This window comes from Niveispirillum sp. SYP-B3756 (assembly GCF_009495745.1).
GTDB lineage: Bacteria > Pseudomonadota > Alphaproteobacteria > Azospirillales > Azospirillaceae > Niveispirillum.
In genome coordinates this window covers 1-56,635 of record NZ_WIDQ01000015.1, presented here as the reverse complement: position 1 = coordinate 56,635, position 56,635 = coordinate 1, and the positions used below count along the sequence as shown (strand labels likewise).

At 63.2% G+C, this 56,635-nt stretch carries 53 protein-coding genes and 3 tRNA genes (1 of these 56 cut by a window edge); 31 read left to right on the top strand and 25 right to left on the bottom strand.

All coding sequences use genetic code 11. The features are described 5' to 3' along the window. On the bottom strand, nt 1-532 hold the 5' portion of the coding sequence (locus GE253_RS20880; protein WP_247878786.1) for a VacJ family lipoprotein. It extends 344 nt beyond the left edge of the window; only the first 532 of its 876 coding nucleotides appear in the window; the start codon lies at nt 530-532; its stop codon lies off the left edge, out of view. Nucleotides 533-722: 190 nt separating this feature from the next. Between GE253_RS20880 and GE253_RS20875 the strand changes: the two genes are divergently transcribed. Next, nucleotides 723-1,703, top strand: coding sequence for a metalloregulator ArsR/SmtB family transcription factor (locus tag GE253_RS20875; protein WP_153206083.1), 981 nt, complete (start codon nt 723-725; stop codon nt 1,701-1,703). After that, nucleotides 1,700-2,620, top strand: coding sequence for a methylenetetrahydrofolate reductase (metF, locus tag GE253_RS20870; RefSeq protein ID WP_153206082.1), 921 nt, complete (start codon nt 1,700-1,702; stop codon nt 2,618-2,620). The genes GE253_RS20875 and metF overlap by 4 nt, the downstream gene beginning before the upstream one ends. A 26-nt stretch (nt 2,621-2,646) precedes the next feature. On the opposite strand, the gene GE253_RS20865 is transcribed toward metF, so the two are convergent. The 6 genes from GE253_RS20865 to GE253_RS20840 form a co-directional block, all read right to left on the bottom strand. Further along, on the bottom strand, nt 2,647-3,918 hold the full coding sequence (locus tag GE253_RS20865; RefSeq protein ID WP_153206081.1) for a hypothetical protein: 1,272 nt from the start codon (nt 3,916-3,918) through the stop codon (nt 2,647-2,649). A gap of 244 nt (nt 3,919-4,162) precedes the next feature. Further along, nucleotides 4,163-5,131: a ribonucleotide-diphosphate reductase subunit beta gene (locus GE253_RS20860; RefSeq protein ID WP_153206080.1), complete on the bottom strand. Its 969-nt coding sequence runs from the start codon at nt 5,129-5,131 to the stop codon at nt 4,163-4,165. Between the two features lie 146 nt (nt 5,132-5,277). Continuing rightward, nucleotides 5,278-5,877, bottom strand: a complete 600-nt coding sequence (locus tag GE253_RS20855; protein ID WP_173012758.1) for an EF-hand domain-containing protein — start codon at nt 5,875-5,877, stop codon at nt 5,278-5,280. A gap of 142 nt (nt 5,878-6,019) precedes the next feature. Beyond that, a complete protein-coding gene (locus tag GE253_RS20850) occupies nt 6,020-6,694 on the bottom strand; it encodes a hypothetical protein (protein ID WP_153206078.1) in 675 nt (224 codons plus the stop codon). An 83-nt stretch (nt 6,695-6,777) separates the two neighbouring features. Then, entirely contained in the window at nt 6,778-7,194 is a 417-nt protein-coding gene (locus tag GE253_RS20845) for a hypothetical protein (RefSeq protein WP_153206077.1), read from the bottom strand. A 190-nt stretch (nt 7,195-7,384) separates the two neighbouring features. After that, the gene (locus GE253_RS20840; protein WP_247878792.1) at nt 7,385-9,184 is read right to left on the bottom strand and encodes a ribonucleoside-diphosphate reductase subunit alpha; all 1,800 of its coding nucleotides are present in this window, start codon (nt 9,182-9,184) and stop codon (nt 7,385-7,387) included. A 352-nt stretch (nt 9,185-9,536) separates the two neighbouring features. Between GE253_RS20840 and GE253_RS20835 the strand changes: the two genes are divergently transcribed. Then, on the top strand, nt 9,537-10,895 hold the full coding sequence (locus GE253_RS20835) for a CRTAC1 family protein (protein ID WP_153206075.1): 1,359 nt from the start codon (nt 9,537-9,539) through the stop codon (nt 10,893-10,895). Between the two features lie 142 nt (nt 10,896-11,037). Here GE253_RS20835 and GE253_RS20830 read toward each other — a convergent pair whose 3' ends face one another. Further along, nucleotides 11,038-11,874 carry a hypothetical protein gene (locus tag GE253_RS20830; protein WP_153206074.1) on the bottom strand — a complete coding sequence of 279 codons (837 nt, stop codon included), beginning with the start codon at nt 11,872-11,874 and terminating at the stop codon, nt 11,038-11,040. A 189-nt stretch (nt 11,875-12,063) separates the two neighbouring features. Here GE253_RS20830 and dgcA point away from each other — a divergent pair, with 189 nt between their 5' ends. From dgcA to GE253_RS20815, 3 genes are all read left to right on the top strand, one after another. Continuing rightward, a complete protein-coding gene (gene dgcA / locus GE253_RS20825; protein WP_153206073.1) occupies nt 12,064-13,074 on the top strand; it encodes an N-acetyl-D-Glu racemase DgcA in 1,011 nt (336 codons plus the stop codon). Nucleotides 13,075-13,193: 119 nt separating this feature from the next. Then, a complete protein-coding gene (locus GE253_RS20820) occupies nt 13,194-14,327 on the top strand; it encodes a pentapeptide repeat-containing protein (RefSeq protein ID WP_153206072.1) in 1,134 nt (377 codons plus the stop codon). Between the two features lie 155 nt (nt 14,328-14,482). Further along, on the top strand, nt 14,483-15,637 hold the full coding sequence (locus tag GE253_RS20815; RefSeq protein ID WP_153206071.1) for a pentapeptide repeat-containing protein: 1,155 nt from the start codon (nt 14,483-14,485) through the stop codon (nt 15,635-15,637). A 127-nt stretch (nt 15,638-15,764) separates the two neighbouring features. On the opposite strand, the gene GE253_RS20810 is transcribed toward GE253_RS20815, so the two are convergent. After that, nucleotides 15,765-16,709, bottom strand: a complete 945-nt coding sequence (locus tag GE253_RS20810) for a nucleoside hydrolase (RefSeq protein WP_153206070.1) — start codon at nt 16,707-16,709, stop codon at nt 15,765-15,767. 84 nt (nt 16,710-16,793) lie between these two features. Here GE253_RS20810 and GE253_RS20805 point away from each other — a divergent pair, with 84 nt between their 5' ends. The 7 genes from GE253_RS20805 to GE253_RS20775 all read left to right on the top strand — a co-directional run bounded on the left by GE253_RS20805 (nt 16,794) and on the right by GE253_RS20775 (nt 23,293). Further along, a complete protein-coding gene (locus GE253_RS20805) occupies nt 16,794-17,231 on the top strand; it encodes a hypothetical protein (RefSeq protein WP_153206069.1) in 438 nt (145 codons plus the stop codon). Between the two features lie 25 nt (nt 17,232-17,256). Beyond that, nucleotides 17,257-17,898 carry an HAD-IB family hydrolase gene (locus GE253_RS20800; RefSeq protein ID WP_153206068.1) on the top strand — a complete coding sequence of 214 codons (642 nt, stop codon included), beginning with the start codon at nt 17,257-17,259 and terminating at the stop codon, nt 17,896-17,898. A 114-nt stretch (nt 17,899-18,012) separates the two neighbouring features. Then, a complete protein-coding gene (locus GE253_RS20795) occupies nt 18,013-19,002 on the top strand; it encodes a zinc ABC transporter substrate-binding protein (RefSeq protein ID WP_348770919.1) in 990 nt (329 codons plus the stop codon). 5 nt (nt 19,003-19,007) lie between these two features. Beyond that, nucleotides 19,008-19,790: an ABC transporter ATP-binding protein gene (locus GE253_RS20790; RefSeq protein ID WP_153206067.1), complete on the top strand. Its 783-nt coding sequence runs from the start codon at nt 19,008-19,010 to the stop codon at nt 19,788-19,790. Further along, the gene (locus tag GE253_RS20785; RefSeq protein ID WP_153206066.1) at nt 19,787-20,704 is read left to right on the top strand and encodes a metal ABC transporter permease; all 918 of its coding nucleotides are present in this window, start codon (nt 19,787-19,789) and stop codon (nt 20,702-20,704) included. The genes GE253_RS20790 and GE253_RS20785 overlap by 4 nt, the downstream gene beginning before the upstream one ends. Then, complete coding sequence (locus tag GE253_RS20780) at nt 20,701-21,666, top strand: metal ABC transporter permease (RefSeq protein WP_153206065.1); 966 nt, start codon at nt 20,701-20,703, stop codon at nt 21,664-21,666. Before GE253_RS20785 ends, GE253_RS20780 begins: the two co-directional genes overlap by 4 nt. Nucleotides 21,667-21,697: 31 nt before the next feature. Then, nucleotides 21,698-23,293, top strand: a complete 1,596-nt coding sequence (locus GE253_RS20775; RefSeq protein WP_153206064.1) for a hypothetical protein — start codon at nt 21,698-21,700, stop codon at nt 23,291-23,293. A gap of 10 nt (nt 23,294-23,303) precedes the next feature. Here GE253_RS20775 and GE253_RS20770 read toward each other — a convergent pair whose 3' ends face one another. The 3 genes from GE253_RS20770 to GE253_RS20760 all read right to left on the bottom strand — a co-directional run bounded on the left by GE253_RS20770 (nt 23,304) and on the right by GE253_RS20760 (nt 25,534). Beyond that, nucleotides 23,304-23,618 (bottom strand): hypothetical protein, encoded by a 315-nt coding sequence (locus GE253_RS20770; protein ID WP_348770918.1) that lies wholly within the window; start codon nt 23,616-23,618, stop codon nt 23,304-23,306. A gap of 109 nt (nt 23,619-23,727) precedes the next feature. Next, entirely contained in the window at nt 23,728-24,402 is a 675-nt protein-coding gene (locus GE253_RS20765) for a Bax inhibitor-1/YccA family protein (RefSeq protein ID WP_247878785.1), read from the bottom strand. 163 nt (nt 24,403-24,565) lie between these two features. Further along, the gene (locus GE253_RS20760) at nt 24,566-25,534 is read right to left on the bottom strand and encodes a complex I NDUFA9 subunit family protein (RefSeq protein WP_153206062.1); all 969 of its coding nucleotides are present in this window, start codon (nt 25,532-25,534) and stop codon (nt 24,566-24,568) included. 277 nt (nt 25,535-25,811) lie between these two features. Here GE253_RS20760 and GE253_RS20755 point away from each other — a divergent pair. The 11 genes from GE253_RS20755 (at nt 25,812) to GE253_RS20705 (ending at nt 33,466) form a co-directional block, all read left to right on the top strand. Further along, nucleotides 25,812-25,896: transfer RNA gene (locus GE253_RS20755), tRNA-Leu, on the top strand. A gap of 191 nt (nt 25,897-26,087) precedes the next feature. Further along, nucleotides 26,088-26,172, top strand: a tRNA-Leu gene (locus tag GE253_RS20750). 192 nt (nt 26,173-26,364) lie between these two features. Next, nucleotides 26,365-26,449, top strand: a tRNA-Leu gene (locus GE253_RS20745). A gap of 185 nt (nt 26,450-26,634) precedes the next feature. After that, a complete protein-coding gene (locus GE253_RS20740; RefSeq protein WP_153206061.1) occupies nt 26,635-27,246 on the top strand; it encodes a ribonuclease H-like domain-containing protein in 612 nt (203 codons plus the stop codon). A gap of 168 nt (nt 27,247-27,414) precedes the next feature. Then, nucleotides 27,415-28,104, top strand: coding sequence for an LPS export ABC transporter periplasmic protein LptC (gene lptC / locus GE253_RS20735; RefSeq protein ID WP_153206060.1), 690 nt, complete (start codon nt 27,415-27,417; stop codon nt 28,102-28,104). Continuing rightward, nucleotides 28,101-29,051, top strand: a complete 951-nt coding sequence (locus GE253_RS20730) for an LptA/OstA family protein (protein ID WP_153206059.1) — start codon at nt 28,101-28,103, stop codon at nt 29,049-29,051. The genes lptC and GE253_RS20730 overlap by 4 nt, the downstream gene beginning before the upstream one ends. Next, the gene (gene lptB / locus GE253_RS20725) at nt 29,048-29,848 is read left to right on the top strand and encodes an LPS export ABC transporter ATP-binding protein (RefSeq protein ID WP_153206058.1); all 801 of its coding nucleotides are present in this window, start codon (nt 29,048-29,050) and stop codon (nt 29,846-29,848) included. Before GE253_RS20730 ends, lptB begins: the two co-directional genes overlap by 4 nt. 258 nt (nt 29,849-30,106) lie before the next feature. Continuing rightward, nucleotides 30,107-31,414 carry a cation:proton antiporter gene (locus GE253_RS20720; RefSeq protein ID WP_153206057.1) on the top strand — a complete coding sequence of 436 codons (1,308 nt, stop codon included), beginning with the start codon at nt 30,107-30,109 and terminating at the stop codon, nt 31,412-31,414. Between the two features lie 154 nt (nt 31,415-31,568). Then, nucleotides 31,569-32,339: a hydroxyacylglutathione hydrolase gene (gene gloB / locus GE253_RS20715; protein ID WP_211101532.1), complete on the top strand. Its 771-nt coding sequence runs from the start codon at nt 31,569-31,571 to the stop codon at nt 32,337-32,339. Between the two features lie 57 nt (nt 32,340-32,396). Next, a complete protein-coding gene (locus GE253_RS20710; RefSeq protein WP_153206124.1) occupies nt 32,397-33,011 on the top strand; it encodes a glutathione S-transferase N-terminal domain-containing protein in 615 nt (204 codons plus the stop codon). Between the two features lie 2 nt (nt 33,012-33,013). Beyond that, the gene (locus GE253_RS20705) at nt 33,014-33,466 is read left to right on the top strand and encodes a cupin domain-containing protein (protein ID WP_153206055.1); all 453 of its coding nucleotides are present in this window, start codon (nt 33,014-33,016) and stop codon (nt 33,464-33,466) included. Nucleotides 33,467-33,512: 46 nt separating this feature from the next. Here the strand turns inward: GE253_RS20705 and GE253_RS20700 are convergent, their stop codons facing one another. The 3 genes from GE253_RS20700 to GE253_RS20690 are packed head-to-tail and all read right to left on the bottom strand — an operon-like array spanning nt 33,513 to nt 36,481. Continuing rightward, entirely contained in the window at nt 33,513-34,529 is a 1,017-nt protein-coding gene (locus GE253_RS20700) for a cytochrome d ubiquinol oxidase subunit II (protein ID WP_153206054.1), read from the bottom strand. Between the two features lie 20 nt (nt 34,530-34,549). Then, complete coding sequence (locus tag GE253_RS20695) at nt 34,550-35,896, bottom strand: cytochrome ubiquinol oxidase subunit I (protein ID WP_153206053.1); 1,347 nt, start codon at nt 35,894-35,896, stop codon at nt 34,550-34,552. A 3-nt stretch (nt 35,897-35,899) separates the two neighbouring features. After that, entirely contained in the window at nt 35,900-36,481 is a 582-nt protein-coding gene (locus GE253_RS20690; RefSeq protein WP_153206052.1) for a GbsR/MarR family transcriptional regulator, read from the bottom strand. A gap of 190 nt (nt 36,482-36,671) precedes the next feature. Here GE253_RS20690 and rfaE1 point away from each other — a divergent pair, with 190 nt between their 5' ends. Further along, on the top strand, nt 36,672-38,123 hold the full coding sequence (rfaE1, locus tag GE253_RS20685) for a D-glycero-beta-D-manno-heptose-7-phosphate kinase (RefSeq protein WP_153206051.1): 1,452 nt from the start codon (nt 36,672-36,674) through the stop codon (nt 38,121-38,123). A gap of 25 nt (nt 38,124-38,148) precedes the next feature. Here the strand turns inward: rfaE1 and GE253_RS20680 are convergent, their stop codons facing one another. The 6 genes from GE253_RS20680 to proS form a co-directional block, all read right to left on the bottom strand. After that, a complete protein-coding gene (locus tag GE253_RS20680; protein ID WP_153206050.1) occupies nt 38,149-40,362 on the bottom strand; it encodes a TonB-dependent receptor in 2,214 nt (737 codons plus the stop codon). A gap of 107 nt (nt 40,363-40,469) precedes the next feature. Continuing rightward, nucleotides 40,470-41,693 (bottom strand): serine hydrolase, encoded by a 1,224-nt coding sequence (locus tag GE253_RS20675; RefSeq protein WP_153206049.1) that lies wholly within the window; start codon nt 41,691-41,693, stop codon nt 40,470-40,472. Between the two features lie 183 nt (nt 41,694-41,876). Further along, nucleotides 41,877-43,004, bottom strand: a complete 1,128-nt coding sequence (locus GE253_RS20670) for a helix-turn-helix transcriptional regulator (protein WP_153206048.1) — start codon at nt 43,002-43,004, stop codon at nt 41,877-41,879. A gap of 267 nt (nt 43,005-43,271) precedes the next feature. Beyond that, complete coding sequence (hisS, locus tag GE253_RS20665) at nt 43,272-44,621, bottom strand: histidine--tRNA ligase (protein ID WP_153206047.1); 1,350 nt, start codon at nt 44,619-44,621, stop codon at nt 43,272-43,274. Nucleotides 44,622-44,743: 122 nt separating this feature from the next. After that, complete coding sequence (locus GE253_RS20660; RefSeq protein WP_153206046.1) at nt 44,744-45,172, bottom strand: hypothetical protein; 429 nt, start codon at nt 45,170-45,172, stop codon at nt 44,744-44,746. A gap of 87 nt (nt 45,173-45,259) precedes the next feature. Further along, nucleotides 45,260-46,573 carry a proline--tRNA ligase gene (gene proS / locus GE253_RS20655; RefSeq protein WP_153206045.1) on the bottom strand — a complete coding sequence of 438 codons (1,314 nt, stop codon included), beginning with the start codon at nt 46,571-46,573 and terminating at the stop codon, nt 45,260-45,262. Nucleotides 46,574-46,730: 157 nt separating this feature from the next. On the opposite strand from proS, the gene GE253_RS20650 reads away from it, so the two are divergent. Further along, entirely contained in the window at nt 46,731-46,847 is a 117-nt protein-coding gene (locus GE253_RS20650; RefSeq protein ID WP_153206044.1) for an antitoxin MazE-like protein, read from the top strand. 55 nt (nt 46,848-46,902) lie between these two features. Here the strand turns inward: GE253_RS20650 and GE253_RS20645 are convergent, their stop codons facing one another. From GE253_RS20645 to GE253_RS20630, 3 genes are all read right to left on the bottom strand, one after another. Further along, nucleotides 46,903-47,526, bottom strand: coding sequence for a hypothetical protein (locus tag GE253_RS20645; RefSeq protein ID WP_153206043.1), 624 nt, complete (start codon nt 47,524-47,526; stop codon nt 46,903-46,905). Nucleotides 47,527-47,815: 289 nt separating this feature from the next. Next, the gene (ade, locus tag GE253_RS20635; RefSeq protein ID WP_153206041.1) at nt 47,816-49,531 is read right to left on the bottom strand and encodes an adenine deaminase; all 1,716 of its coding nucleotides are present in this window, start codon (nt 49,529-49,531) and stop codon (nt 47,816-47,818) included. A gap of 78 nt (nt 49,532-49,609) precedes the next feature. After that, the gene (locus GE253_RS20630) at nt 49,610-49,987 is read right to left on the bottom strand and encodes a hypothetical protein (protein ID WP_153206040.1); all 378 of its coding nucleotides are present in this window, start codon (nt 49,985-49,987) and stop codon (nt 49,610-49,612) included. 114 nt (nt 49,988-50,101) lie between these two features. On the opposite strand from GE253_RS20630, the gene GE253_RS20625 reads away from it, so the two are divergent. Then, on the top strand, nt 50,102-51,397 hold the full coding sequence (locus GE253_RS20625) for an NCS2 family permease (protein WP_153206039.1): 1,296 nt from the start codon (nt 50,102-50,104) through the stop codon (nt 51,395-51,397). Nucleotides 51,398-51,504: 107 nt separating this feature from the next. Then, nucleotides 51,505-51,744, top strand: coding sequence for a hypothetical protein (locus GE253_RS20620; RefSeq protein WP_153206038.1), 240 nt, complete (start codon nt 51,505-51,507; stop codon nt 51,742-51,744). Nucleotides 51,745-51,769: 25 nt separating this feature from the next. Here GE253_RS20620 and GE253_RS20615 read toward each other — a convergent pair whose 3' ends face one another. Continuing rightward, nucleotides 51,770-52,336 (bottom strand): DNA-3-methyladenine glycosylase I, encoded by a 567-nt coding sequence (locus GE253_RS20615; RefSeq protein ID WP_153206037.1) that lies wholly within the window; start codon nt 52,334-52,336, stop codon nt 51,770-51,772. 837 nt (nt 52,337-53,173) lie between these two features. Between GE253_RS20615 and otsA the strand changes: the two genes are divergently transcribed. From otsA to pth, 3 genes are all read left to right on the top strand, one after another. Further along, complete coding sequence (gene otsA / locus GE253_RS20610) at nt 53,174-54,562, top strand: alpha,alpha-trehalose-phosphate synthase (UDP-forming) (protein WP_348770917.1); 1,389 nt, start codon at nt 53,174-53,176, stop codon at nt 54,560-54,562. A 190-nt stretch (nt 54,563-54,752) separates the two neighbouring features. Continuing rightward, nucleotides 54,753-55,337, top strand: coding sequence for a 50S ribosomal protein L25/general stress protein Ctc (locus tag GE253_RS20605; protein WP_153206036.1), 585 nt, complete (start codon nt 54,753-54,755; stop codon nt 55,335-55,337). Nucleotides 55,338-55,358: 21 nt separating this feature from the next. Continuing rightward, nucleotides 55,359-55,976: an aminoacyl-tRNA hydrolase gene (gene pth / locus GE253_RS20600; protein ID WP_153206035.1), complete on the top strand. Its 618-nt coding sequence runs from the start codon at nt 55,359-55,361 to the stop codon at nt 55,974-55,976. The last annotated feature ends 659 nt before the right edge of the window (nt 55,977-56,635 follow it).

Genomic DNA, 56,635 nt, shown 5'->3' with positions numbered 1-56,635 from the left:
CCAATGTCTGGTCCAGGCTTTCATATTCATAGTTCAGCCCATTCTCCGCCGCGACGTCGATCAAGCCACCCAAACCAACGGTGGTGTTGATCACAAAACGCCCCAGCACGGTGCCGGCACCACCGACATCGCCCTGCAAAAGCTGGTTGGCGAAGTCCAGCGGGCTGCGCAGGTTGCGCATGACATTACGCACGCCGGTGCGGGCCGGTGCCGGCACCACCGCCTTATAGGCCACGGCAAGCGGGCGGATCAGCACCGTATCCACCCCGTCATTGAACCAGAAGACGGCCCGGTTGAAACCTTCCAGTGGATCATTATCCGATGCCGGCCGGGGTGTGGCCCCCTGCCCCGGCGCATTGCCCTGAAGGGCCGTGGTCGCCGGGTCACCGCCCACGGGCATTGTACCGCCGGGGCCGGCATAAAAATTACCAGCCATGCCGGGATGGTTCGCCCGGTCGGTACCGGTGCCACAGGCGGTCATGGCGAGGGCAAGGAAAGGCAGGGCCAGCCAGCCCCGGGCACGACTGATCATCGGCTTCGTTTGCTGCATCGGCTTCGCCATCTCCCATCAGGGCGCCCCGGCAAGAGGGGCGGATCAGCCCTTAACGCTTTTGCACAGCGATCGGATCGTCGCCCCATCTACTGGATGGATGCACGGCAGCCATTTACATCGCATAAAGATATCTTTATATATTGATGCAGAGAATGAAAGGTCAGGTGCCATGGATTTCCTGTTGAATGCGCTGAAGGCAGCGGCGGAGCCGACAAGGCTGCGGATGCTGTCCCTGTGCGCCCATGGCGAATTGTCCGTGACTGAGCTTACCCAGATTCTGGGGCAGAGCCAGCCGCGTGTTTCCCGCCATCTGAAATTGCTCTGCGAGGCGGGGTTGCTGGAACGGTTCCGCGAAGGCATCTGGGCCTATTACCGGCTGGCGGAGCGCGGCAATGTGGCGGAACTGGCCCGGACCCTGGTCGATGCCATCCCTGCGGATGATGCTGGCCTGTCGCTGGATCTGGAGCGGCTGGAGACGATCAAGGAAAGCCGCCGCGCCGCCGCCCAGCTTTATTTCAGTGAGAATGCCGCCCGCTGGCACCAGATTCGCAGCCTGCATGTCCCGGAACGGGAGGTGGAGCAGGCGCTGCTGTCGCTGCTGCCGGCTGAGGGCGTGCATGATCTGCTGGATGTCGGCACCGGCACCGGCCGGATGCTGGAACTGTTCGGGCCCCGCATCAGCCATGGGCTGGGCATCGACAGTTCGCGCGAAATGCTGGCGGTGGCGCGGGTGAACCTGGAAAAGGCCGGGCTGCGCCATTGCCAGGTGCGGCTGGGCGATATGTACCAGCTGGCCCTGCCGGGCCAGAGCCAGGATGCGGTGATCTTCCATCAGGTGCTGCATTTCGCCGAAACCCCGGCCGAGGCCCTGGCAGAGGCGGCACGCCTGCTGCGCCCCGCCGGCACCATGCTGGTGGTGGATTTCGACCGGCATGAACAGGAATCCCTGCGTACCGATCATGCCCACCGCCGTCTGGGCTTCACCGATGCGGAAATGCGCGGCTGGCTGAAACGGGCGGGGCTGGACCCCGCACCCGTCACCCAATTGCCGGGCGATCCGCTGACTGTCTGCATCTGGCGCGCCGTGCGCCGGGCTGAAACCCCTTCTTTGTCCAACCGCCAAGCCGCCCTGTCTGGAGCCGCGTCATGAGCCTGCCCGCCACCGATCTTTCGGCCCCCCTGATCACAGCCCCCGGCGACCTGACGGTCAGTTTCGAATTCTTCCCGCCCAAGACGGAGAAGATGCATGAAAATCTCTGGGCGGCCATCCACCGACTGGCCCCGCTGAAACCGGCCTTCATGTCCGTTACCTATGGCGCGGGCGGTTCCACCCGCGAACGCACCCATGCCACGGTGACGGCCATTCAGGACCAGACCGGCATTCCCGCCGCCGCCCACCTGACCTGTGTGGCGGCGACCAAGGAAGAGATTGACGAGATCGCGCGCGCCTATTGGGATGCCGGCATCCGCCATATCGTGGCCCTGCGCGGCGATCCGCCGCCGCGGGCCGATGGCACCGGCGGCCTGGGCGGGCGCGGCTATGAACCGCATCCGGGCGGCTATGCCTATGCCGCCGATCTGGTGGCCGGGTTGAAGCGCATCGGCGATTTCGACATTTCCGTTGCCTGCTTCCCGGAAGTGCATCCGGAGGCACCCAGCGCCCAGGTGGATCTGGACAATCTGAAGCGCAAGGTGGATGCCGGGGCCAACCGGGCCATCAGCCAGTTCTTCTTCGATGCCGACGCCTTCCTGCGCTTCCGTGACAAGACGGCCGCCGCCGGCATCGACGTGCCGATGGTGCCCGGCATCCTGCCGATCCTGAATTTCAAGAAGGCGGTGGAGATGGGGGAGAAGTGCAATACCGCCATCCCCGGCTGGATGCGCGATCTGTTTGAAGGGCTGGACGAGGCACCGGAAACCCGTCACCTCGTCGCCGCCACCGTGGCCATTGAACAATGCCGTTATCTGGCACGGCATGGTGTGAAGCAGTTCCACTTCTACACCATGAACCGGGCCGATTTGACGGTTGCGATCTGTCACATGCTGGGCGTACGGGCCCGCGGCTGAGCTGACGGCGGGGTATCGGCCAGGGATCAGTCTGGCCGAACCCGGGGAGCATTGGGACCGTCCACCAAGGACCGGCGGGCTTCCTCGGCCTGCCGGCGTGCCTGTTCCTGTGCCTCCTGCTGGGCAGCACGGCGGCGGTCTTCTTCTGCCCGCTGACGGGCTTCATCAGCATCACGGCGGGCACGCTCTTCCCGTTCACGGGCCTCCTGCTGGGCCTGACGACGGCCTTCCTCCTCTGCACGGCGGCGGGCCTCATCGGCCTCCCGGCGGGCGCGGTCCTCACGATCCCGCGCTTCCTGCTGTTGAGCTTGACGGCGCCCCTCCTCCTCCACGCGGCGGCGGGCCTCATCCGCATCACGCCGGGCACGGTCTTCACGCTCCCGCGCTTCCTGCTGTTGAGCTTGACGGCGCCCCTCTTCCACGCGGCGGCGGGCCTCATCCGCATCACGCCGAGCACGGTCCTCGCGCTCTCGCGCTTCCTGCTGTTGGGCCTGACGGCGTCCCTCCTCCTCCACGCGGCGTCGGGCTTCGACCGCATCACGGCGGGCACGCTCCTCACGCTCCCGCACCGCATCCATTACGGACGAGCTAGATGAGCCGCCCAGGCTCCGCGCCGCCCGTTCAGCCGCCGCCCGCTCTTCGGCCCGCCGCTGCGCCTCAAACTGCTCCCGCTGGCGCTGAAACTCACGTTCCCGGTCGGCCCGTTCATCGCGTGGGGGCGGCAGCCAGCGTTTGTCCTTATCCCGACGATAATAGTCACGATCATCGTAGTAGCGGTCACGATAACGGCGATCGCGCTCATATTCCCAATAGCGATCACGGCGCCAGGCCGGCTCGCTCCAATATTCCTCTTCCCAGATCACCCGCCCATAGCTCGGCTTGGTGGTGACCGAACCAGTTGTATAGCTGCCTTCCGGGTTGGGCGGATAAAGAATGGCGAGAACCTCCTGCCATTCAGCCGGGCTCATGGCGCGGCCGGGGAGATTGCGCGCCGGATCGCCAGCACAGACGACCCGCATCGCCTCCACACGGGGGTGGAACAGGGGCACCTGCGGCCAGATATCCGGGGCGAGCGACTTCAGGCGCAGGATGTTGCTCGTCTGCTCCAGCGCCTCATCAGGGGTCAGCGCCCGCCCCGGAACCTGCGGCGTGCCGGCGCAGATGGCCCGCAACTCCGCCAGCCGCACCACCCTTTCACTGATTTCCTGGTTGCGCAGCCTGCCCTCTTCCAGGAATGGATCAGACGCGCAAGCCGACAGCAACAGAACGGCACCAAGCGGGATCACTGCCATTCGCATGATTGGGCATCCTTATTGGGGCGGTTTCGCCCGTGTTCTTCTATGCTGGTATTAATCCCATTGGCTTGTGGCAGAACGGCGGCAAAACCGGGCGGGAAAAATGCCATTATCGGGAGAGTCTGGCGGCGTTCATCGCTACCATGACAAAGCACAAAGGGGCCGGTCAGCTCTCTGCCGACCGGCCCCTTTGCCAACCCTCAACAACATCCAAAGACCGGTGACGAGACCCGCCACCAATGTCTAATCAATCGGCAAACGCCTCTTCCCAGCTGCCCTTGGTGGCAGCACGGGAATATTCGGTGGCGCGATTTTCGAAGAAGTTGGTGTGCTCAATCCCGTTCAGGATGGCATCCATCCAGGGCAGCGGGTTCTTGCCGACATGGTAGACATTGTTCAGCCCCAGCTGTTCCAGCCGGCGGTCGGCGATATAGCGGATATAGCGCTTCACATCCTCTGCCGTCAGCCCGTCAATCGGCCCCATTTCAAAGGCCAGATCGATGAAGGCATCCTCATGCTCCACAATCGTCTGGCAGGCCTTGTACAGATCCTGCTGCAATTGTTCGGTCCAGACCTCCGGATTTTCGGCGATGAAGGTCTTGAACAGGCGGATGATGGATTGGGTGTGCAGCGTCTCATCGCGCACCGACCAGGTGACGATCTGGCCCATCCCCTTCAGCTTGTTATGCCGGGGGAAATTCATCAGGATGGCGAAGCTGGCGAACAGCTGCAGCCCTTCGGTGAAGGCACCGAACACGGCCAGGGTCTTGGCAATGTCGGTCAGGCTGTCGACATTGAATTCCTGCATATAATCATACTTGTCCTTCATCTCCTTGTAGTGGAGGAAGGCCGAGTATTCCGCTTCCGGCATCCCGATCGTGTCGAGCAGGTGGCTGTAGGCGGCGATATGCACCGTCTCCATGGAGGAGAAGGCGGCCAGCATCATGCACACCTCGGTCGGCGTGAAGACGCGGCTGTAATGGCGCATATAGCAGTTATTCACCTCGACATCCGCCTGGGTGAAGAAGCGGAAAATCTGGGTGACGAGGTTCTGTTCCGACGCCGTCAGATTGTTGCGCCAATCCTTCACATCATCGGCCAGTGGCACTTCTTCCGGCAGCCAATGCAGGCGCTGCTGGGTCAGCCAGGCTTCATAGGCCCAGGGATAACGGAAGGGCTTGTAGACCGGATTCGGTGTCAACAAGGGAGAAGCCATGGCGGTGCAACGCTATATTTTGTGGTGACGACGCCAACCTAACACAATAGCCGGATCAGGAAAGCGCCTTCGATGGGGATTGATGTAGAGAAAAGGGGGCATCCCGGCAAGGGGGCCGGCAAAGGGCCAGGAATGCCCGGATTTCCTTACTCTTCACGCCAAGCCCGCATTGGGCCGTCGGCGAAGGCCAGGAACTCTTCGCGGGAGACGACGCCATCGCCATTGCGGTCCATCTGGCCAAGGCGGATGGCCATCTGAGCCAGGAATTCCGCCAATGTCACCCGGAAATCGGCATTGGCATCGGCCGACATCACCGGATCAATGCCCATGCGATATTGCGGCCGCCCCTGCGAATCACGGCTGGCCGTATCCGCCTCATCCGCCGTCAGATTGAGACGGCCGGGGCGGATGCGCCCACCGCCCTGTACCGGCGTGGTGCGATAGGGCGAATTGACGCGATAGGCCGTCATCTCCGCCGAGGTGACGAAGCCATCGCCATTCTGGTCATAGAGTTTAAAGGCGCGTTCGGCATCGGCGCGCATCTCCGCTGCGTCCAGCCGGCCATCATGGTTGGCGTCGGCCCGGTCGAACCAGCCCAGCATGGCGGCGCGATAGGCATCGGCATCCATGGTGGGGGCGGCCAGCAACTCACCCGCCGGGCTGACCGCCGCGTAGCGGATGTTGGGCAGCTTGTCCCTGCCGCCACCGCAAGCCGTCAGGGAAAGCGCCAGGGGGAGCAACAGCAAAGCCCGTGATAAGACACCAGCCACAAGAAACCCCCGCCTTTACACCAGAACAGAACCGCTATAGCGGCCACACCGCGATCAAAGGCTTAACGGATGACAGGCAAAGCCGAAAGCACAAAGGCCGTTCCGGTTCTGGTTCTGGTCACATCCTGCCGGAAGACCGGCGGTGACCACCGCCGCTACGCCCACGGGTGGGCTTCTCATCATAGGCTTGTTCTGCCCAGGTCTGCACCTCCGCCAGGGTGACCCGACCATCGTGATCGCTATCCATGGCAGCCAGCCGTTCCAGCGCCTTGTGGGTCAATTCCTCCAGCGTGACGCGGAAATCCAGGTTGGTATCGGCCGCCATGACAACATCGCCGCCGCCGACACCACCGGCCAGCAGGGGCAGGTCGGGCGGCGGCCCCTGCCGGCGTGGCAGGCGGCCCCCTTCCCCTTCATCGGGCCGGGGCGGACGCAGCGCCACCAGCCGGGCCTGGCGATATTCCGCCAGTTCGCGGGTATTGATGGCATGGTCGCCATCCTTGTCCATGGCCTGGAAGAAGCGGGCCGTATCCGCCTGCATCTCCGCCCGCGACAGCGCGCCATCCTTGTCCAGATCGGCCACCTGGAACCATTGGGTGACGGCGGCGACATAGGCGGCCTCGTCATGGGCGGGCAGGCCCAGCGGCTCGCCCGCCGGGCTGACCGCCACCCGTCCGCCCCGCATCCCGGCAAACCCGCCGCCATGGCCGGAGGGGGCATCGGGACGCGATGAACAGCCGGCCAGCACCAGAAGAAGCGCCAGCGCCGAACAGGTGAACCAGAGATGCCGCATCGTTCCATTCCATGGCTATGCCCCCGCCTTTCACGGGGCGGAGGCATTGGCCTGTCGGGCCATTCGGCAGTGGAAAGGCGGGATCAGGCAGCGCGCACCCCATCGATGAAACGGCTGATACCCTGGCGCATATCCACCGTCTTATGCGCCAACTCCCCGGCGGAAGCCAAAACCTGCCCCGCCGCAGATGCCGTGATGCCGGCTGCCTCTCGCACCTGATGGATGGTGCTGGAGACCTCCTGCGTGCCACGGGCGGCTTCCGAGGCATTGCGGCCGATCTCAGCCGTGGCGGCGGCCTGCTGTTCGGCCGCACTGGCGACACTGGCCACGACCCGGTTCAAGCGCTCCACCTGGCTGCGGATATCGTCGGTGGCGCGGGCGGTTTGGTTGGCCAGTGGCTTGACCTCGCTGGCCACCACGGCAAAGCCCTTGCCGGCCACATCCTGGATCAGGGCGACGACATCGCCAATCCGTTCCCCCGCGGCTTCCAGCGCTTCCACATAGTCGCGGCTGCAAAAACCCTAGACAAATCCTGGGGCACAACGCCCGCTCAACCTTAGCGAGGGCTAAGTCCCGCGCTTAGCTGGCCCGCATCATCTTGCCCCAGCAGCACTGGCCAAACAAAAACCCCACCGCTGGTCAGACAGCGGCGGGGTTCAACTTTAATCAGGTTTGATTTTTCCGAATAACTCACTGGCAGGCGAGGCATTCCTCATACTTGTTTGCTTCCACTGGGGCCACGGGCACCGGCTTGTCGGCCCCGATGGTCTTGGTCATGTTACTTTCCGCCCGCTGCACCGACAGGGAGCGCAGATAGTAGAGGCTCTTCACGCCCCGCTTCCAGGCCAGCATATGGATCTGGTGCAGGTCGCGCTTATGCACATCGGCCGGCAGGAAAACATTCAGCGACTGGCTCTGGCAGACATAGGGCGTGCGGTCGGCGGCATGTTCGATCAGCCAGCGCTGATCCAGTTCGAACGCCGTCTTGAACACGTCCTTCTCATCCTGGGTCAGGAAGTCCAGATGCTGGACGGAGCCACCGGTCAGCGTGATGTCGGACCAGGTATCCTCATCATTGCGGCCCTTCTCCTCCAGCAGCTTTTCCAGGTACGGGTTGCGCACCGAATGGCTGCCCGACAGGGTCTTATGGGTGAAGGCATTGGCGGCGTTCGGCTCAATCCCCGGCGACGCCCCGCCGGTGATGATGGAGATGGACGCCGTCGGCGCAATGGCGATCTTGTTGGAGAAGCGTTCCATGATGCCATATTCGGCGGCATCCGGGCACGGACCCCGCTCATGCGCCAGCTTCACCGACGCGGCATCGGCCTGGCGCTTGATCAGCGCGAACATGCGCTTGTTCCACACCTTGGCCATCACCCCTTCCAGCGGGATCATCTGGCTTTGCAGGAAGCTGTGGAAGCCCATGACGCCCAGCCCGACGGAGCGTTCGCGCATGGCGGAATATTTGGCGCGTTCCATGTCCGACGGGGCCTTCTGGATGAAGTCCGTCATGACATTGTCCAGGAAGCGCAGCGTATCCTCGATAAAGGTCGGGTGATCCTGCCATTCCAGGAAATATTCCAGGTTCACGGAGGAGAGGCAGCAGACGGCGGTGCGCTGCTTGCCCCAGGGGTCCAGACCCGTCGGCAGCGTGATCTCACTGCACAGGTTGGACATCTTCACATTCAACCCGGCCAGCTTGTGATGCTGCGGGATGGCGCGGTTCACATGGTCGATGAACAGCAGGTACGGTTCACCCGTCTCCACCCGCGCCGTCAGGATGCGGATCCACAGGTCGCGGGCCTTCACCCGGCGCAGGATGCGGCCATCCTTCGGGCTGGTCAGGCCCCATTCCTCATCATTCTCCACCGCGCGCATGAAGGCGTCGGTGATGGCGATGCCATGATGCAGGTTCAGCGCCTTGCGGTTCGGGTCGCCGCCGGTGGGGCGGCGCATCTCGATGAATTCCTCCACCTCCGGATGGGTGATCGGCAGATAGCAGGCGGCCGAACCCCGGCGGAGCGAGCCCTGGGAAATGGCCAGCGTCAGGCTGTCCATCACCCGGATGAAGGGGATGACGCCGCTGGTCTTGCCGCTATCCTTCACCTGTTCGCCGATGGAGCGCAGATTGCCCCAATAGGAGCCGATGCCGCCGCCCTTGGCCGCCAGCCAGACATTCTCGTTCCACAGGCCGACAATGCCTTCCAGGCTGTCGCTGGCCTCATTCAGGAAGCAGGAAATCGGCAGGCCACGGCTGGTGCCACCATTGGACAGCACCGGCGTGGCCGGCATGAACCAGAGGCGGGAAATATAATCATACAGGCGCTGGGCATGGGCCTGATCATCCGCATAATAGCTGGCAACGCGGGCAAACAAATCCTGATAGGATTCGCCCGGCATCAGATAGCGATCGTTCAGCGTGGCCTTGCCGAAGGCGGTCAACAGTTCATCACGGGTGCGATCGACGACCACGGCGGGATGTTTCACCATCTGCACCTGACCGAACACATCGCTACCCTGCGGAACCCATTCATTCACTTCGCCGTCGCGCATGACCTATCCCCGTTTTCCCCAGTGCAGACGCTGTGGATAACTTGCAGTGGACACAATATCTTGTTTGCTGAGGGGTCGGATCGTACCAAATCCCGCCCCCACCACAAGTGCTTTTTGCCGGCCTATCTCCCAAGAATAGGGTTGACTGGCGGTGTTCCAGGGCTTTTGGCTGATGCGGTCCGGCCATGCGTTACTGCGCACTTGACCCGGAGGGGTCGCTTGCCGCAGCCGCGCCAATGGGCGTATCAACAGGGGCATACCCAACGGGTCCATCTGGCAGGGGACGGTGATGTTCATCGAATGCTCCAACCTGATTTCCGGCAACGTTCCGGCACTGCATTATGGTGTGGCGGTGGCCGATCTGGATGGCGATGGGCAGGATGAGATTATCGTGGCCGGCTATGGCGGCCCGAATCGTCTGCTGAAATGGGATGGCCACCGGCTGGTCGATATCACCGACCCGCTGATCGCCGATCAGGGTCGCCGCGCCGTGGGGTTGGCCTGCGGCGACCTGGATGGCGATGGGCGGGAAGAACTGTATATCCTCAATAATGACAACCATTCGGGGCCCAAGCAGGTCAGCGACCGGCTGTTTGCCTGCTTCGGCCAGCGCTGGATCGACCTGCTTGCCCTGCCGGAGAATTTCGCCGCTGCCAACCGTTTCGCCGGCCGCAGTGTCGGCGTCATCGACCGCATGGGCAGCGGGCGCTATGGCTTCATCGTCGCCAACCATGGCGGGCCGCTGCGGCTTTATGAGATGGGCGCGCGGGGGCGGCTGCAGGATATGGCCGATGATTGCGGGTTGGATGGGCCGGGGGCCGGCCGTTCCCTGCTGGCGGCACCGCTGCTGGGCGGCCGGCCGGATATTTTCATCGGCATGGAAGCGGGGGCTAACCTGCTGTTCCGCAATGATGGCAGCGGGCATTTCCTGGAGATGGCGGAGGCGCTGGGGCTGGCCGATCCGGCCCAGGCAGCGCGCGGTGTGGCTCTGCTGGATGGGGAGGATGGGCGGTTCGATCTGGTGCTGGCCAATTGGCAAGGTCGCCACCGCCTGTACCAGCAAGGCGGCGGCGGTGGATTCGCCGATGTCGCCCCGCCGGAAATGGCGCAGACATCGCGCACCCGCACCGTCATCGTCGCCGATTTCGATAATGATGGGTACGAGGAAATTTTCTTCAACAATCTGGGCCAGCCTAACCGGCTGTTCGGCTGGCGGGACCAGCGCTGGGTCTTGCTGGATGCCGGCGACGCCACCTTGCCCCAGGGTTTGGGCACCGGGGCCGCCGTCGCCGATCTGGATGGCGACGGACAGTTGGAACTGCTGGTGGCCCATGGCGAACAGGCGGCCCAGCCGCTGTCCCTGTTCATCGCGGAGCCGCGCGGCCATCATTGGCTACGGGTGCGGCCGCTGACCCAGGCCGGCGCCCCGGCGCGGGGGGCGCTGGTGCGGCTGTGGTCCGGCGGACGACAGCAGATGCGGTCCATCTGCGCCGGTTCAGGCTATCTCTGCCAGATGGAGCCGGTGGCCCATTTCGGGTTGGGGGCGACCCATCAGGTGGATCAGGTGGAAATCATCTGGCCTGACGGGACCAGCCTGCGTCTGGATCGGCCGCAAAGCTGCCAGACGCTGACTATCCGCCATCCCTGAACCAGGGTCGTGGGACTGACCCTGGTTTTTACATGCTCCCTCAGATGCCGGGCGCTGCCTCCGGCAGCTTGGCTTACGCACCCATGGGGGCGCGGGCCGGCAGTCGCCGGCCTCCAAGGGTCATGTCCCATGACCCTTGGTGTCACTCCGCCTCACCATCATCCGTGCGCACGGGACGCGGCTTGATATAGGGGCCGATGGCCACACCATAGATGCGGGCCCAGAGCACGGCAGAGGCGGCCACCACCAACGGCTGAGTTAGGGCCAGCACCAGATTAGTGATCAGAAACAGCAGCACATTGTTGCTGGCCAGCGACCCCAGCACCAGCAGGAAAGAGGGGATCTGCATAGGCACGCTGACCAGCAGCAGGGCCAGGCAGGCTGGCAGGCCGCCCAGCCGCGCGGTGGCCTTCCAACTGCCGCCCAGCGCCATCGGCTGGTCCTGCACCACGGCCCCGATACCGGGCGCCAGCCGCGCCACCGGCCACAGCATCATCAGCAGACAGACCAGAATCGCCAGCAGATGAAACCAGTCCGGCAGCATGGCGGCAAGGGCTGGGGCGTCCACCGCCGGCCCGCCCTTGGGCAAGCCGCCGACCAGCCCGGTCAGCACCGCCATGACCAGGGAGGCGGGAATGATGGCCGCCAGCAAAGAGCCCAGAATTAAGGCCAGCACAATGCCGCCGGTGCGCCAGACACGCCCCTCAAACGGCATGTCCCAGAACTGGACCTGATCTTCCCCCAGCAGCAGGAAGCGCGCCCAGCGCACCGTCCACACCCCCACGCTCCAGATCGTGCCCAGTAGCGATAGTAGCAGCAGCAGATTGCCGGTACTGCCCTGCAGCCCCGTCATCTGGGCCACGCCCAGCACGGTCAGCACCAGGGCCGGCGCACCGGCAAAACGGATGACACGACCGGGATCGGCCAGCAACAGCAGGTAGACCGCCAGCGATTCACGCCAGGCAACGCGGAAATCCATCTTTTCCCCATTCCATCAGGCCGCCCTTCGGCGTCGGGCGCAAACGGTCTATCATATGGGAAGCCCGTCGCGCGACCACCATGACAGCGCGGCTGTAAACTGTCGCATCACCGCAGAAGTGGGAAAGTCGCCGCAACAGGTTTAAGGTAACAGCCCAGTTTTTTTGCCAGACGAGAAACCGGCCGGGCCATGACAGAAAATGCCCCTTCCCTTACCCTGGCGGTGGAAAGCACCGCCTTCCCCATCCGGGGCAGTTTCCGCATCGCCCGGGGGGCCAAGACCGAAGCGCGGGTCGTGACGGCCACATTGACGGCCGATGATGGCAGCATCGGCCGGGGGGAATGTGTGCCCTATGCCCGCTATGGCGAAAGCGTGGAAGGGGTGATGGCCGCGATCCAGGCGCTGGCCCCTGCGCTTGCGTCCGGGCGGCTGGATCGGGGCACGCTGCAACAGGCGCTGCCGCCAGGGGCCGCCCGCAATGCGCTGGATTGCGCACTGTGGGATCTGGCCGCCAAGCGAACCGGCCAACCGGCCTGGCGGCTGGCCGGGCTGGCGGAGCCGCTGCCGGTGACCACCGCCTTCACCCTGTCCATCGACACGCCCGAGGCCATGGCGGAAGCCGCACGCGCGCTGGCGGGCACAAGGCCGCTGCTGAAACTGAAACTGGCCGGCGATGGGGCCGATCTGGCCCGCGTGGCCGCCGTGCGGGCCGCCACCCCGACCGTGCGGCTGATCGTGGACGCCAATGAAGGCTGGAGCCTGGACGATCTGGCCCGCCTGCCCCGACAGTTCGCCGATCTGGGGGTGGAGATGATCGAACAGCCCCTGCCCGCCGGTCAGGATGCCGCCCTGGCCGATATCGACCGCCCCTTGCCCATTGGCGCCGACGAAAGCGCGCATGGGCTGGACGGGCTGGAGGAACTGGCCCGCCGCTATGACGTCATCAATATCAAGCTGGACAAAACCGGCGGGCTGACCGAAGCGCTGATGCTGAAGGCACGGGCGGAGGTGCTGGGCCTGCGCACCATGATCGGCTGCATGGTGGCCACGTCCCTGTCCATGGCCCCTGCCCTGCTGCTGGCCCAGGGCGCCGATTATGTCGATCTGGACGGGCCGCTGCTGCTGGCCCGCGACCGGGAACCGGGCCTGCGCTACGAGGGGGCCCTGGCCTATCCGCCGATCAGTGCCGTCTGGGGTTGAGGTGCCGCCAAAGGACATAATCCTTTTGGTCGGTGCTGGGTGTGTGCTTGGTGGCTTACCGGGGCTTCATTGTATGGCATGATCGGCATTCACGGCAGAGAACAGATACAGAAACCTTGATGAATACCGCCCGCGGCGCCCACTCCCTGCCTTCGCATGACATGCAGGTCATGCTGGCCCAGCACACATTGTTCGCCCGCGGCCATGCCGGCAAGCGGCTGGAGATGCGTCTGCAGAACCTTTCCGGGATGCGGCTGCATAATTTCGACCTGTCCCAATGCCTGCTGCTGGCCTGCAACCTGTCACATACGGATCTGGAAGGCTGCCATTTCCAGGCAGCTAACCTGTCCAACAGCCTGTTCATCGGCGCCAATCTGCGCCATTGCGATTTCACCCGCGCCGACCTGCGCGGTACCCGGTTCTATAAATCGGACCTGCAGCAGGCCAATATGACCGGCAGCGACATGCGCATCGGCTCCATCACCCTGAATAGCGGGGGGGTGCCGACGCAGCGGGAATTCACCACCGATCTCTCCTACTGCAACATGGAAGAGGCGACGCTGCGCGATGCCGTGCTGCATAAGGTGCGGCTGCGCGGCGTCAACATGCGCAATGCCGATCTCGCTGGCGCTGATCTCTCGGGCGCTGATCTGCAGGGCGTGGTGCTGCTGGGCACCACGATGGACCGGGCGATCTTTACCGGGGCCAATATCAAGAACGCCGTCTTCACGGTGAATGATGAAACCCGGCGCCTGTTCTCCGGCAATCCCGCCTTTGAGGAACATCTCTCCAACCTGCGGGAGACCGACCGCACCGTCGCCTCGCATGAGGAATGGGTGAATTCCGGCGGGCGCGCCGGCCAGCGGGCGGATTTTGCCGGCAAGGCCCTGCGCGGGGTTGATCTGCGCGGCCGCGAACTGTCGGCCGTCTCCTTCCGGGGGGCAGACCTGACGGGGGCGAAGCTGGCCCATGCACGGTTGGCCGCCGCCGATTTCAATGGCGCCACCCTGGCCTATGCCGAACTGGCCAGCGCCGATCTGCGCGGGGCCAGCCTGGAAAATGCCCGCCTGCTGCATACCAATGTAGATGCGGCCGATTTCGGCGATCTGGATTTGCGCGGCGGCGGCAAGCTGGCCACCCGCTTTGCCGGGGCCAGCGTGGAATGGACCAGCTTCAGCCTGTGCAACATCACGCCGGAGCAGATGGCCGGTGCCGTGCTGCGGGAATGCAGCTTCGCGGAGGTGGACGCCTGACCACAGGTGAATGATAAGACGCCAAAATCTATTAATAAGTTAATTATTTGTATTTTTATAAAAAGACGGCAGGATAGCGTTAACCAGCCACCGCACACATACGAGTTCAGTTTGCGCGCTGGCTTTTATGCTCTGCTGGCTGACTGACCGCTATCATGACCGACCTTTCCGGATCATCCACCCGTTCCAAGCAAAACCTGACATTGCTGCTGGCCCAACATTCGCTTTTCCTGAAAAAGCGCAACGGGAAACGGCTGGAATTGCGGCTGGCCAATCTGGAACGCACCAAGCTGCGTGGTTTTGATCTCTCCCAGAGTATCCTGCTGGCCTGCAACCTGTCGCAATGCGATATGGAAGGGTGCGGTTTTCGGGAGGCTGATCTTTCCAACAGCCTGTTCATCGGCGCGAACCTGAAACATTGCGACTTCACCCGCGCCAACCTGCGCGGGGCCAGGCTCTACAAGACCGATCTGGCCCAGGCCAAGCTGGATGGCAGCGACATGCGCATGGGCAACCTGACCATGCATCGCCGCAACAGCGAGGGGGAGCGCGACGTCATCAGCCGCGAATATGTCACCGACCTATCCTTCTGCAATATGGAGGAAGCCTCGCTTGAGGACGCGGTGATGCGCAAGGTGAAGCTGCGCGGGGTCAATCTGCGCAATGCCAATCTCACCAAGGCCGATTTCAGCGAGGCCGACCTGCAAGGCGTGGTGCTGCTGGGTGCCAATATGGATGGCGCCAATTTTTACAATGCCGATATCAAGGATGCCACCTTCACGGTCAATGACGCGACGCGGCGCATGTTCCAGGGCCTGTCGGCCTTTACCGAACATCTGAACAATCTGGCGGAGATCGACCGGCTGGTGGCCGCGCATGAAGAATGGGTGGATAGCGGCGGGCGCAGCGGCGCGCGGGCGGATTTCACCGGCCGCAAGATGAAGGGCGTTGATCTGCGCGGCCGCGAACTGTCTGCGATCTCCTTCCGGGGCGCCGACCTGTCGGGCGCCCTGCTCTCCCATGCCAAGCTGGCCGCCGCTGATTTCAACGGCGCCAACTTGCCTTATGCCGATCTGTCCAGCGCCGATCTGCGCGGTGCCGGCTTTGAGGGGGCGACGCTGCGCCATGCGCTGCTGGAGGCCGCCGACCTGACTCCGCTGGAACTGCGCGGCGGCGGCAGCCTGCCGCTGCGCCTGCGCGATGCCACGGTGGAATGGGTGGATTTCACCAAGACAGCGGTGCCCGACGGCCTGTTCAAGGGCGCCAGCGTACGCAACTGCGTGCTGCCTGAGGGGATGGCGGAAGACTGACCGCCATCCCGTCGGGGTGTCATCATATCAAGAGCCATGGATCATGGCTCTTGATATGACCAATTTCCCTCAATCGCCGGGCGCTGCCTCCGGCAGCTTGGCTTGCGCGGGCACGTGCCCCTTGGTATCAGACCAGCCGCAGCAACCGTTCGATCAGCAGGTCGAAGAAGCCATCGGCATCGGCCTGCATCATGTACTGCACATTGGCTGGGCGGCCGGTCTTCATATATTTGTCCACCACCGTCTGGCCGATGGTCAGCGGGCTGGCCGTCTCCACCGCCACATTGCACAGCTTGCCGGTAAACAGATCCGGCTTCAGCAGCCAGGCGATGGTGCAGGGATCGTGCAGCGGACCGCCATCGGTGCCGTATTTCGCCTCATCATAGCGGCGATAGAAATCCAGCATCTCATAGGTCACCTGCCCGATCGGGCCGGGAATGGCCTTCACCCGCGCCATCTGCCGCTGGGAGGTCAGCACCTGATGCGTCACATCCAGCGGGAACATCACGATGGGCGCGCCACAGCGCAGGACGATATCGGCCGCGTGCGGATCAACGAAAATATTGAATTCCGCCACCGGGCTGCTGTTGCCGCCCTCCGTCTGTGCGCCGCCCATCAGCACAATCTGCTTGATGCGCGGCGCGATATCCGGCGCGCGGGTCAGCGCGGTGGCGATGTTGGTCAGCGGCCCCACCGGGCACAGGGTCACCGTGCCGGCATCATGGCTGCGCAGCGTTTCAATGATGAAATCCACCGCGTGCTGTTCCTGCAAGGGCATGGTGGGCATGGGCAGATGCGGGCCGTCCAGCCCGGTTTCCCCATGCACTTCTGGGGCGGTGTGCAGGTCCAGGAACAGCGGGCGGTCGCAGCCGGCAAACACCTTCACATCGGTGCGGCGTGCCAGCTCGCAAATCTTGCGGGCATTCACCTCTGTCAGGTGCAGCGGCGCATTGCCGGCCACAGCGGTGATGCCCAACACCTCAATCTCTTCCGGGGAGCCGAAGGCCAGCAGCATGGCCACGGCATCATCCTGGCCGGGATCGGTATCAATGATGATCTTTTCGCGCGCCATGATTCTTGGTCCTTCCAGCAGGAACGATACAGATGCCAGCCTTTACCCGGAAAGGGCTTGAGAGAAAAGCGCCAACCGGCTTTGATGCGCCGGGTTATCCGGGGGGAGGCGACACTGCTCGCGCGTATTTTCAGCCATCTGGCCAATGGCGTCCTGCTCTATGCCATCTTCTATGCGCTGGTCTGGCTGTTGATGCTGAAGGCCGGCGCCTTGATGAGTGTTGCCTGGGGGGATGGTGTGCCCGATCTGGTGGATGGCGCGCTGGTGCCGTTCCTGATGAGCGCACTGGCCGCCTTCCTGGCCCATGCCGGCCTGCGGCTGACGCTGAAACGGCTGCGGCTGCGCCTGTCGACCCCAGAATCAACCGCCAGTTCGGTGTTTCTGGGCGTGCTGACGCTGCTGGCCTTCACCGGGGTGATGGGTGAAATTTTTGAGACCCCGGATTCGGTCTGGTGGTCACCACTCTGCGTTATCGTTGGGGCATGGGTGGGGGCGGCGATCCGCCGCCGCCTGCCCCTTTGAATCCGCTTCACAGGTTCCAGGCATCATGAGCAAGGCCATCGCCATATTCGATTTCGACGGCACGCTGATTGCCGGCGACAGCCTGCTGCCCTTCCTGGAACGGGTGGTGGGCAAGCGCAAGGCGCGCTTTGCCATGGTGCGGTCGCTGCGCGCCGCCGTGATGCGGGCCAGCCGGGGCAAAGGCGGGGATATCCGCACCCAGGTGAAGGCCGGCCTGCTGGCCCGCACCCTGAAGGGCGTGCCGGCGGAAAAGGCCCAGCAAGCCGCCGACGATCTGGCCGGCTGGCTGCGCTGGCACCCGCCGACGCTGAACGCCCTGCGCCGCCATGCCGACAAGGGCCACCGGGTGATTGTCGCCACCGGGGCGCTGGCGCTCTACATGCCGCGCCTGCTGGCCGATCTGCCGGTGGATGGGCTGATGGCGACGGAGATGGAATCGGTCGATGGGGTGCTGACCGGCCATATGCAGGGCGGCAATTGCGTGCGCGATGAAAAGGCCCGCCGGGTGGCGGAATTGCTGGAAAGCGACGGCCCCTTCACCACCACCTATGGCTATGGCAACCGCCCCTCCGACCTGCCCTTCCTGGCGCTGATGCAACATCCGACCATCGTGCCGACGGTGGGAAGGCGCGGAAAGCCGAAACCCGGAACCGACGATGCCGAATAGCCGCAGGCATCCCGCGACCGTTTCAGCCATGGAACTGTTATAAACCACGGCTTGCACCCGCCAACGGGCGGTTTATATGATAATCTGGAATCATTCCAAGGACGAAGCCTGACCGTGAACCGCCGCAGCGCCCCCCTGTCTCGCCGCCATCTGCTGGCCCTTGCCGGGGCCGCCGGCCTGTTGCCGACCTCGGCAAGGGCGGCGGGCGGCAAGCCCGGTCTGCTGGCCACCACGGGGCAAGTGGCGGAATTGCTGCGCGCCGTGGCGGGCGATACGGCGGATATCTCCAGCCTGATGGGCGAAGGCATCGACCCGCATTCCTATAAGCTGACGCGCAGCGACACCGTGGCGATGATGCGCGCCGATGCCGTATTCCCAAGCGGGCTGTTCCTGGAAGGCAAGATGACGGAGACGCTGGACAAGCTGGCGGCGGGCGGCAAGCCCGTCCACCCCGCTGCCAGCGCATTGCCCGCCAGCCTGCTGCTGCACCCGGAAGGGGCGGAGGGCCATCCCGATCCGCATGTCTGGATGGATGTGTCGCTGTGGAAACGGGCGCTGGAAGGGGTGCGTGACAAGCTGATCAGCCTCTACCCTGCCAATACCGAAACCTATCGCAGCCGTACCGCCCTTGCGGCGGCAGAATATGATCGGCTGCACGCCTATGCGCGCGATGTGCTGGCCACCGTGCCCGCTGAACGGCGGGTGCTGGTGACGGCGCATGACGCCTTCTCCTATCTCGGCCGTGCCTACGGGCTGACGGTGGTGGGCATCCAGGGCATCAGCACCGAGTCAGAGGCCGGGCTGCAGCGCATCGAGTCCGTGGTGACCATGCTGGCATCACGGAGAATCCCGGCGGTATTCGTGGAAAGCAGCGTCTCGGACCGCAATGTCCAGGCCCTGGTGCAGGGGGCGGCCGCCAAGGGGCACAAGGTGGTCATTGGCGGTCAGCTTTATTCCGATGCCATGGGGCCTGCCGGCAGCTATGAAGGCACCTATATCGGCATGATCGACCATAATGTCACGCTGATGGCCCGCGCCCTGGGCGGGTCGCCGCCGGCAGGCGGCTTCCAGGGCCGGCTGGCCTTGGCACAACCGGAACGGTGAGGGCCATGCTGCAACGGCTGCGCACCCGCAATTTCATCCCCCCCGCCGATGCCGGCGTCAGCCCGCTGTCCGTCAGCGGGCTTTCCGTCGCCTATCACCGACAACTGGCCCTGCATGATGTCAACTGGACCGCCCCCACCGGCGGGCTGGTGGCGGTGGTCGGCCCCAACGGGGCCGGCAAATCCACGTTTCTGAAGGCGGTGCTGGGGCTGGTAACGCCGCTTGCCGGCACTGTGGAGGTCTATGGCCGCCCCCTGGCGCAGCAGCGCGGGTTGATCGGCTATGTGCCGCAGCGGGAAAGCGTGGATTGGGATTTCCCCGTCAATGCGCTGGATGTGGTGACCATGGGCCGCTACGGCATGATCGGCTGGGGCCGGCGCATCACCGGGGCGCATAAGCGCGCCGGGATGGAAGCCTTGGACCGGGTAGGTATGGCCGATTATGCCCGCCGGCAGATCGGCCAGCTTTCCGGCGGCCAGCAGCAGCGCGTGTTCCTGGCCCGCGCGCTGGCCCAGGAAGCGCGGCTTTATTTCATGGATGAACCGCTGGCCGGCGTGGACGCCGCCACCGAACAGACCATCCTGGCTGTGCTGCGGGAGTTGGAGGCGGAGGGACGCACGGTCATCTGTGTGCATCATGATCTGCAGACGGTGGCCGCCACCTTCGACCATGTGCTGATGCTGAACCGCACCCTTGTCGCCACCGGGCCGGTGGCGGACACCCTGACGGATGCCAACCTGCGCCTGGCCTATGGCCAGCGGGCATCCGGCCTGTCGCTGCTGTCATGATGGAAGCATTGCCCACCGCCGGCATGGGCCATAACACCGCCATGGTGCTGGCGGGCACCACGGCGCTGGGCATCGCCGCCGGCACGGTGGGCTGTTTCATGGTGCTGCGCCGCCGCGCCCTGGTCAGCGATGCCTTGAGCCACGCCACCCTGCCCGGCATCGTCATCGCCTTTCTGGTCGGGCTGGCGCTGGGGGTGGAGGGGCGGTCGCTGCCCCTGCTGCTGCTGGGGGCCGCACTCAGCGGCGCGCTGGCCGTGGCTTGCATCCAGGCCATCACCCGCTGGACCCGCCTGCCGGAAGATGCCGCCATCGGGGCGGTGCTGTCCTGTTTCTTCGGGCTGGGGGTGGTGCTGCTGTCGGTGGTGCAGGCTCTGCCGGCCGCCAATGCGGCGGGGCTGAAGGGCTTCATCTTCGGCCAGACCGCCGCCATGCGCAGCGGGGAAGCGGCGACGCTGGCCGTGCTGGCCCTGGTGGCGCTGGCTGGCGTTGCCCTGTTTTTCAAGGAATTGCGCCTGCTGGCCTTTGATGAAGGCTTTGCCCGCGCCGCCGGCTGGCCGACCGGCCGGTTCGACCTCGGCTTGATGGCACTGGTCACGCTGGTGACGGTGGCCGGGTTGCAGACGGTGGGGCTGGTGCTGATCATCGCCCTGTTGATCACGCCCGCCGCCGCCGCAAGGTTCTGGACCGACCGGCTAGGTCTGATGCTGCTGGTGGCCGGGCTGATCGGCGGGCTGTCCGGCGGCATCGGCGCCCTGCTCTCCGCCCGGTTCCAGAACCTGCCGGCGGGGGCCATCATCGTGCTGGTCGCCTCCTGCTTCTTCATGGCCAGCCTGTTTTTCGCCCCGGCGCGCGGGTTGCTGGCCCGCACGCTGCGCCGCGCCCGGCTGCGCGCCTCCCTGGGGGCGGCGCTTTGACCCTGCCGGATAGCCAAACCTTTCTGTCGGTCGACCTGCCGGCCCTGCTGGCGGCCCTGTTCGCCTGTCTTTCCTGTGCGCTGGTGGGCAATTTCCTGGTGCTGCGGCGGCAAAGCCTGATGGGCGATGCGATCAGCCATGCCGTGCTGCCCGGCATCGTCGCCGGCTTTCTGGTGGCTGGCACGCGCGACACGCTGCCCATGCTGACCGGCGCCCTGGTGGCCGCCGTCACCGCCGGCCTGTTGATCGAGCTGGTGCGCCGCCTGGGCAAGGTGGAGGCAGGGGCCGCCATGGGCGTGGTCTTCACCAGCCTGTTCGCGCTGGGCGTCATCCTGATCGAACAGGGGCCGGCGCGGCAGGTCGATCTGGATGCCGATTGTGTGCTGTACGGCCAGTTGGAAGGCATCCTCTGGTTCGGGCCTGCCGGCTGGTCCAGCCTGCTGGACCCCGGCACCTGGGCCAGCCTGCCGCGACAGGTGGTGCAACTGGCGGCCGTCTTTGCCCTCTGTCTGGCCATCGTGCTGATTTTCCTGAAGGAACTGACGCTGGTGAGTTTCGACCCGGCGCTGGCCGACACGCTGGGCCTGCGCTCTGCCCTGGTGCAGCATGGCATCGTGGCGCTGGCAGCCCTGTGTGCGATTGCGGCGTTTGAGGCGGTGGGGTCGATCCTGGTCATCGCCATGCTGATCTGCCCAGCCGCCACCGCGCGCCTGCTCTGCGACCGGATGCCGGCGCAGATTGCCCTGTCATTGGTGGCAGGGGCCATGGCCGCCATTGGCGGCTATGCGCTGGGGGCTTTCGGGCCGGCTTTGGTCGGGTTTGACCATTCGGTGGGGGCGGCGGGCAGCATTGCCACGCTTTCCGGCCTGATCCTGGCCGTCGCCATCCTGTTCGCCCCGCGCTATGGCGTGCTGGCCCGCCGCCGGCTGGCGCAGGTGAAACAACCGCTGGCCGTGGGTTAACCCCTGTCCGCATCAGATCAGGAGCGGCCCGATGCGCGAACAGGATCAGAAGCTGGCCCATCAAGCCACCGACTTAGGGCAGGCGCTGGCGGCGGGCGTGGAAGAGCCGCTTTACGACGCCGCCCTGTGGCGGCAATGCGAGCAATCGCTGGAACAGATGCGGGATGCGCTGGCTGCGGGGGCCGACCCAGCCCCGGTGACCCAGATGCTGGCGGCATTGCCCCCGCCGGAGAATCGTCGGGCGCAGACCCTGGCGCTGCTGCTGCGCGCCAACCTGTTGCAGGACGGGGCCGCCACGACACAGGCGCTGGACTGCGCCGCCGCCGATCTGGCCAGCGCCAGCCCGCAGCACAGCCTGGCGCAAGCGGATTATCTGCTGCGCGCCGTGGTTTTCGGCTGCTGGTCCAACCGGTTGCCCGTGGCCGATCCGGCCGCGCATGACATGGCGCTGCGGCGGCTCTGGCGGGCGATCATGGCCCGCTACCGGGCGGAAACGCCCGTGCCGCCGCCCCTGCCCCGTGCGGAACGGGAACGCGATCTGGTGCTGGTCATTACCGGTCAGTTCATGCAGGGGATGCACCAGCCCTCGCTGGATATCCTGGATTTCCTGTCAACGCTGGTGCTGCGGCTGGGCCGTCGGGTGGCCCTGATCAACACGGCGGACGGGCCGGTCAGCACCCATTTGCCCTTCCTGGGCGGCATGGTCGGTTCGGCGGACGCGGCATTGCAGGGCCAGGACAGTCTGTCAGTGAACCGGCTGCCCGTGCCCTTCCTGCATCTGCCGCCCGGCTTCACCAGCCCCACGCAGGCCGCCGCAACCCTGGCCCATATCCGCGCCCTGCGCCCGGATATGGTGCTGGCCTTCGGCACCATGAACCCAGTGGCCGATCTCTGCCGTGATCTGCTGGATGTCGTCGCCATCCCGTTTGGCAGTTACATGCCCCTGGCCGAGCCGGGCTTTCTGGCCCTGCCCCGGCCCCTGACACCGGCCGACGGGCCGGCGCTGACCTTGGGCGGGCTGACGCCGGACAAGGTGATTCCCATCCAGTACAGCTATGCCCCGCCGCCAACACAGCAGACGCGCTGCCGGGCGGATCTGGGCGTTCCGGCGGATGCCATCCTGACCCTGATCATCGGTCTGCGGCTGGCGCAGGAGGTGACACCGGCCTTCGCCGAAGCCCTGGATCAGGCCATCCAGCAGGAACCGCGCCTGTTCTTCCTGTTCGTCGGTCCGCTGGCGGATGACGATTGGGCTGTCCGCTTCCCGTCCCTGGCGGCACGGTCGCGCCTGCATGGCTATGACGAGGATGTGATGTCCATCCTGCCGCTGGCCGACCTCTATCTCAATCCCCCGCGCCTGGGCGGGGGCAGTTCGGCGGCCTTTGCGCTATCCTGCGCGGTGCCGGCCCATGGCCTGCCCACGGGCGATGTGGCCACGGTGATCGGCCCGGATTTCCATCTGTCCGATTACAGCGATTTTATCCCCCTGGCCCGCCGCTGGGCCGATGACCCGGCATGGCGGGAGGGGCAGCGGTTGAAAGCCAAGGCCCGTTTCAATGAAATCTCATCCAGGGAAACCATGTTGCGGTCGATTCTGGACGGGGTGAAGGCAAAACGGCGCCCGTAACCCATCCCGGTCAGTCCTGCGCCCGCCGGCGCTGGCAGCGCCGCCATTTCCGCTCCCCCCAGATGATCAGGCGGCAAACGGGCCTTTGCAAGGGCGGGATTTCAAATGCCAGCAGGGCAATCCCCAGCGGCAGCATCCACAGCCCCAGCACCGGCAGAAACCACAGGCAGCCGCCGGCAATCAACAGCAGCGCCATGGGGATGCGACGCCAGCGCCCGCCCGGACGGCGCAGCCACGCCAAGGGACGGGCGACCCAGCCCGGCAAACCCCGCTCGACCCTTGAAAAGCAGCGGTCCAGCCGGTCCTGTTCGGTATTCTGCGGCACGCTCGCTCCTGTCCAAAATAGGTGCCCAAAACGAAACCGCCCGGAACAGGTTTCTGTTCCGGGCGGCTCGAACACTTCATCAGCAGAGGCCGTAACGGCCTCAGAACCCTTAGTCGTTGCGCTGACCCATCAGGGACAGCAGCATCTGAAACAGGTTGATGAAGTTAAGATAGAGCGACAGCGCACCCATCACCGCCATCCGGCTATTGGCCTCATCACCATAGGAGGAGGCATAGCCTTCCTTGATGGCCTGGGTATCCCAGGCGGTCAGGCCAGTGAAGACGATGACACCGATGATGGAGATGGCGAACTGCAACGCCGAGGAACCGACGAAGATATTCACCAGACCGGCAATGACGATACCGATCAGGCCCATCATCATGAAGCTGCCCATCTTCGACAGGTCAGCCTTGGTGGTGTAACCCCACAGGCTGGTGCCGGCGAACATGGCAGCCGTGATAAAGAAGACCCGCGCGATGCTCTGCCCGGTAAAGACCAGGAAGACGCTCATCATCGACAGGCCCATCAGCACGCTGAAGACCATGAGCGAGGTACGCAGGGCTGAAGCCGACATCCGATCCGGCCGGAAGCCGAAGAAGATGAAGCCCAGCGGGGCCAGCATCACCACCCATTTCAGCGGCGTGCCATAGATCAACTGTACCAGGGCTGGAATCTGGGAGCCCACAAAAGCGGTCACACCCGTGATCGCCAACGCCAAGCACATGTAGTTATAGACGCGCAGCATGTGCGTGCGCAGACCAGCATCAAACTGCGCCTGGTCCATCGCGCGCCCAGTGGACGCATACGGATTATAGGGTCCGTTTACCATTGAAGTGTCCTCGACACGGGATGTTGGACATACGTGTCAATATATTGGGAGGGTACCCGCGCCGATCAATGGGTAATCGACACGATCAGGGCCGGAAGTCACCCCCCGGCCCTGATCATCAGGATGCGGCTTTATCGCTGGGCTGAGAGAAACGGCCGCCGATGCGGAACTTGTCCAGATATGTCGGCACAATCACCTCAATCGCCTTGGCCTCAATCCCCAGATCGGCCAGACCGGGCAGCGTGCCGCCGGCCACATTATCCACCTTCAGCAGTTCCACCTGATCGGCCGTCAGCGGCTTGCCCGGCAGAAGCTGCAGGAAGCTGCCCAGCAGGCTGGATAGGCCGAAGCCCAGCGAGATCATGCACTTGCCCGGACGGCCGATCTGGTTGACCGTGAACTGCATCAGTTCCTTGAAGCTGTAGCGGCGGGGGCCAGCCAGTTCATAGGTGCGGCCCTGGGCCCCCTCCCCTTCCACCGCCGCCAGCACGGCGTCGGCCACATCACCGACATAGACCGGCTGCATCAGGGTGCGGCCACCACCAATCAGCGGCAGGCAGGGCAGGCCGGCGCCCATGGCGGCGAAGCGGTTGAAGAACTGGTCATCCGGCCCGAACACCACCGACGGGCGCAGAATGGTGGCCTCCGGGAAGGCGGCCAGCACGGCCTTTTCCCCTTCGGCCTTGCTGCGGGCATAGCTGGAGTTGGAGCCGGCATCGGCCCCCAGGGCGGAGACCTGGACGAAGCGCTTGGCCCCGGCGGCCTTGGCAGCGCGGGCAATGCGGGCGGCGGCCTGATGCTGCACGGCATCAAAGCTGTTGCGGCCGCTGGGGGCCAGAATGCCGATCAGGTTCACCACCAGATCGGCACCGGCCACCGCCGTGGCCACCGACTGGTCATCATTGATGTCGATGGCGATCGGCAGCACCTGACCGACATCACCTGCGGAACGCAGATATGCCGCCTGCCCCGGATGGCGCGACGGCACCACCACACGGGCGCCGGTCTTGGCAAGGCGGCGGACGATGTAGCGGCCGATGAAGCCCGAGCCACCAAACACCACGGCGTTGCTGTACCGATTGCCCATCACACATTCTCCAACATTTAGGAAACGCGGCCAAGAAGGCCAAATAAGGGGGGTACGACGGGGATCTATTGGGATACCCCGCGCGCTCACCTGCTGGTTATAGCGCAAGGGCAGTCGAGTGTGAAAGCGTAGCCGCAGCAGCGCCCTGCCGCACTGCACGCAAAGGCCGGCGATAAAAAATGAAAATGCCTGTTGACAGGGGGCAGCGACCTCTCTAAAAGCCCCCTCCACGATGCGACGGCGGCCGCGATAAACGGCAGACGGCGCAGCGGAAAACGCCCAGATGGCGGAATTGGTAGACGCGCAGGTTTCAGGTACCTGTACCGCAAGGTGTGGAAGTTCGAGTCTTCTTCTGGGCACCATCCGCAGGTAACGCTCAACAGGCCGCCGGTTCTTCCGGCGGCCTGTTGCGTTTCCGGGCCCTGCCCGACGCCATCGGGAAAAATCATCACCCCCTGAAAATAGTTGTTGACGCCCACGGCGCCGACCATTAAAAGCCCCCTCCACGACGCGACGGCGGCCGGTTCATCCGGCAGGCGGCGCAGCGGGAAACGCCCAGATGGCGGAATTGGTAGACGCGCAGGTTTCAGGTACCTGTACCGCAAGGTGTGGAAGTTCGAGTCTTCTTCTGGGCACCATCCGCATGTAACGCTCAACAGGCCGCCGGTTCTTCCGGCGGCCTGTTGCGTTTCCGGGCCCTGCCCGACGCCTTCCGGGAAAAAACATCACCCCCTGAAAATAGCTGTTGACGCCCACAGCGTTGACCATTAAAAGCCCCCTCCACGACGCGACGGCGGCCGGCTCATCCGGCAGACGACGCAGCGGGAAACGCCCAGATGGCGGAATTGGTAGACGCGCAGGTTTCAGGTACCTGTACCGCAAGGTGTGGAAGTTCGAGTCTTCTTCTGGGCACCATCCGCATGTAACGCTCAACAGGCCGCCGGTTCTTCCGGCGGCCTGTTGCGTTTCCGGGCCTGGCTTTCACGCCCGCCTGTTGCTCATCCGACCCTTGCGGCATCGGCCCTTGTGGCGGGGCACGGCACAGCGGATAAATGATCCGCATTTCCGCATTCAATTCATGGCTCAGGAACAAGGGTCCGATGTCGATCGATCTTTATGATGGTGATTTGCCCGCCGGTCTGGATCTGGGCCCGGTGGTGGCCGTCGATACTGAAACCATGGGCCTGAACCCGATCCGCGACCGGCTCTGCCTGGTGCAATTGTCGGGCGGCGACGGCAATGCCCATCTGGTGCAGATCCGCCGGGGCCAGAAAAGCGCCCCCAATCTGGCCCGGCTGCTGTCGGATACCAACACGCTGAAGCTGTTCCATTTTGCCCGTTTCGATGTGGCGGTGCTGCGCCATGGGCTGGGCATTGTCTGCCAGCCGATCTATTGCACCAAGATCGTCTCCAAGCTGGTCCGCACCTCCACCGACCGGCATGGGCTGAAGGATCTGTGCAAGGAACTGACCGGGGTGGACCTGTCCAAGCAACAGCAATCCAGCGACTGGGGTGCGGATGAACTGAACGAGGAGCAGTTGAAATACGCGGCCTCCGACGTACTGTACCTGCACGCCATCAAGGAAAAACTGGATGCGCTGCTGGCACGCGAAGGCCGGCGCGAGTTGGCGCAGGCCTGCTTTGATTTCCTGCCCGCCCGTGGCCAGCTGGATCTGCTGGGCTGGGACGAGCCGGATATTTTCGCCCATTGATTTTGCCCAACAGATGGGATGGCAGGTCTGACCTGTGCGTCCCGTCACAGAATTGCCGTCAAGAACGGGCAAGACCTGGATCGGGTGTCGGTTTATTCCTGAGACGACGCCCGATCCGTTTTGCTGTGCCCGTCGTTCTTTCATCAATATCGAGTATTCCTGACACCCATGGCCACCCCTCCCCCCAGCCAAGCCGGCGCGATCCGGCCGCGCGAAGCCCAGCCGGGCCCCGGCCGGGGCGGCAATGGCACGCGCGATCCCTTCGCCCATACCCGCGTGGTGCGTACCGCCCGGGTGGCGTTGCCGGTGGTGGCGGGGCTGGTATTGCTGCTGATCGTGATCTGGCCGCTGTTCGGCGGTTCGGGTGATGGCAGCAAGGCAGGTCCGGATCAGGGTGATCTGGAAATGACCAAGGCCCGCTATCTGGGCACGGACACCACCGACCGCCCCTTCGAAATCCGCGCCGACCGAGTGACGCAGTTGGGCGATACCGGTTCGGAGGTCGACCTCAGCGCACCGGAAGCCGACATCACCCTGAAGGGTGGCGACTGGCTGTCCCTGGCCGCCGACAGCGGCCATTATGATCAGGACAAGAATGTGCTGACCCTGCAGGGCAAGGTCTCCATCTTCCATGGTGCCGGGTACGAATTCCGTACCAGCGAGGCGGCCCTGGATGTGGACAAGGGGCTCGCCTGGGGCAACAAGCCGGTGGAAGGCCAAGGCCCGCTGGGCATGGTGGAGGCCGGCGGCTTCCGCGTGCTGCAGGATGGTGATGTGCTGGTCTTCACCGGGGCCGCGCGCCTGCGTGCCATGGCGGCGGGTGGTGACAAGAACAAGCCGGAAGGAACGGCGCCATGAGCATGATGAACGACCCTTTCCGCCGCTGGCGCCGCCCGCTTGCCATTACCGCCATCGGTCTGGCCCTGGTGATCGGCCGTCCCGTGCCGGCACAGAGCCCATCGCTGGAAATGGGTGGGGAAAAGCCGATCGATGTGGTGGCCCCCGGCGGGTTTGAATTCCATGAGAAGGAAAATGTCGCCATCGCGCGCGGCGGTGCCACCGCCACCCAGGGCGACATGACCTTGAAGGCCCAGACCCTGGCCGCCTATTTCCGCAAGAATGCCCAGGGCACGAACGAGATTTACCGCCTGCTTGCCGAAGGAAATGTGGAACTGCATGGGCAGAGCCAGAGCGCCTATGGCACGCGCGGCATCTATGATCTGGACCGGTCCGTCGCCGTGCTGACGGGCGAAGGGCTGCGGCTGGTCACCGAGCAGGATACCGTCACCGCCACCGATTCCCTGGAATATTGGCGGTCAGAGAATCTGACGGTGGCGCGCGGCAATGCCGTGGCCATCCGGGAGAATAACCGGGTCCGCGCCGACCGTCTGGTCGGGCTGCTGACCACGGACAAGCAGGACAAACAGAGCCTGAGCCGGGTGGATGCCACCGGCAATGTCGTCATCACCACCCCGCAGGAGGTGGCGCGCGGCGACAAGGGCACCTATGACCTGGATACGGAAATGGCGCTGCTGACCGGCAATGTGAAGGTCACACGCGGCCAGAACCAGTTGAACGGCCCGGCCGCCCAGGTGGACCTGAAATCCGGCGTCAGCCGGATGTTGTCGCAGGTTCCGGGCGCGGCACCCGTACAAGGCAGTACGCAGCAGCCGACCGGCGATGGCCGCGTCCGGGGTCTTTTCATTCCGGACAGCCAGGGCCGGGGCGGTCAACCGCAGCAACCCGCCACCCCGCCGCCAGGCGGGCAGCAGACGCAACCCGGCCAAGGGAGCAAGAAGCCATGAGCCGTGCGAGCAAGCAGACCCAGACGACCACGCCCAATGGGGACGCCCCCAAGGGCCCGCATCTGGTGGCGGATAATGCCGGTCTGGTGGCCAGCAATATCGGCAAGTCCTACAAGGGCCGGCCGGTGCTGCGCGATATCAGCCTGTCGGTGCAGCGCGGGGAGGCCGTGGGCCTGCTGGGGCCCAACGGTGCCGGCAAGACCACCTGCTTTTACATCATCACCGGTCTGATCCTGCCCGATTACGGCAGCATCACCCTGGATGGGTTGGGCATGACCGACCTGCCCATGTATCGCCGCGCCCGCATGGGCATCGGCTATCTGCCGCAGGAAGCCAGCATTTTCCGTGGCCTGTCGGTGGAAGCCAATATCCGCGCCGTGCTGGAGGTGGTGGAGCCCGACCGCGATGCGCGCGAACAGCGGCTGGATGAGCTGCTGGCCGAATTCTCCATCACCCATCTGCGCCGCACCCCGGCGCTGGCCCTGTCGGGTGGCGAACGTCGCCGCGCCGAAATCGCCCGCGCCCTGGCCAGCAACCCGCATTTCATCCTGCTGGACGAGCCGTTTGCCGGCGTGGACCCGATTGCCGTGAATGATATCCGCGAACTGGTCAGCCACCTGCGCGAACGCGGCATCGGCGTGCTGATCACCGACCATAATGTGCGCGAAACGCTGGATATCGTCGACCGCGCCTATATCCTGCATGATGGCGTGGTGCTGATGGAAGGCAAGCCGTCAGAGATCGTCGCCCACAAGGATGTGCGCCGGGTTTATCTGGGTGAACGGTTCAGTTTGTGAGGGGGGGGGTATTTGCAGCCTGCCGCCTTCATGAAGCCGATTGATATCAGACATTAAGCTGCCCCCCCTGTCCAAACGTGCCTCCCCCGCGAAAGCGGGGGTCCAGGGCCACAGGGATAATGCGTCGGTGCCTTGGCCCCTGGACCCCCGCTTTCGCGGGGGAGGCAACAAGATGCTCATTCGTTGGCTTAGCCAACCAGTCCGCGCCTTCGCCGGTATTGCGGTAGAGGCCCCCCTCCCCCAGCCCGGACCGCGCGCTTGGAACATCACGTCGATATCACCGGCATCGCCATCGTCACCTCTGTGGCCCTGTTGTGCGGGCTGGTGCTGTCTCGGCTGAAACAGCCCTCCATCGTCGGTTATATCGTGGCCGGCATCGTGCTGGGGCCGGGCGGGTTCGGGCTGGTCAGCCAGTCGGACAGTATCCGTACCCTGGCAGAACTGGGCGTGCTGATGCTGCTGTTCCTGGTCGGCATGGAATTGTCGGTCAAGGCGTTCCAGGCCGTCTGGCGGGTGGCTTTGCTGGCCGTGGCGGGTCAGGTGGGCCTGTCGCTGGCCGTCACGGCGCTCGCCGGGTTGATCCTGGGCTGGCCGATGGAACGGTCCATCGTCTTCGGCTTCATCGTCGCCCTGTCCGGCACGGCGGTCGCCATCAAGATGCTGGACGATATTGGCGAGCTGAAAACGGAGACGGGCCGCGTCACCGTGGGTGTGCTGATCGCCCAGGATCTGGCCTTCGTGCCGCTGCTGCTGATCACCAATGGCATGGGCAGCGGGGCCGGGCTGGATATCGCCATCTTCCTGAAACTGGGGGCCGCCGTGGCGGCCCTGGGTGGGTTGGTCTGGTTCCTGTCGCGGCGGGAACGGCTGATCGTGCCCTATGGCGCCTGGTTCCGCCGCAACCATGATGTGGTGCCACTGGCAGCCCTGGCGCTCTGCTTCACCATGGCGGCGCTGACCGGCCTGCTGGGCCTGTCCACCGCGTTCGGGGCCTTCATGGCCGGCTTTGCCCTGGGCAATTCCGACGGGCGCACCCTGGCCCTGCGCGCCACCCACCCGATTCAGTCGGTGCTGGTGGTGGTGTTCTTCCTGTCCATCGGACTGCTGATCGACCTGCGCTATGTCTGGGACCATCTGGGGGAAGTGCTGCTGCTGCTGTTCGTGGTGACGCTGGTGAAGACAGCCATCAATGTCGGCACCCTGCATTTCTTGGGCGAACCCTGGGAGCGAGCCTTCCCCGCCGGGGTGATCATGGGATCGCTGGGGGAATTCAGCTTCGTGCTGGCCGCCGCCGGCCTGTCCATCGCTGCCATTGATCCGCAGGGCTATCAGTTGGCCGTGACGGTGATTGCGCTGTCCTGGCTGGCCAGCCCGCTCTGGCTGGACGCCGCCAAGCGCTTTCACGGGCTGGCGGCCGGTACGGTGGTGTCGCTGCGGCCCGCCTTGGGGCAGATTTACAGCGGTGAGATTGCGGTGCTGAACCGCTTCTTCGCCATCACGCTTCATGCAGCAAGCGCCGCCGTGGACACCATCCGCCGCCTAACCAAACGCGACGAAAAGCCTTGATTCTTGTTCCTCAAGCGCCGTCGCCGCCGGGAACGGTTTACGGCAAGCCGCAACCCGTTCCAATCAAACACCGCAGCCCAGGATTGTCTGTTTGCCGCTGGTGACGGAACACGGCATCCTTCCCACTATCCACGCTGGTAGGGGAATGGGGCCGATGGTTGAAATCCACGTCATCCCGGTATTGAACGATAATTACGTCCATCTGTGGCACGATGCGGCCGCCGGGGTGACCGCCATTGTTGATCCCGGTGAGGCCGGGCCGGTACAGGCCTTTCTGGAAGAACGCGGCTGGCACCTGACCCATATCCTGAACACCCATCACCATGGTGACCATATTGGCGGCAATGCCGGGCTGATGGCCTGGTCGCACGCCACCCTGATCGGGCCACGGGCGGAGATCGACCGTATCCCCGACATGGCCGAAACCTATAGTGAGGGCGACCGCTTCACCCTGGGCAGCCAGACCGTCACTGTGTTCGACACACCGGGCCATACGCGCGGCCATGTCGCCTTTTACCTGGAACCGGCCGGCCTGCTGTTCAGCGGCGATACGCTGTTCTCCCTCGGCTGTGGCCGGCTGTTTGAGGGCACACCGGCGCAGATGTGGCACAGCCTGTTGAAGCTGCGCGCCCTGCCGGATGACACCATGGTCCATTGCGGCCATGAATACACATCCAGCAACCTGCGCTTTGCCCTGTCCATCGATCCGGATAACCCGTCACTGGCCCTGATGGCCGATCAGGTGGCGCGCGCGCGCGCCGCCAACCGGCCCACCGTGCCGTCACGCCTGGGTCTGGAAAAGGCGGCAAACCCGTTCCTGCGCGCCGACGATGCGGCCCTGGCCGCCGCCATCGGGCTGGCCGGGGCCGACCCCGTTGCCGTCTTCGCCGAGATCCGCCAGCGGAAGGACCATTTCCGCGGCTGATCCATTGCCTTTCCCCCTCCTCTCTCTCCCCCACCCCGACCGGGATGCATCATCGTGATGAAACTGCGTTACAGCCAGACCTCTCCCTATGTCCGCAAGGTATTGATGGTGGCGCATGAGACCGGACTGGCCGACCGTATTGAACTGTGCCCCGTCAATGTCTGGGGGCCGGACAATCCCATCGTGCGGGAAAATCCGCTGGCCAAGATCCCGACCCTGCTGACCGAGGATGGCATGGTGCTGTTCGACAGCCCGGTGATCGCCGAATATCTGGACAGCCTGCATGGGGGCCGCAAGCTGCTGCCGCCGGGGGCGGGGAAGGATCGCTGGATCGCCCTGCGTCAACAGGCGCTGGGCGATGGCATTTGTGATGCCGCCGTGTTGCGCCGCATGGAATCGCTGCGTCCGGAAACGTTGCGCTCCGCCGACTGGGACAGCCGCCAGCGCGCTGCCATGGTGCGCGCCTTCGACCGGCTGGAGGAGGAGGCGGGCGACCTGCCACCACCTGATGCGCCCACCATTGGTGGGCTGGCCGTGCTGTCGGCCATGGCCTATCTGGATTTCCGTTTCGGCCATGAGCCCTGGCGCCCCGGCCACCCGACCCTGGCCCGCTGGTTTGAGGCGGCGGCCAAGCGGCCCAGCTTCCTGGCCACCGAACCGCCGACGGAGTGAACATGGACCCGACGCTGAGCGCCCAACAGATCATCGACCGGCTGGGGATGCGTCCCCATCCGGAAGGTGGCCATTATGTGGAAACCTGGCGCCACCAGCCGCCCGATGGCGGGCGTGGCGCCCATACCGCCATCTATTTCCTGCTGGCGGCCGGGGATTATTCCCATTGGCACCGGGTGAAGGATGCGGATGAGGTCTGGCATTATTATGCCGGGGCGCCCTTGGTGCTGACCATCTCCCCCAACGGGCATGATGCGGCGGCCTATCATCTGGGCAGCGACCTGCTGGCCGGCCAGCGCCCGCAGATCGTGGTGCCGGCCAACCAATGGCAAACGGCGGTCAGCCTGGGGGCCTGGACCCTGGTGGGCTGCACCGTGGCCCCGGCCTTTGAGTTCAGCCAGTTCGAACTGGCCCCGCCGGACTGGCGGCCGACACCCCGCCATCCGGCGGGGTGACAGCAAGCCCCGGTAGGTTCTTCCCACCGGGGCTAAGTTTAAGGCCTTAATCGTACCGCAATTCCCCCGCCTTGCCCCGGAACACCCGATAGGCGAACACGGTGTAGCCCAGAATGACCGGCAGCACGACGCAGGCCCCGATGAAAATCACCATCAGGCTTTCCGGGGCCGCTGCTGCCTCCCATACCGTCAGCTTCTCCGGCACCACGAACGGATAGAAACTATAGGCCAACCCGTGGAAACCCAGGGTGAAGATGCCGATGGCCCCGGCGAACGGCACCCAGCACCAGCGATCATCCGCCGCCGGCAAGTGGCGCAAGGCCAGCCAGACGGCGACGAACAGCCCCACCGCCACCAGCGGAATGGGGGCCAGCAGGAAGAATTGCGGCAGGTCGAACCATTTGGCGGCGATGCGGTCGCTGACCAGCGGGGTGACGACGGACACGGCCAGCATACCGAGTGCTGCCAGCCAGAGCAGGTTACGACAGCGCGCCGCCGCCTTGGCCTGCAGGGCCCCATCGGTTTTCAGCACCAGCCAGGCAGCCCCGATGAAACCATAGGCCGCCGTCAGGCAAACCCCCGTCAACAGACCAAAGGCCATGGCGGCCCATCCGGTCTGCAGCCCCAGAATATAGACACCCAGCATATAGCCCTGTGACAAGGCGGCCAGCAGCGACCCGGCGACAAAGGCCCGGTTCCACCAGACCCGGTGCAACCCGTCCGTCTTGGCGCGGAATTCAAAGCTGACGCCGCGCATGATCAAGCCCAGCAGCAGGGCCAATACCGGCAGGTACAGCGCGCTGAGGATCATGCCATGGGCCAGCGGAAAGGCCACCAGCAGCAGCCCCACCGCCAGCACCAGCCAGGTTTCATTGGCATCCCAGAAGGGGCCGATGCTGGCAATCATCCGGTCACGTTCGGCGTCATCGGCATCGGCCATCAGGATGCCCACGCCCAGATCGTAGCCATCCAGGATGACATAGGCCAGGATGGCAATGCCCATCAGGGCGGCAAAGGCGATGGGCAACCAGTGGGCCGCATTGGCCATGATCAGGTCCGTCATGTCTCCACTCCCCTTCCCGCTCAACCGGCGGCCTGCGGCAGGGCCGGGCCGTTCAGCCCCGCCTGCTTGCCGGCCTTCACGGCCTTGCCGGCCAGCTTGAAAATCACGGTGATGTAGGCGATCAGCAGCCCGGCATAGAGCGTCAGATAAAGCGCCAGCGACAGGCCGATGGAGTTGGCGGGCACAGGCCCCACCGCATCGGCGGCGCGCAGCACACCGGTCACCAGCCAGGGCTGACGCCCGATCTCCGTCACATACCAGCCGGCCAGCGTGGCCACCCAGCCGGAAAAGGTCATGGCCACCAGGGCACGCGCCAGCCAGACAGAGGGCTGGCCGCGCCGACGCAGCATCCAGACCGTGGCCCAGGAGATGGCCAGCATAGCCATGCCGATGCCGACCATGATGCGGAAGGAGAAGAAGACCGGGGCCACCGGCGGGTGCTTGCCCCCAAAATCATTCAGCCCCTGGATCACGCCGGCCGGATCATGCCGCAGGATCAGGCTGGCAGCGGACGGAATCGCCAGTTCAAAATGGTTGGCGCGCGCCTTTTCATCCGGCACTGCAAACAGCAGCAGCGGCACATGGCCCCCCGTCTCCCAATGGCCTTCCATGGCGGCCACCTTGGCCGGCTGATGTTCCAGCGTGTTCAGCCCGTGCATGTCGCCGGCCAGGATCTGCAAAGGGATCAGGGCGGCGGCGGCATAGATCCCGGTGCGCAATGCTGCCAGCACGGCGGGCGCCCGGTCGCCCTTCAGCCAACGCCAGGCCGACACGCCCGCCACCAGGAACGTCGCCGTCAGACCGGAGGCCAGCAGCATATGCACCAGCCGATAGGGCATGGAGGGGTTGAAGACGATCGCCAGCCAGTCGGTGGCATGGGCCACGCCATCGCGCATCTCATACCCGACCGGGGTATGCATCCAGCTGTTCAGCGCGATGATCCAGAAGGCGGATACGGTGGTGCCAAAGGCGACCAGGAATGTCGCCGTGGTGTGCAGCCAGTTGGGCACCCGGCGGAAGCCGAACAGCATCACCGATATGAAGGTGGCTTCCATGAAGAAGGCCGTCAGCACCTCGTAAGCCAGCAGCGGACCAGCAATATTGCCCACCACCTTCATGTAGCCCGGCCAGTTAGTGCCGAACTGGAAGCTCATGGTGATGCCGGAAACCACCCCCATGGCGAAGGTGAGCGCGAACACCTTCACCCACTGGAAATAGGCATCCATCCATTTCTGGTCGCCGGTGGCATTGAAGCGCAGCTTGAAGAACAACAGCACCCAGCCCAACGCGATGGTGACGGTGGGAAACAGGATATGGAAGGAGATATTGGCCGCGAACTGAATGCGGGCCAGGATCAGAGCATCCATGGTTCAGCCCTCCTTTCCCGCTGGTTCCTTGGAGCGGCCGCCCGGCAGGGCGAACAGCCGGTCCTTCACCTCCAGGATTTTCTGCACCTTGGCGCCCAGGCTGAGCAGTTGCATCAGCCGTTCCGTCTCCAGCCGGCGCACATCGTCGTACCAGCCGCACAGCATCTCGATCATCTCGTACATCTCGCGCATCTTGTCCTGCGCGTGCTGTTCGTCGGCCATGGCGGGGTTTTGCATCAGCAGTTCGCGCAAGACCGACAAGGTAGGGTCGACCTCCCGCTTCTTGCGCTCTTCCACCAGGGTGCGGACGATCTGCCAGATATCGCCGAGTGTGGTGAAGTAATCCTTGCGGTCGTCCGGCTTGTGCATCAGCCGCACGAGGTTCCAGGATTGCAGCTCCTTCAACCCCATAGAGACGTTGGAGCGCGACATGCCCAGCCGGTCCACCATGTCATCGGCGCAGAGCGGTTCCGGGGAAACATAGAGCAGGGCATAGATCTGCCCCACCGTGCGGTTGATGCCCCATCGGCTGCCCATCTCCCCGAAATGCAGCACAAAGGCCTGGATGACCGGTGGCAGGTTCATGATTTCCTCAACTTTCAGAAATTTCTGAAATATGTGGAGGAGGAACGGTTCGCCTGGAATGTGCCCGGTTGCCGCAGCGCGGAATGATATATCGGACGGCACTTTGCTGTGGCACGCTTGGCGGGCAAGCCTTTATCGGGATAAAAGACAGGTTGAAGTCCCGCCCCGCAGCCAAAGGCCGCCTCGCCCGATGACCCTATCCCTGGCCGAAATCCTGGCTTCCCTGGCCGGTGCGCGCGTCACCATCATGGGCGATGTGATGCTGGACCGGTTCATCTATGGCGATATTGCGCGGATTTCGCCCGAGGCCCCGGTGCCGGTGCTGAAATACGACCATGCGCGGGAAATGCTGGGCGGTGCTGGCAATGTGGCGGCCAACGCCCAGGCTTTGGGGGCCGGCGTGGTGCTGATCGGGCTGGTGGGCGACGATGGGGCAGGTGCCACGGTGCGGCGGCTGGCCGGGCCGGCAGCCCGGCTGCTGACGCGGGCAGACGGGCCAACCACGGTGAAAACCCGCATGATCGCCCGCCAGCAGCAGATGCTGCGGTTGGATGAAGAAAAGGTGGGACCGGCGACAGCGGCGGAGGCTGCCGGCCTGCTGGCAGCCCTGGAAGGAGCCCTGCCTGACAGCGATGTGATTTTGTTATCCGATTACGCCAAGGGCGTGCTGACCGGCGACCTGCCACAAAGGATCATCGCCGCCACCAAGGGGGCCGGGAAACGGGTGATCGTCGATCCCAAGGGGCGGGATTTCGGCCGCTATCGCGGGGCCGATCTGGTCACCCCCAATCTGACCGAACTGCGGCTGGCCAGCGGTGCCGACTGTGAAGATGATACCGGCGTAGTGGATGCCGCCCGCGGCCTGCTGACCCGGCATGAGATCGGTGCCATCATCGTCACCCGCAGCGAACAGGGCATGTCGGTGGTGACCGCCGATGACGTCACCCATCTGCCCACGATGGCGCGGGAAGTGTTCGACGTTTCCGGTGCTGGTGACACGGTTGCCGCCATGCTGGCCTGTGCCCTGGCCCGTGGCGCCTCCCTGCCCGATGCGGCCCGGCTGGCCAATGCGGCGGCGGGAATTGTGGTGGGCAAACTGGGCACGGCCCAGGTGACACCGGGAGAGGTGGCGCTGGCCCTGCGTCAGCAGGACGCCGGCGACATTGATGCGAAGATCGCCAGTGGCAATGAAGCGGCAGCCATCGCCACGCAGTGGCGCGAACGCGGCCTGCGTGTCGGTTTCACCAATGGCTGCTTCGACCTGCTGCATCCCGGCCATCTGTCGCTGCTGCGCCAGGCACGGGCGGCCTGTGACCGGCTGATCGTCGGCATGAATGACGATGCCTCTGTCCGCCGGTTGAAGGGGGAAAGTCGCCCGATTCAGAATCAAGATGCCCGCGCCGCCGTGCTGGCCAGCCTGCAACTGGTCGATCTGGTGGTGCCCTTTGGTGAGGACACGCCGCTGGAACTGATCCAACTGGTGCGGCCGGATGTGCTGGTGAAGGGGGCGGATTACCGCATCGATCAGGTGGTGGGGGCCGATTTCGTCCAGGGATTGGGCGGGCAGGTGCTGCTGGCCAACCTGAAGGAAGGTTTCAGCACCACCCGCACCGTAGCCCACATCACCGGCCGGGACACCTGAGGCGGGCGCCCCGGCCGGTGATGCTTCAGAACTCCACCCCGACGCGGATGCCAACTTCCCGGGGGGGGCCATAGAACTGGTTGCTGGAAGCTGACGCCATGCCCGAGACATAGGATTTGTCGGTCAGGTTGGTGGCATAGAGTTCCACCCGCCAGCTATCCCGGTTGAGCGTGATGCGGCCAGACAATAGACCATAGGCCGACAGACGGTCGGAGATCGGTGAATAGCCGATATAGCTGTAGCGCGAACCGAGATAGGCATAGTTCAGGCGTGGCACCAGGGTGGTCCGTTCATCCAGCTTGAACGTATATTGCGCCCCGATATTACCGCTCCAGCGCGGGGAATAGAGGTTGGGGCCCGCCTTGGTGACAGCCTGGAAGGGCGTGTAATTGAAACAGACCGGCGGGGCGGAGGGGGCACCCGGTGGGCATTGCGCGCCCAGCGTGCCGGGCGGTAAGGGTCGTGTATTGACATAGCCGACCCCGCCTTTGAGTGCGGAATCGACAAAGGAGAGCCCGCCATCGAACTTGAAATCACCGAACTGTCCCTCCAACTGGGCTTCGAACCCCTTGATGGTGGCGTCGGTGATGTTCTTGATGCCGGCTTGGCCGGTGGCCGTATTCAGGATATCGAACTGGAAGTTCGAATAATCATTATAGAAGGCGGCCAACTGGGTGCGGATATGCCCGGCGAACAGGGTGGACTTCCAGCCCGCCTCATAGTCCCACACGGTTTCCGGGCTGAAGGTCGATTCCTTCGAATTGAAGCCGCCGGGCTTGTAGCCACGGGCGGCGAAGACATAGAGCAGATTATCGTCATCCAGATAGAAATTCACATTGGCCTTGCCGGTATAGACCGTCTCCTTATAGGAGCCCGACAGGTCGGTCACCGGCAGGCCGCCGGGTGGAAAGCCGGGGATGCCGGCGCCAATGACAACGTCGCCCTTGCCGTCCGTCTTATAGTGGGAATAGCGCCCGCCCAGTTGCAGCTCCACCTTCTCCGTCAGGCGATAATTGCCCTGGGCGAACAGACCGGTGGTGGTGCGCTTGTTCTGCGGCGTGATGTGGGTGGGAAAACCGCCCGATGTCTCATGGATACGGACATCAATATCGTTGCGCTGGAAGTACCCGCCCAGGATCCAGTTGAACCGATCCTCCTCCGGGGAGATCAGGTTCAACTCCTGGCTATATTGCTTTTCATTGGCATAATAATCCCAGACGATTTCGCCCCCAAGACGGGCCGGTGCCTGCGAACCGTCAATATCATCCAGGCTGTTAACGGTCTTGCTCTGATAGCCAGAAACGGAGCGCAGCAGGATATCGTTGGCGAAAGTCTTCTTCAGTTCCAGGCTGGTGATGAAGGCCCGCTCGCGGTGAGAGGTCGGAGTATCAAAGCTTAACGTCTCCCGATCGCGCGGCGCATAGGAGGCGAAATAGGTACCAGGGATGGGCTGATAGGCATAGCCGCCCGTCTGCATATCATTGAACTGCACCTTCAGCAGGGCCTGGAAATCATCGGTCTGGTGCAGCAGCCCGACACGCCCGCCCTTTTCATCCAGCTTGCCGGCCTTGTTATGGAAGGGGCCGGTATCCTTGTAATAGCTGTCGTGCCCCCGCATGAAGCCGGCGACGCGCAGCGCCATGGTGTCGCTGATCGGCGCGCCCGTTGCCGCCTCCACCCCATAGCTGTTATCGGTGCCATAGGAGGCGGTGGCATAGCCGCTCTGGCCGCCCAGTTCCGGGCTGCGGGAGGTGAGGAAGATGGCCCCACCGGTGGAGTTGGACCCGACCAGCGTGCCCTGCGGCCCGCGCAGCACCTCCACCCCCGCCAGATCGTAGAAGCTGTTGAACTGCACGATGGGCGGCTGGAACAGCCCGTCGACATAGGTGGCAACGCCGGCCGTGGCATTGGGGGAATTGCTGGCCAGCCCGATGCCACGGATATTCACCGACTGGGTTTGCCCGGCATTGGTGATGGACAAGGAAGGTGAGGCGCTTTGCAGATCGGCCAGCTGCACAACGGCCTTGGCTTCCAGCTGCTGGGGGTCCAGCGCCGTGATGGCGATGGCCACCTTTTGCAGGTTTTCCGACCGCCGCTGCGCGGTCACCACAATTTCTTCCAACGCGAACGCTTCCGGTTCGGCGCTGGCAGGCGCCGCCGTCTGGGCCAGCGCCCCGGTATTGATGGCCGTCGTGGCCAGCAAACCCAGAACAAGAACCCTTCCATTGATCGATTTCATGGTCCCGTACTCCCTGTCTTCTTGATTTTATCTTGATTTTATTTGGGCTTGCTGCCCGGTTCGGGGCGGCCTTTCCAGTGGGCCGCCCCGACCATCATTCTTTGCGCTTAGCGCGGTGTCCAGGCCGACACGGCCTCCAGAAAGGCACCTGTCTCGTCATGCGCTTCCATGTTCTCAGGCGGGAAATAGCTGAGCTTCACGACAACGGTGCGGGTCGCCCGGTCGACAAAGATGTACTGACCCTGCAGGCCGAGCGCCTGGAAGGCGTGATCGTTAGGGATCCACCATTGATAGCCATAGCCCGGCCCCGGCCCGCCCGTGGCCTTGGTAGCCTCCCGCACCCATTCAGGAGAGACGATCTGATGCCCGTTCGCCTGCCCGTCCTGCAGCATCATTTGGCCGATGCGGGCGAAATCGCGGGCCGTGGCATTGAAGCCGGCGCCATTGAACTCCCGCCCCACACCGGGCTGGCCATCCATGATGAAGAACCCGTCGCGTTCGGCGCCCAGCGGCTCCCACAGACGCTGGGCGGCATAGGCGGCAACAGTACTGCCGCCGCTGACCCGTTCCAGCAGCCAGCCCAGCACCGCCGTATCCAGGGTCTTATATGCCCAGACCTCGCCCGGCTTGTGCTGGCGCTTGATGGTGCGGGCCGCGTCGGCGAAGCGGACGACATTGCGCACCAATGCCTGTTCATGGTTGCGGGCAGCAACGCCCGGATTGGCGAAATCGTAGCGTTCCTCGTAATCCACGCCGGAACGCATCTGCAAAATCTGCCGGACGGTGACGCCATCATAGCCCCCGCCCTTCAATTCAGGCAGATAGGTGGTGATGCGGTCATCCAGCGACTTGATGCGCCCTTCCTGCACTGCACAGCCGATCAGGATCGCCGTGATGGATTTGGTCACCGACCAGGCCATGAAGCGCGTCTGCTGATTGGTATTGTTGCGGTAGATTTCAGAGACGATGCGCCCATCCTTCATCACCAGCAGCGCGTTGGTGTAGGTCCGATCCAGGAACTGTTCCGCCGTATATTGCTGGCCCTTGTAGGAATAGCTGAGATCCAGCGGATGATCGGCCTTGGGCAGTTCCCAGACCGCACCCGACCGCGCCACCGTGCGGGTGGTGAACAGCTGGTCCATGGAATGGAAGGTCAGGGCGTTGACATCCGCATCATTCATCTTGCGCCGCAGATCCTGCACGGCGCTGGGCACGGTGGAGGGCGGCAGCGACGGGTCCGGGGCCGGTGCGGGATAGGCCAGGGCCATGTAAGGCACACAGGCCACAGCCAGCGCCAACGCGCCCCGACGCAGAATTCGACCAGCTCTCATAACTCCCCCTTGATTGGCGGCAACAGGTTTGATGGAAGCCAGAGCCGGCGCTTTCAGCGCGCCCGCTCTGTTTCGGTACCTGCATTGTTGGGGGTGTTACGGACCGGCCGCGGCTCCCATATGGGATACTGTTGCAGTGATATTCCGGAAAATTGGCGGTGGCCGTTCTGTATGGCCGCCCACCTATTGCATCATGCTGACCGCCAGGGAGGTGCAGACGCGCCGGACCAGTTCTGCCTGACGGGGACAGCCGGTCTTGGCCAGGGCACGCTTCAACTGGATGCGGGCGGTTCCTTCCGTAATACCGCGCTGCTGGGCATAATCCCGCAACGACAACCCGTCACAAAGCCCGACCGTCAGCCGCGCCTCTGCCGCTGACATGCCGAAAAGGGTCGCCACGGCCGCCGGTGAGATATTCATCGGGCGACCCGGCTCCCGCAGCAGCAGGGCTACGGTGCGCGAGCTTTCCCGCCCCCACAGCATCGGGGCTGCGTGCAGGCCGGTGGCCATGACCTGCACCGCCCCTTCCCCATCCATCCGGCCCAGGGTCAGTTGGGTGGCTTGCGCCGGCCCACCGGCCCCGGCCTGGGACAGCAGGGTTCGCAACGGTCCGGTGTCGGCTGGCTGTACCGCCCGGATATGCCCCCCCATCTCGCGGATTGCCGGGGACCGATGCAGGAGGCTGCGCGCGGGGCTGTTCATCCAGATGATCCGACCGGCCGTGTCACACAGCACAAGGGCGGCCCCCAGCACATCCCCCGCCTCCGACAGCAAATCGGCCTGCAGACGGGTGGATTGCAACTGCTCACCCAGATCGATTGCTTGCCGCAGATGCGGCAGCAATTGCATGGTCAGGTCTTCTTCAGCCCGCCCGAAGGGCTGATCCATCATGACCGATCGGTGCAGCACCAGAACCAGGAAGCGACCGGGCGACAATTCCGTGAGGCCACAGAGATTGCAGCCCAGCTGCAACATCAGGCGCCGCTGCTTAAGCTCCAGCAGCTCCGGCGATCCGGGCGGGAATACATCCTCATCCCGCGTCACCACCGGCTGGCGGGCAACCCTTTCACTGGGGCAAATGCGCAGACGGGGATTATCGCCATTATTCAGCACCCGATCATGTTCCTGCCGATGCGCCTGGGAATAGGAATCCCGCACATCCCAAACCGGGTTGAAGCGCCCGCCCTTGTAATCCAGCACCTGGATCACAGCACTACGCACCGACATGAAATCGCAAACCTGATCCAGCACCACGCTCCAGCGGTCTGGAGCTGACGGGCACGCATAGATATTCAGCAACATCTCCTGCATCTCACCCTCCCCTGTACTTTGTTTTCTTTATCGGGCAGCATTTTTGATGCCCGTGCCGATGGTCGGCCCGTCCCAGGAGGGTGATCAGGACATTATCGCCCTTTACCGGCCAAGGTCGCCATGGCGGCATAACAGTACTGTATCATAATAATACAGTACCGGGGACTTCTTCAGAAGGGTGAGGAGCAGGGATTTTTTCGTGAACGGCAGGCTGGGGCGGCCCTGCCATCGGCCGCCCCATCAGAAACCAAGCCCCGCCGGCCGGGCTCAGACGGCCCGCTTCAACCAGCCGGCCAGATCGGCGCGCGGCACGCTGGCCTGTTCGCCGGATACCATGTCCTTCACCAGCACCTCACCCTTGGCCTTTTCATCCGACCCCATGATGATGGCATAGCGGATGCCGGCCTTGTCGGCGTAGGTGAACTGCTTCTTGGGCTTGGCCGGTTCCAACTGGATTTCGGTATTGATGCCGGCGGCCCGCAATTCCGCCCCGATGGCCAGATAATCGGGCAGCAGGTCGGCATCAAACTGCGTCACCAGCGCCTGCACGGTGGAGGGACCATCGGCCACGATGCCCGCCTGTTCCAGCGCATAGAACAGGCGCGTCAGCCCGATGGAGATGCCCACGCCCGGCAGCTTGGACTTGGTATAGAGCCCGGCCAGATTCTCATACCGCCCGCCGGAACAGACGGAGCCGAAGCCGGGATGATCGGTCAGGAACGTTTCGTACACCGTACCCGTATAGTAATCCAGGCCACGGGCGATGGCGAGATTGACACGCCAATGCGTCTCCGGCACGCCAAACGCCGTCAGCGCGCCAACCACCTGGCGCAGTTCGGCGACCCCCTCCAGGAAGGTGGCATTGTCCAGCCCCAGCCGGTCCAGATGCGCCAGCGTGTCGGCCGCCGGGCCGGAGAAGCCGATCATGTCCAGCACGCGGGCAGCATTATCCGCCGACAGGCCAATCCCGTCACCCTGCAGCAGGGCCAGCACGTCCTCGCGCGACAGCTTGTCCAGCTTGTCCACCTGCCGCAGCACCAGCACGCGCACGCCGGGATCGGTGATGCCCAGCGCCTCGAACATGCCCAGCAGGATCTTGCGGTTGTTGAAATTGATCTGGAACGGCCCGACCGCCAGCTCGGTGAACACGGCATAGATCACCGCCGGCATTTCCGCATCATAGACAACCGACAGGCTGTCCTTGCCGATCACATCGATATCGCACTGATAAAATTCCCGATACCGCCCCTTTTGCGCCCGTTCACCGCGATAGACGCGCTGCATCTGATAGCGGCGGAAGGGAAAGGCCAGTTCCCGCTCATGCTGGGCAACATAGCGGGCGGTCGGCACCGTCAGGTCGAAGCGCAGCGCCAGATCAGGCTTGTGCCCCTGTTCGATGGCCCCGGTGGACTGCACGAAATAGACCTGCTTTTCCGTCTCCCCGCCGGATTTGGAGAGCAGCACGTCCGCCACTTCGAACACCGGGGTTTCCAGCGGCAGGAAGCCGAACCGCTCATAGGTACGGCGGATGGTATCCAGCATCCGCTGGAAGGTGATCTGCCGGCGTGGCAGCAGTTCCATCGTGCCGGGCGGGGTGCGGGGGGTGATCAGGGCCATGGGGGCAATCCAGCAATAAGATATGAGCGCCTGCGGTTTTAGCCGCTGTGACGCCCCATCGCCAGCCTTGTTGTGGTCTGATCAGCCCTCCGACGACCCGTTGCGGATCATGGTTTTGAAAATCAGGCCCGCCGCAGGCATGGCCGCCGGTCACCAGCCACCGCCAAATCTGCCAGCCAATCCAGGGCTGCCGCCTCTTCCGTGAAGCTGCGATGACAAACTGCCGGGTACAGGGCGGAGACGACATTGATCAGATACCGGCGCATATCTCCCACTTCCAGAAGATAGGCGCAGCCGGTATGGCTGTTTGGTTGATCAATCCATGGTGCCAATTCCCGTAGTTCCCGCACACATGCCCAATCGACGGACCCAATAAAGCGGCGTAGATCGATAACCAGAGCGTTATCAGGCGATAACCACCCAAGTTGTTGGGCGATTTTGAAGCCAATCACAATATGATGGGATGACGCGTCCAAGCACAGACGGACGGTCAAGATATCCGCCTGCTTGGCAAAGGCGATGTAGCCATCACCATGCCCAACACAAAACATGCAAAAGCACTCAACAATATCGGACGGGCAAAGCCCGCAGAAATTCGGTGGGGTGCCGGACGGGCACCCCACCGGTAACCGTCACACTCAGCCCATCACCTTGGCCAGCGCCTCATCCAGCGGCAGCTCCAGCTTCTCACCCGTCGCGCGGCGCTTCAGCTCCACCGTACCGGCCTTCAGGCCGCGCGGGCCGATGGTCAACTGCCAGGGAATGCCGATCAGGTCCATATCGGCGAACTTGGCACCCGGACGCTCGTTACGGTCATCATAGATGACCTCAACGCCCGCCGCGTTCAGCTTTGCATAAACCTCGTCGCAGGTGCTGCGGCAGGCCTCGTCATCGGCCTTCAGGTTGATCAGCGCCACCTTGAACGGGGCCACTTGGTCCGGCCAGATAATGCCGGCATCGTCATGGCTGGCCTCGATCAGGGCCGCGACGACGCGGCTCACGCCGATGCCGTAGGAGCCCATTTCCACCGTCACCGGCTGGCCATCCGGCCCGGTGACCACGGCACCCATGGGGGCGGAATATTTGGTGCCGAAATAGAAGATGTGCCCCACCTCGATCCCGCGCGCGGTTTCCAGTTCCTCGGCCGGAACTGGGCAGTTGGCGGCGTCGTGCATCTCTTCCGTCGCGGCATAGACGGAGGTGTATTTGGCGAAGAAATCCTTCAGATCGCCATTGGCGTCCGGGTTATCGGCCAGCACATCCAGTTCCAGCCACTTCTTGTCACAGAAGACCTGGCTCTCGCCGGTTTCCGCCAGGATGATGAATTCATGGGACAGGTCACCGCCGATGGGGCCGGTATCGGCGCGCATCGGAATGGCCTTGATGCCCATGCGGGCGAAGGTGCGCAGGTAGGCCAGGAACATCCGGCGATAGGAAAGACGCGCACCCTCCGCATCCAGATCGAAGGAGTAATTGTCCTTCATCAGGAATTCACGGCCGCGCATGACGCCGAACCGGGGACGCACCTCGTCGCGGAACTTCCACTGGATATGGTACAGGTTCTTCGGCAGATCCTTGTAAGACTTCACGAAGGTCTTGACGATATCGGTGATCATCTCCTCATTCGTGGGGCCGAACAGCATTTCGCGGTCATGCCGGTCGGTGATGCGCAGCATCTCCTTGCCATAGGCCTCATACCGGCCCGACTGACGCCACAGGTCGGCCGACTGGATGGTCGGCATCAACAGTTCCTGGGCACCGGCGCGGTCCTGCTCCTCCCGCACGATCTGCGCCACCTTCTGCAAAACCTTCCAGCCCAGCGGCAGCCAGGCATAGATACCGGCAGAGGTCTGCCGGATCATGCCGGCGCGCAGCATCAGACGATGGCTGACAATCTGCGCCTCAGACGGCGTTTCCTTCAGCGTGGGCAGGAAATAGGTGGACATGCGCATGGGGGAAAACTCGCAAGCTCGATGACGGTGAAACTGGCCGCGACTTTAGGGGCTGCGCAAGCCGGCGGCAAGGCGGGAGAGTGGGGACGCACCGGATGGCCGGCTTGCAAGGGCACCCGCGCAGGTCCATGTTACATGTAACAGGAGGGTGGTCAGGATGAGCAAGTCCATCACAGCCGATGAATGCCGCCGACAATCGCTGTCCCTGTGCGATGATCCGCAGGAACGGGAAATGGCGGATTGGCTGGATAGGGTAGCTGATGCGGATGATTGAAAATTAAGGAGTCTAGTTTTTACTGTTTGGAGAAATAATGTGACACATTATGACCCTACAGGTGCCAAGGGTTGCTTAATGTCCATTTTTTAATATCATCCATCAGAGGAGCAACGGGATAATTTTCAATATCCTTTTTTGAATGCCCTTGGGATTCAAGTTCGTTAAAATGATCTGTTATGAAATCAGTAAATCGTCCGAAAATACGGGTTGATCCTGGCACTTTTATCTGTATTTGCGTGCAAAGCCAATTACGTATTTCTCTGACAGCATCAGCGGGGTCATTATTGTGAACAGCAATGTCAGAATTTGATAAATCAGACAGGGCAGCTTGATAACGGTATCGCTCCGCCTCCAAGATCAAACACTTTTTTGTCGACCATTTGTCGCCTTTGAAACGTTGGCATCCTATATCTAGGCCAAGTTCAAAGGGCATATTCATTCGATAAAATTCCCCGACTTTCGTTGACTTAATTCTGGATAAGTCATGAAGAGCGAATTTACACTCTTGGATAATGCTAATGATCTTCTCGATTCTAGCCTCTCCAGAATTAAAACTCTCCAGAGCGATCCGAGGTTCAAAACCCATATCGATGATAAGGAATAAAATCGGCCTAAGCATCCCCTTGTATTCATCATCAAAAGGGCAATTTATGAAAACACTCTTCTCAAAGCTCATGGATTTCCGTCACCGTTTGTCACGGGGCGGGAATGGATCATTCCCGTAGCTCCTCTTCTCGCGGATCATACCATTACGGTCATGAACATAAAACTCGGCGTTATTTCTCTTAGCGAGATCACGTCCATATTCAATCGCTTCGTCCTGAGTGTCAAAATGCCGGGAGGCGCGCGTCGCACCCGCAGCGCGGACACTCCACCCTCCATTGGGACTGGGAACGACGTGCCGGCTATTCCGTGTCATTGCCTACCTCACACCATCAAAGACAGTACACCACCCGAATATAGTCTCATGCCGCCACCAGTTCAAACTTATCCACATCCACCAGTCCCATATCGGTGATCTTCAGGTGCGGGATCACCGGCAGGGGCAGGAAGGCCAGTTGCAGGAAGGGTTCCGCCAGCGGGCAGCCCAGCGCCTTGACCGAGGCGCGCAACGCTTCCAACTCATGTTCCACATTCTCGAACGGTTTCAGGCTCATCAGCCCCGCCACCGGCAGGGACAGTTCACCCACCACGGCCCCATCCTTCACCGCCACAAAGCCGCCACCGATTTCGATCAGACGGTTGATCGCCACCACCATGTCGGCGTCACTGGCCCCCACGGCACAGATATTATGGCTGTCATGGCCGACCGAGCTGGCCAGCGCCCCGGACCGGATGCCAAAGCCCTTCACAAAGCCCTTGCCGATATTGCAGGTGATGCCGTGGCGTTCCACCACCACGATCTTCAGAATGTCATTCTCCGGGTCGGCATGGCGGCGGCCATTGCGATAAGGCACCGACGCCTGCAACGCCTCCGTAATGATCTTATTGGGCAGCACGCCGATCACCGGCGTGCCGGGGCCACTGGCGGGGATGGCCAGATCCTCGGCCACAATCCGCGCCCGCTTGATCGACCCCAGCCCCACCGGCGAGGGCGAACGACGGCCGGCGAAACTCTCAGAATTCACCGGCTTGCCGGCGCGAATCACCTGGGAAACGGTACATTGCGCCAGATCGTCCAGCAGCACGATATCCGCCAGATAGCCCGGTGCCACCAACCCGCGATCCTTCAGGCCGAAGCCGCGCGCCGCCGACCAGGTGGCCGTGCGGTAGGTGGCGGCGATATCGGCCCCCTGGGCGATGGCGCGGCGGATCAGGTGATCCAGGTGGCCTTCTTCGGCAATATCCAGCGGGTTGCGGTCATCCGTGCAGAAGGCCAGGAAGGGGCTGGTCAGCGGGTCGATCAGCCCGGCCAGCGAATCCACATCCTTGGAGACGGAGCCATCGCGGATCAGCACCTGCATCCCCTTGGCGATCTTCTCCCGCGCCTCCGCCTGACTGGTGCATTCATGGCAATTACGGATGCCACAGGAGAGATAGGCGTTCAGTTCCTTGCCCGTCACCAGCGGGGAATGGCCGTCAATATGGGCACCATAGAATTCGGCCAGCTTGTCCAGCGTCTCCTCATCCTTCCACAGCACGCCGGGGAAGTTCATGAACTCGGCCAGCCCGATCACCTTGGGATGGTGGCGATGGCGGGCCAGATCGTCGGCACTCAGCCGCGCGCCCGCCGTTTCCAGATGCGTGGCCGGCACGCAAGACGATAGCTGCACCCGCAAATCCATCGCCGTCGACAGGGAGCTGTCGAGGAAATATTTAAGCCCCGTCTCCCCCAGCACATTGCAGATTTCATGCGGGTCGCAAATAGCCGTGGTGGTGCCGCGCGGCAGGACGCAGCGGTCAAATTCGCTGGGGGCCACCAGCGTGCTTTCACAATGCACATGGGTATCGATAAAGCCGGGTACGGCGAAGCGGCCCTTGCCATCGATCTCCACCAAGCCGTCATAGCGGTCATAGGTGCCAACGATGGTATCGCCGCAGATGGCGATATCGGTTTCGGCAATCGTGCCCGTCGCCACATTCAGCAGCCGCACATTCTTGATCACCAGATCGGCGCGTGACCGGCCCATGGCCTGATCAATACGCTGTTTCAGGATGGTCTTGGCGGTGGCGCGGTCCATGAAGCCTACTCCGGCGGGTACGGGCGATAACATCCCCTATCCTGCGCCGAACCGGCAATGCGGCGCAACAAGCCGGTGTTACTTCCCCTTCTCCCGGCACAAGATCAGCAGTTCCTGCTCGGCCTCGGGCTGGATGGGTTTGCCGTTGAACAGCACCTGATTGCCACGCACCGTGACCATGCCCACCTGCAGCTCGCCCTTGTAAAGATCATTGGCGGGGATACCCAGGCGCTTGGCCGTGTTCAGGGTGATGGCGATATTAATGTCGCCGGACAGATCAATGCCCCCGCTGCCCGGCAGATCAGCCGGGGCCACCGCATTGCCATTCACATCCACCCCTGGCTTGTACTCCACATCGGCGGATGGGTGATGGCGCGTCACCCATTGGCAGGCAGCGGGATCAATGCGGATGGTGGGTTCGCGCCCCGCTGCTGGTTGCTGGAGGGTCTGAGCCAAAGCTGTGGCCACCAGCGCGCTGCACAGCAGCAAACCTATAGCGCCCCATGCTTTTCCGTTAAATACTGGCATCTCCATCCCGCCTTTTCCCGTCTTCCCTGGGGAGCCGAAACCTTGCTGGAATCCTACTTCAAACTGAAGGCGTTGGGCAGCGATGTCCGCACCGAGCTGCTGGCCGGATTCACCACATTTTTAACCATGGCCTACATCATCTTCGTGAACCCACAGGTTCTCTCGGCGGCGGGCATGGATCATGGGGCCGTGTTCGTCGCCACCTGCGTGGCTGCCGCCATCGGGTCGGCCATCATGGGGCTTTATGCCAACTACCCCATCGCCCAGGCGCCCGGCATGGGGCTGAACGCCTATTTCGCTTTCACCGTTGTCGGGCAGATGGGGTACAGTTGGCAGGTGGCGTTGGGGGCCGTGTTCATTTCCGGCATCCTGTTCATCATCCTCTCCGTCCTGCCGGTGCGGGAGGCTGTGGTGAACGCCATCCCCAAAAGCCTGAAGCTGGCCATCTCCGCCGGGATCGGCTTATTCCTGGCCATCATCGCGCTGGAAAATGCCGGCATCATCAAGGCGCACCCGGTCACGCTGGTCACCTTGGGCGACATGTCCAAGCCGCCGGCTATTCTGGCCGCTGTTGGGTTTCTGCTGCTCTGCGCTCTGGTGGCGCGGCGGGTGACGGGGGCGGTGATCATCACCATTCTAACGGTGGCAGGCCTGGGCATGGCGCTGGGGGTGACGCCCTTCAGCGGGCAGGTTTTCTCCCTGCCACCAGACCCGACGCCGACCCTGCTGGCCATGGATATCAAGGGGGCCTTGAATATCGGCCTGATCACCGTGGTGTTCGCCTTCTTCTTCGTTGATCTGTTTGATACGGCTGGCACGCTGGTGGGCGTGGCCCACCGGGCCGGCCTGCTGGATGAACAGGGCCGCCTGCCCCGGCTGAAGCGCGCCTTGTTCGCCGATGCCGCCGCCACTACCGTGGGGGCCGCCCTTGGTACCTCCACCGTCACCTCATATATTGAAAGCGCGGCCGGCACCAATGTCGGCGGCCGCACCGGCCTGACGGCGGTCACCGTGGCCCTGCTGTTCCTGGCCAGCCTGTTCCTGGCCCCACTGGCCGCAAACATCCCGACCTATGCCACCGCCCCTGCCCTGCTCTATATTGCCTGCGTCATGGCCCGCGGCTTGACGGAAATCGACTGGGAAGAGGTTACAGAATATGCACCTGCCGTCGTGTCAGCGCTAACAATGCCCCTTACTTACTCAATTGCACACGGAATAGGCTTTGGCTTTATTGCCTATGCCGGCATCAAGATCCTCGCGGGGAAGTGGCGGAAGGCAGGGCCGGTGGTGATCGGCTTAGCGGCTCTTTTTCTAGCGAAATTCGTCCTGCTGGGCTGAAATCGGTTGCGGTGCCCCTGATACGGCATACCCCTGTCGGTGGTGCTTACACGATCAGGGTGCCGCATCTTTTTTGTGCGTTTTTTTGACAAAATATGATTTTGGGGATGGACGGGCAGGAAGAGCGCCTCTATACTCCGCCCCACAAAAAGAAAGACCGCGCCGAAAGGCAGCGCGGCCTGAGTTTAGGGAGGAATCGCCACCAGGCGTGTCAAGAAGGGATCCAACCCCGCTCGACAAGAATTAGTTTTTTCTTTTTACTGCTCAAAGGCAAGCCGAAAATTCGGCTTGCCTTTTTGTTTGTGCATTTTTTGCTCGCTTTGCACAAATGCGTGGCAGATGCATAAGTCGGGGCAAAAATATGCCGCTTAATTAAGCGGCATATCCTGTGAAACCTGCCCGCAGCGCCGTCACCCAGGGAATTTCTTGATTCGACAGGCGCAGATGCGCCGGGCAATCCAGCCGGTGGGCACCGGGCAGATAGCCGATGCTCATCAGGAACTCGCCCACGATCTCCCCACCGGTGAAGCGGAAGGTCTTGGCGAACAGCTTCACCCAATCCGCCTTGGCGCGGGGATGATGGGCGGCAATCCAGCCATGGAAGCCGCCATGGCTTTCACGCAACCGCTGGATCACCTGGGCATTGTGGATGGCCGCCTGCACCTTCAGCCGGTTACGGATGATGCCGGGATCGGCCAGCAGACGGACAACATCCGCCTCCCCATAGGCAGCCACCTTGTCGACCTCAAATTGGTCATAGGCGGCGCGGAAGCTCTCCCGCTTTTTCAGAATGGTCAGCCAGGACAGGCCGGCCTGATTGATCTCCAGAATCAATCGCTCGAAAAGATCGGCCTCCCCGGTCAGAGGCTGGCCATATTCATGGTCGTGATAGGGGCCGTGCCATTCGTGGCCGGGGGCAATATCGCAATAGCCGGACATGGCGCCAATTCCTGCTTTTCCAGAGAAGACGCCGTAACCTACCCCAACGATGCAAGCTTGTCGCCAAAAATGTTCTTGTTTTGTACGCAACAAAGCGCCCTCTGAAACCTCATCATCCCGGCACGCCAGCCGAACTGAAATGGCGTTCGGAAAACAGGCCGTCAGCTTATTGAGGCGAGTATCGCGCGGAACTGAACGGAGTTCTTGCATCGCATGATTCGCTCCGGTGGGGCTGCCATAGCTGTAGTGAGGGGACTCGGCTGGTCAGTGATGTCGTCACCCCGAGCGAACCGCCAGCAGCCGTCACTACGGGCGCCGTGTGAAATATTCCAGAACAACGGCCTAAGCATCACGGCCGTTAATTAAACCATTCTGATGACGAACTGAAATCGGTAATTTCACTACCGAGCCGTCTCTTTCCCGCCCTTCGAGCAAGAAAAAAGGCCGTGGCATTGCCACGGCCTGAGTTTAGGGAGGAAACGCCCAAGAAGTGCGTTACGACAGAGGGCATAGGGCCGTGTCGCAAGACAGACTATGCTCGCCTCGCTCCCATTGTGCAAGTGCAAAATCAGAAACCCGGGATGCATCCTTGTTCTAACTGTTGCCAAAGGCTTGCCGCTCCCTCAAGATACAGGCCACCTTCGCGCCGCAACATAGTGCTGCACAATAGCCACATCCCGCGGGCTAAACGTCTCTGAACCGCTCCGGGCGGCGCCCACACATGGCTGCCCCCCCTTCCCCCATTGGACCCATTCGGCATGTCACGGCGTTACCGCCGACGTCCGGGCCCGATCCAACCGCAGGACATTACGCGCAACCACTCAGAGGACAAGGCAGGTGAACCGTCTCGTTATCATCTCCAACCGGGTTGCACCGGTGACCGAGGGAAAAGGCCAGGCTGGTGGCCTGGCCGTCGCCATCCTGGAAGCCCTGAAACGCCAGGGCGGCATCTGGTTCGGCTGGAACGGAGACATTGAAGAGAGCGCAGAGGCCACCGAACCGATTCTGAAACAGGCCGGCAACATCACCTATGCCACCATGCCGCTCAACCGGCGTGACCATGACGAATATTACAATGGCTACGCCAATGCGACCCTGTGGCCTCTGCTGCATTACCGGCTGGATCTGGCCAGCTTCGATGCGGCCACCTATGAAGGCTATCGCCGGGTCAATATGCTGTTTGCCGAGAAGGTGACACCCCTGCTGCGCGACCAGGATCTGGTCTGGGTGCATGATTATCATCTGATGCCGTTGGGGCAGGAATTGCGCCGGCGCGGCCACGGCCAACGGATGGGCTTCTTCCTGCACACACCCTGGCCCTCACCGGAAATCCTGTCGGCCTTACCGGCCATGGTGGAACTGGTGGAGGCGCTCTGCGCCTATGACCTCATCGGGTTCCATACGCGCGACGATCTGGGCTGTTTCACGCAGTGCGTGGCGACGAGCGGTGCCGGCACCATAGAGATGGCGGAAGACGGCGCTTCGGCCCGCATCACCGCCGCCGATGGTCGTTGCATTGAAGCCAGGGTCTTCCCCATCAGCATTGATACGGCCAACCTGGAAAAGCTGGCGGCACAAGCCGCCCATAGCGAGGCGACACAACGGCTGCGTGACAGCCTGGTGGGCCGCGCGCTGATCATCGGCGTAGATCGGCTGGACTATTCAAAGGGCCTGCCCCAGCGTTTCGCCGCCTTTCAGGAATTGCTGGACCGCTACCCGCAAAACCTCTCCGCCGTCAGTTTTCTGCAGATCGCCCCGCCCTCGCGCAGTGACGTGGCTGAATATCAGCAGATCAGGCGAGAACTGGAAACCATGGCTAGTCATATTAATGGCCGCCTCGCCGATTTCGACTGGGTACCCATTCGCTATCTCAACCGCAGTTTCGGGCGGCGTACCCTGGCCGGGTTCTACCGCGCCGCCCAGGTAGGGTTGGTAACACCACTGCGCGACGGGATGAATCTTGTCGCCAAGGAATATGTCGCAGCCCAGGACCCAGACAACCCCGGTGTGCTGGTCCTGTCCCGCTTCGCCGGGGCTGCGCGGGAGATGGGGGAAGCGCTGCTGGTCAACCCCTATGATACGGGCGAGGTGGCGGAATGTCTTCAGCGTGCCCTGCATATGCCGCTGGCCGAGCGCAAGGAACGGCACGCGGCCATGCTGCGGCACCTGCGGGAATATGATATCACTCGCTGGCGAGAGGATTATGTCGCGGCCCTGGCCGGGTGAGGATGCCGCAAGGCACCCATCTGCGGCCGGACAGCGCAGCATCCCTTTACTTTCCAGCCATTTTCGCCTACAAGCGCCCCACATTTTTTCACGGCGTACAGCACCCCTGGAGGCTGGCGCCATACCGACCCGGACCGGTGGGAACGGATTCCACCGGGTAAGGGTCTTTTTTGCATGTCAGGAGAGTACCATGACCCAGATTATCGCGCTCGCCGCCACGGCCCGCGACCGGGCCGGAAAGGGGACCGCCCGTGCTACGCGCCGTGATGGTCGCATTCCGGCTGTCATCTATGGCAACAAGGAAAAGCCAGTGATGATCGCCCTGGACAACACGAAGTTCACCCGTGAACTGCACCGTCCGGGCTTCTTCACCCACCTGTTCGATATCGAACTGGATGGCGTGAAGCACCGCGTTCTGCCCCGTGACGTTCAGTTGGACCCGGTCTATGACCGCCCGCTGCATGTGGACTTCCTGCGCGTCAGCGACACCACCGAAATCACCCTGAAGGTGCCGGTGGAGTTCGTGAATGTTGAAACCTGCCCGGCCATTAAGCGCGGCGGTATGCTGAATGTCGTTCGTCACGATATCGAAGTGTATGCCCGCGCCGCTGCGATCCCGGAGAAGATCATCGTTGATCTGGCCGGTATTGACGTGGGTGCCTCCATCCACATCTCTGCCGTGAAGCTGCCGGAAGGCGTGCGTCCGACCATCGATGACCGCGATTTCACCATCGCGACCCTCGTCGCCCCGTCGGGCGGCAGCGACGCCGCTTGATAATATCAAGAGACTCGAACGATGCGGTTGCTGGTCGGCCTGGGCAATCCCGGCTCGGAATATGAACGGCACCGGCATAATGTCGGGTTTATGGCGGTGGATGATATCCACCGCCATTACGGCTTCGGCCCCTGGAAGAAACGCTTCCAGGGGTTCGTCGCTGAAGGTCTGGTGGGGGGCGAGAAATGCTTCCTGCTGAAGCCACAGACCTTCATGAATCTTTCCGGCCAGTCGGTCGGGGAAGCCATGCGCTTCTATAAGCTGATCCCTGATCAGGTTATCGTCTTTCATGACGAATTGGATGTCGCCCCGGCCAAGATCCGGGTGAAGCAGGGTGGTGGCCATGGCGGCCATAACGGCCTGCGCTCCATCGATGATCACATCGGCAAGGATTACTGGCGCGTGCGCATCGGCATCGGCCATCCCGGCGACAAGGACCGGGTGCATGGCTGGGTGCTGGGCAATTTCGCCAAGGCCGACGAGCCCTGGCTGGCCAAGCTGCTGGATGCGCTGACCGGCGAACTGGCCACCCTGGTGAAGGGGGAGCCGGAGAAATACGCCTCCCGCGTCGCCTCCCTGACCCAGCCGCCAAAGCCCGCCAAAGCACCGAAGCCGCCGAAGCCCGACGCGCCGGTGTGATGTTCAGCGCGTATTTCCGCTGACCGAAAACACGGCTCCAGGCCTGGGGCGTCATTCCCATCCTGGCGGTCAGACTTCACGGTCAGGGTATTCAAACCCCTTCCTCACCGGAATGGAAAATCCGACCCAACCCGTTGGGGCCGCTGTCGTGAAGGCGCGATGTTTCCACGGCATCACGCTGCAATGGCTGATCCTCATTTGCCTTGATCAGAACCTGTAGATTCTGATCAAGGCATTCAAACGCTGGCGCCAACATGGACTTGCCCTGGAACGATCCGATGTTCCGGGTGGCGGCCAAGCTGCGAGACCGCAACGACCAAGTCCGGCCGCTCTACCGACTGACGCAATACATCACCGCGCATTGGTCGAATGCAGGGCTTCCATGCGCCCCGCTGCCGTTCTGCGTTAGCGATCGAAGCCGGATGGCGGAAACACACCTCAGACGTGGTTCCGGCGCCGCCAGGAGCGCGGCTCCAGAGGGCAACGCCACCATTTTCCACCAATCGAAAACGCGCTTGACTTAGAGCGCACTCTAGAGCAACGTGCTTTTAATCGGACGCATATCCTGCGGCCTTGAAGTAGTTCCAGCATTCGTCTTGGTCGTAGAGGTCGCATATGTTTCCAATGGCCCTCCAGAGGTCGTCAATGGTCCTTGCACC

What these genes read in the sequence shown, in the direction of transcription:
- GE253_RS20660 (WP_153206046.1), bottom strand. Translation starts at nt 45,172, where the DNA reads ATGTTTTGTGTTGGGCATGGTGATGGCTACATCGCCTTTGCCAAGCAG.
- GE253_RS20695 (WP_153206053.1), bottom strand. Translation starts at nt 35,896, where the DNA reads ATGGATGCTCTGATCCTGGCCCGCATTCAGTTCGCGGCCAATATCTCC.
- GE253_RS20620 (WP_153206038.1), top strand. Translation starts at nt 51,505, where the DNA reads ATGGACGGGCAGGAAGAGCGCCTCTATACTCCGCCCCACAAAAAGAAA.
- GE253_RS20675 (WP_153206049.1), bottom strand. Translation starts at nt 41,693, where the DNA reads ATGAGAGCTGGTCGAATTCTGCGTCGGGGCGCGTTGGCGCTGGCTGTG.
- GE253_RS20690 (WP_153206052.1), bottom strand. Translation starts at nt 36,481, where the DNA reads ATGAACCTGCCACCGGTCATCCAGGCCTTTGTGCTGCATTTCGGGGAG.
- metF (WP_153206082.1), top strand. Translation starts at nt 1,700, where the DNA reads ATGAGCCTGCCCGCCACCGATCTTTCGGCCCCCCTGATCACAGCCCCC.
- hisS (WP_153206047.1), bottom strand. Translation starts at nt 44,621, where the DNA reads ATGGCCCTGATCACCCCCCGCACCCCGCCCGGCACGATGGAACTGCTG.
- rfaE1 (WP_153206051.1), top strand. Translation starts at nt 36,672, where the DNA reads ATGACCCTATCCCTGGCCGAAATCCTGGCTTCCCTGGCCGGTGCGCGC.
- GE253_RS20670 (WP_153206048.1), bottom strand. Translation starts at nt 43,004, where the DNA reads ATGCAGGAGATGTTGCTGAATATCTATGCGTGCCCGTCAGCTCCAGAC.
- GE253_RS20740 (WP_153206061.1), top strand. Translation starts at nt 26,635, where the DNA reads ATGTCGATCGATCTTTATGATGGTGATTTGCCCGCCGGTCTGGATCTG.
- GE253_RS20700 (WP_153206054.1), bottom strand. Translation starts at nt 34,529, where the DNA reads ATGACGGACCTGATCATGGCCAATGCGGCCCACTGGTTGCCCATCGCC.
- GE253_RS20805 (WP_153206069.1), top strand. Translation starts at nt 16,794, where the DNA reads ATGCGCCGGGTTATCCGGGGGGAGGCGACACTGCTCGCGCGTATTTTC.
- pth (WP_153206035.1), top strand. Translation starts at nt 55,359, where the DNA reads ATGCGGTTGCTGGTCGGCCTGGGCAATCCCGGCTCGGAATATGAACGG.
- GE253_RS20765 (WP_247878785.1), bottom strand. Translation starts at nt 24,402, where the DNA reads ATGGACCAGGCGCAGTTTGATGCTGGTCTGCGCACGCACATGCTGCGC.
- GE253_RS20650 (WP_153206044.1), top strand. Translation starts at nt 46,731, where the DNA reads ATGAGCAAGTCCATCACAGCCGATGAATGCCGCCGACAATCGCTGTCC.
- proS (WP_153206045.1), bottom strand. Translation starts at nt 46,573, where the DNA reads ATGCGCATGTCCACCTATTTCCTGCCCACGCTGAAGGAAACGCCGTCT.
- GE253_RS20645 (WP_153206043.1), bottom strand. Translation starts at nt 47,526, where the DNA reads ATGAGCTTTGAGAAGAGTGTTTTCATAAATTGCCCTTTTGATGATGAA.
- GE253_RS20710 (WP_153206124.1), top strand. Translation starts at nt 32,397, where the DNA reads ATGAAACTGCGTTACAGCCAGACCTCTCCCTATGTCCGCAAGGTATTG.
- GE253_RS20850 (WP_153206078.1), bottom strand. Translation starts at nt 6,694, where the DNA reads ATGCGGCATCTCTGGTTCACCTGTTCGGCGCTGGCGCTTCTTCTGGTG.
- GE253_RS20760 (WP_153206062.1), bottom strand. Translation starts at nt 25,534, where the DNA reads ATGGGCAATCGGTACAGCAACGCCGTGGTGTTTGGTGGCTCGGGCTTC.
- GE253_RS20860 (WP_153206080.1), bottom strand. Translation starts at nt 5,131, where the DNA reads ATGGCTTCTCCCTTGTTGACACCGAATCCGGTCTACAAGCCCTTCCGT.
- GE253_RS20875 (WP_153206083.1), top strand. Translation starts at nt 723, where the DNA reads ATGGATTTCCTGTTGAATGCGCTGAAGGCAGCGGCGGAGCCGACAAGG.
- GE253_RS20615 (WP_153206037.1), bottom strand. Translation starts at nt 52,336, where the DNA reads ATGTCCGGCTATTGCGATATTGCCCCCGGCCACGAATGGCACGGCCCC.
- GE253_RS20830 (WP_153206074.1), bottom strand. Translation starts at nt 11,874, where the DNA reads ATGGATTTCCGCGTTGCCTGGCGTGAATCGCTGGCGGTCTACCTGCTG.
- GE253_RS20775 (WP_153206064.1), top strand. Translation starts at nt 21,698, where the DNA reads ATGCGCGAACAGGATCAGAAGCTGGCCCATCAAGCCACCGACTTAGGG.
- GE253_RS20790 (WP_153206067.1), top strand. Translation starts at nt 19,008, where the DNA reads ATGCTGCAACGGCTGCGCACCCGCAATTTCATCCCCCCCGCCGATGCC.
- gloB (WP_211101532.1), top strand. Translation starts at nt 31,569, where the DNA reads ATGGTTGAAATCCACGTCATCCCGGTATTGAACGATAATTACGTCCAT.
- GE253_RS20680 (WP_153206050.1), bottom strand. Translation starts at nt 40,362, where the DNA reads ATGAAATCGATCAATGGAAGGGTTCTTGTTCTGGGTTTGCTGGCCACG.
- GE253_RS20835 (WP_153206075.1), top strand. Translation starts at nt 9,537, where the DNA reads ATGTTCATCGAATGCTCCAACCTGATTTCCGGCAACGTTCCGGCACTG.
- GE253_RS20705 (WP_153206055.1), top strand. Translation starts at nt 33,014, where the DNA reads ATGGACCCGACGCTGAGCGCCCAACAGATCATCGACCGGCTGGGGATG.
- GE253_RS20840 (WP_247878792.1), bottom strand. Translation starts at nt 9,184, where the DNA reads ATGGTGAAACATCCCGCCGTGGTCGTCGATCGCACCCGTGATGAACTG.
- GE253_RS20785 (WP_153206066.1), top strand. Translation starts at nt 19,787, where the DNA reads ATGATGGAAGCATTGCCCACCGCCGGCATGGGCCATAACACCGCCATG.
- GE253_RS20820 (WP_153206072.1), top strand. Translation starts at nt 13,194, where the DNA reads ATGAATACCGCCCGCGGCGCCCACTCCCTGCCTTCGCATGACATGCAG.
- GE253_RS20810 (WP_153206070.1), bottom strand. Translation starts at nt 16,709, where the DNA reads ATGGCGCGCGAAAAGATCATCATTGATACCGATCCCGGCCAGGATGAT.
- GE253_RS20865 (WP_153206081.1), bottom strand. Translation starts at nt 3,918, where the DNA reads ATGCGAATGGCAGTGATCCCGCTTGGTGCCGTTCTGTTGCTGTCGGCT.
- GE253_RS20605 (WP_153206036.1), top strand. Translation starts at nt 54,753, where the DNA reads ATGACCCAGATTATCGCGCTCGCCGCCACGGCCCGCGACCGGGCCGGA.
- dgcA (WP_153206073.1), top strand. Translation starts at nt 12,064, where the DNA reads ATGACAGAAAATGCCCCTTCCCTTACCCTGGCGGTGGAAAGCACCGCC.
- GE253_RS20730 (WP_153206059.1), top strand. Translation starts at nt 28,101, where the DNA reads ATGAGCATGATGAACGACCCTTTCCGCCGCTGGCGCCGCCCGCTTGCC.
- lptB (WP_153206058.1), top strand. Translation starts at nt 29,048, where the DNA reads ATGAGCCGTGCGAGCAAGCAGACCCAGACGACCACGCCCAATGGGGAC.
- GE253_RS20800 (WP_153206068.1), top strand. Translation starts at nt 17,257, where the DNA reads ATGAGCAAGGCCATCGCCATATTCGATTTCGACGGCACGCTGATTGCC.
- GE253_RS20815 (WP_153206071.1), top strand. Translation starts at nt 14,483, where the DNA reads ATGACCGACCTTTCCGGATCATCCACCCGTTCCAAGCAAAACCTGACA.
- ade (WP_153206041.1), bottom strand. Translation starts at nt 49,531, where the DNA reads ATGGACCGCGCCACCGCCAAGACCATCCTGAAACAGCGTATTGATCAG.
- lptC (WP_153206060.1), top strand. Translation starts at nt 27,415, where the DNA reads ATGGCCACCCCTCCCCCCAGCCAAGCCGGCGCGATCCGGCCGCGCGAA.